Annotated in this window: 40 protein-coding genes and 1 pseudogene (1 of these 41 running past the window's edge); 9 read left to right on the forward strand and 32 right to left on the reverse strand. The window is 34.9% G+C overall.

Going from position 1 to position 57,671, the window contains the following annotated elements:
* Positions 1-747, reverse strand: a pseudogene (locus N0B16_RS10250) (T9SS type A sorting domain-containing protein); the annotation flags it as partial.
* Between the two features lie 330 nt (positions 748-1,077).
* Between N0B16_RS10250 and N0B16_RS10255 the strand changes: the two are divergent.
* The 3 genes from N0B16_RS10255 (at position 1,078) to N0B16_RS10265 (ending at position 3,050) form a co-directional block, all read left to right on the forward strand.
* Positions 1,078-1,443: a response regulator transcription factor gene (locus N0B16_RS10255; RefSeq protein ID WP_262990800.1), complete on the forward strand. Its 366-nt coding sequence runs from the start codon at positions 1,078-1,080 to the stop codon at positions 1,441-1,443.
* Between the two features lie 89 nt (positions 1,444-1,532).
* Positions 1,533-2,768, forward strand: coding sequence for an NAD(P)/FAD-dependent oxidoreductase (locus N0B16_RS10260; protein ID WP_262990801.1), 1,236 nt, complete (start codon positions 1,533-1,535; stop codon positions 2,766-2,768).
* Between the two features lie 12 nt (positions 2,769-2,780).
* Entirely contained in the window at positions 2,781-3,050 is a 270-nt protein-coding gene (locus tag N0B16_RS10265; RefSeq protein WP_262990802.1) for a UBP-type zinc finger domain-containing protein, read from the forward strand.
* 604 nt (positions 3,051-3,654) lie between these two features.
* Here the strand turns inward: N0B16_RS10265 and N0B16_RS10270 are convergent.
* The gene (locus tag N0B16_RS10270) at positions 3,655-4,758 is read right to left on the reverse strand and encodes a glycine-rich protein (RefSeq protein WP_262990804.1); all 1,104 of its coding nucleotides are present in this window, start codon (positions 4,756-4,758) and stop codon (positions 3,655-3,657) included.
* 989 nt (positions 4,759-5,747) lie between these two features.
* Here N0B16_RS10270 and N0B16_RS10275 point away from each other — a divergent pair.
* Entirely contained in the window at positions 5,748-6,017 is a 270-nt protein-coding gene (locus N0B16_RS10275) for a UBP-type zinc finger domain-containing protein (protein ID WP_262990805.1), read from the forward strand.
* 357 nt (positions 6,018-6,374) lie between these two features.
* Here the strand turns inward: N0B16_RS10275 and N0B16_RS10280 are convergent, their stop codons facing one another.
* From N0B16_RS10280 to N0B16_RS10290, 3 genes are all read right to left on the reverse strand, one after another.
* Positions 6,375-7,112, reverse strand: a complete 738-nt coding sequence (locus tag N0B16_RS10280; RefSeq protein ID WP_262990807.1) for a hypothetical protein — start codon at positions 7,110-7,112, stop codon at positions 6,375-6,377.
* A gap of 299 nt (positions 7,113-7,411) precedes the next feature.
* On the reverse strand, positions 7,412-7,837 hold the full coding sequence (locus N0B16_RS10285) for a hypothetical protein (protein ID WP_262990808.1): 426 nt from the start codon (positions 7,835-7,837) through the stop codon (positions 7,412-7,414).
* A 923-nt stretch (positions 7,838-8,760) separates the two neighbouring features.
* Complete coding sequence (locus tag N0B16_RS10290) at positions 8,761-9,105, reverse strand: hypothetical protein (RefSeq protein WP_262990809.1); 345 nt, start codon at positions 9,103-9,105, stop codon at positions 8,761-8,763.
* Between the two features lie 213 nt (positions 9,106-9,318).
* On the opposite strand from N0B16_RS10290, the gene N0B16_RS10295 reads away from it, so the two are divergent.
* Entirely contained in the window at positions 9,319-9,447 is a 129-nt protein-coding gene (locus tag N0B16_RS10295; protein WP_262990811.1) for a hypothetical protein, read from the forward strand.
* A 137-nt stretch (positions 9,448-9,584) separates the two neighbouring features.
* Here the strand turns inward: N0B16_RS10295 and N0B16_RS10300 are convergent, their stop codons facing one another.
* Positions 9,585-10,280 carry a hypothetical protein gene (locus N0B16_RS10300; RefSeq protein WP_262990813.1) on the reverse strand — a complete coding sequence of 232 codons (696 nt, stop codon included), beginning with the start codon at positions 10,278-10,280 and terminating at the stop codon, positions 9,585-9,587.
* Positions 10,281-10,647: 367 nt separating this feature from the next.
* On the opposite strand from N0B16_RS10300, the gene N0B16_RS10305 reads away from it, so the two are divergent.
* Entirely contained in the window at positions 10,648-11,625 is a 978-nt protein-coding gene (locus N0B16_RS10305) for an IS110 family RNA-guided transposase (protein WP_262990814.1), read from the forward strand.
* 44 nt (positions 11,626-11,669) lie between these two features.
* Here the strand turns inward: N0B16_RS10305 and N0B16_RS10310 are convergent, their stop codons facing one another.
* From N0B16_RS10310 to N0B16_RS10380, 15 genes are all read right to left on the reverse strand, one after another.
* Positions 11,670-12,209, reverse strand: a complete 540-nt coding sequence (locus tag N0B16_RS10310) for a hypothetical protein (protein WP_262990815.1) — start codon at positions 12,207-12,209, stop codon at positions 11,670-11,672.
* A 1-nt stretch (position 12,210) separates the two neighbouring features.
* The gene (locus N0B16_RS10315; protein ID WP_262990816.1) at positions 12,211-12,798 is read right to left on the reverse strand and encodes a hypothetical protein; all 588 of its coding nucleotides are present in this window, start codon (positions 12,796-12,798) and stop codon (positions 12,211-12,213) included.
* A 446-nt stretch (positions 12,799-13,244) separates the two neighbouring features.
* A complete protein-coding gene (locus tag N0B16_RS10320; protein WP_262990817.1) occupies positions 13,245-15,320 on the reverse strand; it encodes a 3'-5' exonuclease in 2,076 nt (691 codons plus the stop codon).
* A 30-nt stretch (positions 15,321-15,350) separates the two neighbouring features.
* Complete coding sequence (locus N0B16_RS10325) at positions 15,351-21,611, reverse strand: DEAD/DEAH box helicase (protein WP_262990818.1); 6,261 nt, start codon at positions 21,609-21,611, stop codon at positions 15,351-15,353.
* A 3-nt stretch (positions 21,612-21,614) separates the two neighbouring features.
* Entirely contained in the window at positions 21,615-26,177 is a 4,563-nt protein-coding gene (locus N0B16_RS10330; RefSeq protein ID WP_262990819.1) for a sacsin N-terminal ATP-binding-like domain-containing protein, read from the reverse strand.
* 14 nt (positions 26,178-26,191) lie between these two features.
* Complete coding sequence (locus N0B16_RS10335; protein WP_262990820.1) at positions 26,192-30,997, reverse strand: Eco57I restriction-modification methylase domain-containing protein; 4,806 nt, start codon at positions 30,995-30,997, stop codon at positions 26,192-26,194.
* A gap of 10 nt (positions 30,998-31,007) precedes the next feature.
* Positions 31,008-33,887 carry a helicase-related protein gene (locus tag N0B16_RS10340; protein ID WP_262990822.1) on the reverse strand — a complete coding sequence of 960 codons (2,880 nt, stop codon included), beginning with the start codon at positions 33,885-33,887 and terminating at the stop codon, positions 31,008-31,010.
* Positions 33,888-33,895: 8 nt separating this feature from the next.
* The gene (locus N0B16_RS10345; protein ID WP_262990823.1) at positions 33,896-34,099 is read right to left on the reverse strand and encodes a helix-turn-helix transcriptional regulator; all 204 of its coding nucleotides are present in this window, start codon (positions 34,097-34,099) and stop codon (positions 33,896-33,898) included.
* A 291-nt stretch (positions 34,100-34,390) separates the two neighbouring features.
* On the reverse strand, positions 34,391-36,148 hold the full coding sequence (locus tag N0B16_RS10350) for an AAA family ATPase (RefSeq protein ID WP_262990824.1): 1,758 nt from the start codon (positions 36,146-36,148) through the stop codon (positions 34,391-34,393).
* Positions 36,141-36,434 (reverse strand): DUF6804 family protein, encoded by a 294-nt coding sequence (locus tag N0B16_RS10355; RefSeq protein WP_262990825.1) that lies wholly within the window; start codon positions 36,432-36,434, stop codon positions 36,141-36,143. Before N0B16_RS10355 ends, N0B16_RS10350 begins: the two co-directional genes overlap by 8 nt.
* 143 nt (positions 36,435-36,577) lie before the next feature.
* Positions 36,578-36,844, reverse strand: a complete 267-nt coding sequence (locus tag N0B16_RS10360; protein ID WP_262990827.1) for a hypothetical protein — start codon at positions 36,842-36,844, stop codon at positions 36,578-36,580.
* A 17-nt stretch (positions 36,845-36,861) separates the two neighbouring features.
* On the reverse strand, positions 36,862-39,384 hold the full coding sequence (locus N0B16_RS10365; protein ID WP_262990828.1) for an Hsp70 family protein: 2,523 nt from the start codon (positions 39,382-39,384) through the stop codon (positions 36,862-36,864).
* A gap of 12 nt (positions 39,385-39,396) precedes the next feature.
* The gene (locus tag N0B16_RS10370) at positions 39,397-40,302 is read right to left on the reverse strand and encodes a hypothetical protein (RefSeq protein ID WP_262990830.1); all 906 of its coding nucleotides are present in this window, start codon (positions 40,300-40,302) and stop codon (positions 39,397-39,399) included.
* The gene (locus N0B16_RS10375) at positions 40,299-42,203 is read right to left on the reverse strand and encodes a hypothetical protein (protein WP_262990832.1); all 1,905 of its coding nucleotides are present in this window, start codon (positions 42,201-42,203) and stop codon (positions 40,299-40,301) included. Before N0B16_RS10375 ends, N0B16_RS10370 begins: the two co-directional genes overlap by 4 nt.
* Before the next feature lie 444 nt (positions 42,204-42,647).
* The gene (locus N0B16_RS10380) at positions 42,648-42,956 is read right to left on the reverse strand and encodes a helix-turn-helix domain-containing protein (protein WP_262990833.1); all 309 of its coding nucleotides are present in this window, start codon (positions 42,954-42,956) and stop codon (positions 42,648-42,650) included.
* A 305-nt stretch (positions 42,957-43,261) separates the two neighbouring features.
* Here N0B16_RS10380 and N0B16_RS10385 point away from each other — a divergent pair, with 305 nt between their 5' ends.
* Positions 43,262-44,077, forward strand: a complete 816-nt coding sequence (locus N0B16_RS10385) for an RNA polymerase sigma factor (RefSeq protein WP_262990835.1) — start codon at positions 43,262-43,264, stop codon at positions 44,075-44,077.
* Position 44,078: 1 nt separating this feature from the next.
* Positions 44,079-45,173 (forward strand): hypothetical protein, encoded by a 1,095-nt coding sequence (locus tag N0B16_RS10390; protein ID WP_262991158.1) that lies wholly within the window; start codon positions 44,079-44,081, stop codon positions 45,171-45,173.
* Between the two features lie 306 nt (positions 45,174-45,479).
* Here N0B16_RS10390 and N0B16_RS10395 read toward each other — a convergent pair whose 3' ends face one another.
* The 11 genes from N0B16_RS10395 to N0B16_RS10445 form a co-directional block, all read right to left on the reverse strand.
* Positions 45,480-46,640, reverse strand: coding sequence for a plasmid recombination protein (locus tag N0B16_RS10395; RefSeq protein ID WP_262990836.1), 1,161 nt, complete (start codon positions 46,638-46,640; stop codon positions 45,480-45,482).
* Between the two features lie 298 nt (positions 46,641-46,938).
* A complete protein-coding gene (locus N0B16_RS10400) occupies positions 46,939-47,922 on the reverse strand; it encodes a DUF8464 domain-containing protein (protein WP_262990838.1) in 984 nt (327 codons plus the stop codon).
* Positions 47,923-48,139: 217 nt separating this feature from the next.
* Positions 48,140-49,300 carry a VapE domain-containing protein gene (locus N0B16_RS10405; RefSeq protein WP_262990839.1) on the reverse strand — a complete coding sequence of 387 codons (1,161 nt, stop codon included), beginning with the start codon at positions 49,298-49,300 and terminating at the stop codon, positions 48,140-48,142.
* Between the two features lie 102 nt (positions 49,301-49,402).
* On the reverse strand, positions 49,403-49,684 hold the full coding sequence (locus N0B16_RS10410; RefSeq protein WP_063968685.1) for an excisionase family DNA-binding protein: 282 nt from the start codon (positions 49,682-49,684) through the stop codon (positions 49,403-49,405).
* 124 nt (positions 49,685-49,808) lie between these two features.
* On the reverse strand, positions 49,809-50,609 hold the full coding sequence (locus tag N0B16_RS10415; RefSeq protein WP_262990840.1) for a hypothetical protein: 801 nt from the start codon (positions 50,607-50,609) through the stop codon (positions 49,809-49,811).
* A gap of 79 nt (positions 50,610-50,688) precedes the next feature.
* Positions 50,689-51,636: a HipA domain-containing protein gene (locus tag N0B16_RS10420; protein WP_262990841.1), complete on the reverse strand. Its 948-nt coding sequence runs from the start codon at positions 51,634-51,636 to the stop codon at positions 50,689-50,691.
* A complete protein-coding gene (locus N0B16_RS10425; RefSeq protein WP_262990842.1) occupies positions 51,629-51,964 on the reverse strand; it encodes a HipA N-terminal domain-containing protein in 336 nt (111 codons plus the stop codon). The genes N0B16_RS10420 and N0B16_RS10425 overlap by 8 nt, the downstream gene beginning before the upstream one ends.
* A complete protein-coding gene (locus N0B16_RS10430; protein WP_241282453.1) occupies positions 51,961-52,173 on the reverse strand; it encodes a helix-turn-helix domain-containing protein in 213 nt (70 codons plus the stop codon). Before N0B16_RS10430 ends, N0B16_RS10425 begins: the two co-directional genes overlap by 4 nt.
* Positions 52,174-52,344: 171 nt before the next feature.
* Positions 52,345-53,484, reverse strand: coding sequence for a site-specific integrase (locus tag N0B16_RS10435; protein WP_262990844.1), 1,140 nt, complete (start codon positions 53,482-53,484; stop codon positions 52,345-52,347).
* A 167-nt stretch (positions 53,485-53,651) separates the two neighbouring features.
* A complete protein-coding gene (mnmE, locus tag N0B16_RS10440) occupies positions 53,652-55,037 on the reverse strand; it encodes a tRNA uridine-5-carboxymethylaminomethyl(34) synthesis GTPase MnmE (RefSeq protein WP_262990845.1) in 1,386 nt (461 codons plus the stop codon).
* Between the two features lie 341 nt (positions 55,038-55,378).
* Positions 55,379-57,148 (reverse strand): aminopeptidase P family protein, encoded by a 1,770-nt coding sequence (locus tag N0B16_RS10445; RefSeq protein ID WP_262990846.1) that lies wholly within the window; start codon positions 57,146-57,148, stop codon positions 55,379-55,381.
* 170 nt (positions 57,149-57,318) lie between these two features.
* Between N0B16_RS10445 and N0B16_RS10450 the strand changes: the two genes are divergently transcribed.
* On the forward strand, positions 57,319-57,671 hold the 5' portion of the coding sequence (locus N0B16_RS10450) for a DUF6526 family protein (protein WP_262990847.1). It continues 85 nt past the right edge of the window; 353 of the gene's 438 nt are visible here — the first part of the coding sequence; it begins with the start codon at positions 57,319-57,321; its stop codon lies beyond the right edge, outside the window.

Below are 57,671 nucleotides of genomic sequence, written 5' to 3' on the forward strand. Positions count from 1 at the left end.
TTTGATGATCCAGTAATCGCCTTCCCCGAAGTTTTCGGTTTTCTTAGAACCTCCCACTATACTTCTGGAATAGATGCCGAGTAAAGCGCCACCGTCTCTGGTGGGAATCATTTTCTCTACCTCATCCACCCCTTTTCCGCCTATGATCAGTTGGGAGGTTTCTTTCCCGTTTTTATCGAGTTTTGTAATCCACACATCTTTCGAACCGTAGCCTTTTGAGGAACTCTGAACGTTTCCAGCCACCATAAATCCTAGATCTGTGGTCTGGATGACGGCTTTGGCTTCTTCATCGGAAGTGCTTCCCAAAGTTTTCTGCCACAGTTCGTCCCCGAATTCATTCAGCCTGATCAGCCATGCATCTGAGCCGCCTTTCGAGTCTTCTTTCTTATCGAATGATTTCCCGGAAAACGAAGTTCCTGCCAAAAGAAATCCGCCTTCCTGCGTCGCTACCGTTGCTGAAAGAAAATCATGGTTCTGGCCTGAGAAATATTTTTCCCAGACTTCTTCACCCTGTTGGTTGAGCTTTACAATATGGAAATCGTAGCCGGTATTCTGCTTGCTTTCTGAAGAGATTTTTTTTGATTGAATGGAGCTGCCGGTAATGAGGTACTGCTGGTCAATGGTGGTTGTCACCTGCGAGAGGAAATCTTGCGTGGAAGACGCAATATCTTTCTGCCAAAGCACTTCTTGTGCAGAAATAAAGGCAACGCTGCATACAAGCAGTGCACTGAAGATGTGTTTTTTCATCATTATGTATTGTATTGGTTGTTATTAATTTTTTCGCGAATTTAACTTTTTTTAACAGATACCACAAGGGTTTTAATTAAATGTAATATGATGATTCTCTAATGCAAAGCTATTACAGTATTGCGACAAAAGATGACGTATAATAGTATATTGTTATAAATATATGCTCAGCTTCGGAATTTTATTGACACAAAATATTATTAAAATTGCGGAAATCTTTTTTCATATTGTTAGTGAAGCAAGTATAGAAGAAAGTATGATATGATATATTATATTTAATAAACTTTTAGCACTTATCAACAATTGGCTTTGTTTTTGCCAAGCAACGGTATGAAAACAATTTTTATCGTAGAAGATGAGACAGGCATTAGAGATGCATTACAATTGCTCCTGTCATTTGAAAATTATGATGTGCGTTCTTTTTCCAATGTAGATGCATTCAACAAAAGAGACCAGTCTGTAAATCCTGATATTTTTATCCTGGATGTAATGCTTCCTGACGGATCCGGAACAGACGTATGCAATCAGTTGAAAAAAGACCCTAAAACTTCTGGAATTCCGGTAATGATTATCAGTGCACACGCGAAATCTGAAAACGTAACGAAAGCATGCAATGCAGATGAATTTATCGCTAAACCGTTTGATATTGATGACGTTCTTCTTAAAATCGAAAATTTAATCTCTTTGGCAAAATAATTTTGATGTTTTAAGAGAAAAAGTTATATTTCGGTGCAATTCAAACTGTGAATTGATAAGTGAAATCAAAAAACAGCAAACGATTCGCCATGAATAAGTTAAAACTTTACGGCAGCCCGGATTCTTCTGAAATTTATGCGATCAGAGATTTTTTAAAAAGAAGTGTTGTAGATTTTGAATGGTTTGATATTACCAATAATGATCTCAAACCTGAAAATACCATTTCTAATCCTGAAAACCATCCTGTCATTGAGTTTCCTGACGGAAAAATAGTTGTAAACCCAACATTGGAACAGATCGCGTGTAATCTGGGATGGATTACCAAACCGAAATACAAAGAGTATGATCTCTCCATTTACGGCGCCGGACCTGCCGGTTTGAGCGCTGCCGTATATTCCGCTTCAGAAGGGCTCAAAACTATTTTGATAGAACGGGAAGCCGTCGGCGGACAAGCCGGTACGAGTTCGATGATTGAAAATTATCTGGGGTTTCCTGAAGGAATTTCCGGTGCAAATTTGGCAGAGCGCGCAAGACAGCAGGCTTTAAAATTCGGTGTCGAAATACTCCTTTTAAAAGAAGGGATAAAAGGAACGTTTTACGATAATAAGATTCACGTAGATTTTGCGACAGGTGAAAAACTGGTGGCTAAAACCAATATCTGCGCCACAGGTGTAGAATACGCGAGGCTCAATCTTCCCGATGAAGCACGGTTTTTCCACAAAGGAGTGTATTACGGTGCGGGTGCAAGCGAAGCCTCTTTCTGCAAAGATAAAGATCTCTATATTATTGGTGGCGGAAATTCTGCGGGACAGGCAGCGGTTTATTTTTCCGGTTTTGCCAAACGTGTTTTTATGGTGATCAGAAAAGGGAACCTTTCGGATACTCTTTCCGATTATCTTATACAAAGAATTACAAGCATTAAAAACATTGCTGTACTGTATCATTCACAGGTCACCGAACTTGAAGGAGATGATTATCTGCAACGGATCAAAATTGCCAACAGTAATCAAGGAACAGAGCAATGGCACGAGACTTCCAAATTATTCATCTGCATAGGTGGGAAACCCAACACAGAATGGGCATCAGAAACTGCAATATGCAGAGATCCGAACGGATATCTTTATACCGGCAATGATCTGGATGGGCTTGATCAATTCCTGAATTGCTGGGAACTCGACCGGCCACCGTATCATCTGGAAACCAGTGTTCCGGGTTCTTTTGCGGCAGGAGATGTGAGGTTTAATTCCGTAAAAAGAGTGGCTTCTGCCGTTGGAGAAGGCGCAATGGCAGTAACACAAGTTCATCAATATTTATCAAAACTATAATAGTCTAGAATCATGAAAAACAAAATTTGCGCCCATATTTTGGACCTAAAAGAACTAAAAACAGCAAAAGAACACGTTTGCGAAGAATGTGTAGAACAGGGATCTCAATGGGTACATCTCCGTACCTGCCAAACCTGCGGAGTGACTTTATGCTGTGACTCTTCTCCTATGCAGCATATGTCTCATCACTGTAAAAAAGAATCTCATCCTGTGATCATCTCATCAGAACCCGGCGAACAATGGATCTATTGCTTTACCGATGATATTGCAGCAGAATATTAATAAAAGATTTACTTAAATAGTTAACGTTTAAGAGTTAATACAAAGTATATCCAATCCAGGAAATAGATTTTAATCTACATAAAATTAAATACCCATTTCAATTTACATCTCTTTATTCAAGTTTGATGCAATTTGCGTGTTTAATTAATTTATGTTGATATTGTGATGTTTTTTTGAAAAAGATTCTAGATATTTTACTTCGAAAATTTAAGTTTACAGCAAACCATCAATCGGCAATTTTAAATTAGAATACTTTTATACCCAGTTCCCGGGCTAATTCTGAAAAATAGCCATCTCGCTGCATAATTGAACGGCTTTTTTCTTAAAGGCTATATCCCTCCCCTTTTAATTGCTTTAGATTTTATAAACCAATGATTATATTACACTATATCTTTGGTATTGTAATATTGTTCACTTAAAAATTTTACAATGGTAAAAAAAATAAACTCTCATTTCTGAGAGTTCATTCATTCAAAAAATTATTAAATAATTGTTATTCCTTAACGGATTTCTTCTGAATCGAAGTTGTGAAATCTTGAATATTGATTACATACAATCCATTAACAAAAGTAGGAGAACATATTCTTTAAATTTAAATAGTTTGCTAATTTTTAATAAATTTAGATTTAAACAAATCGTTTGCTTTATCTTTAATAACAATCACATAAGTACCTTTTGTCAATGCTGAAACATTAATTATTCCACTCTCCATACGTCCCTCACTTACAATCTGCCCTGCAACGTTATAAATTTTATATGTTGCTTTATCTGAAACTTTTGTTACGTTTAAGAAATCTGTCGCTGGATTGGGATAAATACTTATATCATTCTTTCTGCTTACCTCAGCTGTTGACAAAAAATTAGTAATATTAACCCTCCCGTTACCCGAAGTATCAGGATTAGTAATAAAACCTGGCTGACCAAACTGTATGGTTACGCCACCTGTCACACCGCCAACGTACGAAGAACCACCGCCGCCGGCTCCTCCCCAGTGCCCACTGCCACCACCATAATATCCGCCGCCGCCGGCAGTACCACCCAAAGTTCCTGTACTTGAATAGTTTCCACCAATTCCTAATGCTCCGGCTAAAGAATAAGAGGTTATCCCCCCGGTTGCTGATGTACCTCCTGCGGTTTGACTTCCACCACCACCTACATAAGTTGCTCCGCGGCTACTTCCTCCATTACTTCCAGTAGCACCGCCTCCATTACCTCCATTTCCGGTATAAGTACTATAACCGGTACCACCGCCACCGCCGCCAGCAACAATTATTCTGTCCGCATACGTCGTATTTTGAGTAGTTCTGATATCAGTTCCACCACCGCCTGTTCCTCCATTATAACCGGTAGTATATGTGCCTAAGCAGCCACCGCCTCCATTCCATCCACCTGGTGTCGAACTCGTTACCGTGGCTCCTTTACCTCCAACATAAATATAATAAGTTGTAGAGGTAGTAACTACTAAATTTCCTGCACTATATCCACCTTTACCGCCTGTTCCCTTAAGTGCATCACCTCCATCAGCTCCCCACATCTCTATCTGATATGAACCTGGAGTCAGGGTTACCGATTGTACAGTTCCTGTATAAGAGAAAGTTTGTGCTTGTATTTGAGTAACAGACAAAATAGCACCAAATAATATTAAAAACGAGGCTTTAGTTTTCAATCCCAATATCTTAAGCTTCGATTGTTGTGTAATTTTTTTCATAATTTTAAATTTAACGTATTAAACATATGCTTTAAACCCACTGCTCCCATTTTCACCGGTAAATTGGTGATTTGGTTATGCTAAAGGCTTTTGTATAGACAGCTACTATATTCCTGAAGGTTATACAGCTGCACAATCAGATGGAGAATATATCCTTTATATAAATTCGAAGTTATCTTACTTGTAAATAATATCGTATTACTTGTACAATGAGCACTACCATCATTCATACTGCACCCAAAACTTTACATTGATAGTAAAATAGCTGAGAAAATAACTAGAGTTTTTTCACATTTATATAATTTTTATTAATTAAACAATAATTCATTATTTGTTTATTTAGATAAATGTGTTTTTAACTGTTATTGATTTTAGGTTGAATTAAAGAAAAAAGGATTTGTAATATTGTAAAGATGTTGTTTCATAGGCTATATTATTTAAATGCTAGAATGCTAAATTAATAAATATTTAAATAATATCTAAATAAAAATTATATATATCTCTAAAAATATTATCAAATATCTAACAAAAAGACAAACCTTCTATTTTCCTTAATTCTGTTAAATTTATGAGAATCATTGGGGTGATGAAGGTGGCCTTCCTCCCGAAGCATAATTTATTGAAATTGGATATTTTAGATCTCCTATACTTATGTATAGATTGGAACCGAGCAATGGCACGAAACTTCCAAATTATTCATCTGCATAGCTGGGAAACCCAACACAGAATGGGCGTCAGAAACTGCAATATGCAGAGATCCGAACGGGTATCTTTACACCGGCAATGACCTGGATGGGCTTGATCAGTTCCTGAATTGCTGGCAACTCGACCGGCCACCGTATCATCTGGAAACCAGTGTTCCGGGTTCTTTTGCGGCAGGAGATGTGAGGTTTAATTCCGTAAAAAGAGTGGCTTCTGCCGTTGGAGAAGACGCAATGGCAGTAACTCAAGTTCATCAATATTTATCAAAACTATAATAGTCTAGAATCATGAAAAACAAAATTTGCGTCCATATTTTGGACCTAAAAGAACTAAAAACAGCAAAAGAACACGTTTGCAAAGAATGTGTAGAACAGGGATCTCAATGGGTACATCTCCGTACCTGCCAAACTTGCGGAGTGACTTTATGCTGTGACTCTTCTTCTATGCAGCACATGTCTCATCACTGTAAAAAAGAATCTCATCCTGTGATCATCTCATCAGAACCCGGCGAACAATGGATCTATTGCTTTACCGATGATATTGCAGCAGAATTTTAATAAAATTGCTATGCTACGTTGGGATAAGATTATTTTAGCTTACATCAATAAATCTGAAAATATTTTATTAAACATATGCTTCACGTGTGTATGATGATAAAAAAAATACTTCTGCTGTTGCAGAAGTATAATAAAATATAATTTTATTTATCAATCTATATATGATTTTATATACATTGAATAAAGAAAATGCCCTATAACAATTGTCCAACTAATGACGGCAATATAAAAGAAGATTGTAGTCATTACATTGCTGCTCGTTAGGAATTTCAATACAAGCATTAATAACAACGATACCAAAGCAATTGCTCTGAATATACCTATATATTTACTTAAATTCATTAACAAAATTAGATATTATGGGCAGCAAAAAGATTGTCTAGCTATTTTCACAAATCCCAAATTTGTCTCGGTTATGCCACCTAAAGAAACACAATTATGAAGTGTCCCATCATTCGCAGCCTGAATAGTAGCATTGTATAAATCTGCTTCTGCTCCACCCGATGTAGCTCCTATTCCCATTACAGTCATTGTATTCCACCATGCACATGGACGAGTAGCCAACATTCTACTAGAATAATCCGCAAAGTCTGATTTAGGATCTGAAGACATTATTTCGTCAAAAGCAAGTAAAATGGCCATCGTATTGATATCGGTGTCAACAATATGGTCTGTAACATCATCTACTTTAATAATAATAGAACCTCTCACTAAATATGGAATTCCCTGCTTGTATGTGATTTTTATATCACCGAGAATTAATTCATTATTATCGACCGTAAAATGAAAATCTTTAAAATCGTAAGGAAGGCCTCTAAAAATAAAGCCTTTTTCAGTTACAAAGTCAAAAGAATCAACTCCGTTCGTTTTTGTTTTGGTTATACCATTTACCCCTAAATCAAAGAAAAGGTCAGTGTATTCCAAGTCAACCGCTCCCAGCTGCTCAGATAAATCGGTTGATGCGATTCTGGCAAAATTTTGACTTTCTGAACCAATTTTTTTTTGATTTATCTCATCATTCGATGAAATATCTGACTTGTTTTCACAAGATACAAGTAAGCACGCAACCGCAGCTGCATAAAAGATTTTTTTCATAGTAATTAGGATTTGTTAATTCACAAATCTATGAATAAAATTGAAATACACAAATATTTTTTTATTTTTTCTGAAATAATTTTACACGCACGCCATGTACTAATATTAAAGCAGATTACTATAAAAATTGTAGTGAGATAAAAAAACCATGACTTTGAAGTATAAGCTACCATAGACATTGAAACTTTAACAAACATGGTATGTTATTAAGTCTGTAACATAATTATATTTGTTAAGTTTAAAGAGCAGAGGAAATTACTTATGGTTTAATTACTTAGAAGAAAAAATTTGTGAAATACCTATTTTTCACTTATTAATAAAAAATATTTTCCATTGACACAAGATACTAAAAGCTCTTTATCACTAATAGTAAAATTCGTTCTTATAAATGCTTTATTTTGTGAGATTAGTTCATTTAAAGCAATTAAGTTAGGTTTGTCATAAAAATTATCAGGTAGAACCGATTGATCAGAAGTAGGATTTTCAACTTCAGATAACATAAGGATGTATTTTGAGAGGTCAATAATATTTTGCAGTCCAGATGCTGTTGTAGGAAAATTCATATAATATGAATTCTCATCATTTTTAATCCAAATGTAATTTTTATCCTTAACACTGTTGTCCCCTTGATAATAGGCATATATATTATAATCCTTTGTCAATCTAGTCTGAGAATATACAGTTAATGACACAAAAAATAAGATAAGAGATAATAGATTTTTCATGGTTTGAATTATTAATAATTAGTTGTAATAAAAATAATAAAAATATTTCTGAATGAAAAAATCCTCGACTCAAGGAGAATAGCAGTACTTATATGAGCTTACAGGGATAGGTTATTTCCCGATACAGTATCTAAAGAAGTGTTTATTGATGGTGGTTTAAGCAGATCAAGGTGTACAAAAGTGGTACACGATTAAGATGCTGCAACATCTTTTTTTTCTACTTTTCCGCACGAATCTCGTCATGTTAAGTACTTGTAAAACAGTATTTTACAATGTTTGATCATAAAATTTAAATGCACATTTGTACTACTTTTGTACACCTCCAACTTTATAAGTTACTAAAAATCAAATATTTAACATTTCCCGAATGCTACAGTGATAATGGATACATTTCATCTGTACACCTCAATCTTCATATATTTTTAAGGACAAAATTAAAGTTAGAATCCTTATAAGTAAAGCTTAAATTTTTTATTAAAAAGTTTTAATTAATCTAATAGTTTAATTCTCCCAAAGCTCGGAAGGAAATCTTAAGTACCTTTTCCTAATAAAAGTTTGATGTGCAAACTGTTGAATTTGCGGAACGATTTCGTGATTATCAAATACGAATTGCGGGAAATCTTCTAATTGTCAAATATATTCCATGAAGTGATTAAACAATTTGTTCCGCACAAATACACTAAAATGTATGAGCCGATTAATGTTTTTAATCGGCTCACTGTAATATGTTTTGATAATTAGGTATATTTTAAAACTATCGTTTTTTGAGATTTTAATAGCACTTAACTTATTGAGGGTTAACGAAGGCGCCCAAAATGGGAGCTGAATTTTCGCTGTCAATATAATAATTCTGCGTGAAATAAAACGTCCGGCTTTACAAATTGGCAATTTCGCTTACCATTTGTTGCAGGAAATTTTTACTATTACGGCGCTTCAAGCATCTCCGGCTCTGATTTAGTGTTCTGAATTTGTTCAACCCTTTTTTCAGACTTTTCCATTGCTTCTTTTACAATTTGGTCAATCTTTTCATCCATCGAGCTTTTCATTTTCTCAATATCGTTGATTCGATCATCCCATTTTTTTCCGTAAAATTCTTTCTCAGCCTCTGTTGTAGCACTTTCTTCCTCTTTCATTTTCCATTTGCCCATTTTTTCTTTAGTTAAGTCAAGAAAATATTTAGATAATGCTTTTGCAACATATCTAATTAAGTCTTCAGATAGAGGTAGAAGAATTTTCACAAATATCCATTTGACCAGTGTCTTTTTCATAGTTTATAGTTTTCAGTAAAAATGCGAATAAATTATTCAAAAACACAATTTCTTACCGTTTTTTTCTTCGATTCTGAAAAATTGCTTACAACGTCCCAGTGCTTGACGAGATCGCGAAATACTGAACCGATAGTTTCCTGTTAATCATAAAATTTCTTGCTAAACATGAATATGATTTCACCATTAAATCAGCAATCACGCCAAACGCCTGTTATGCCCGCGCTTCAATTTTGCCCTTCCATTGCAATATGTAGCTCGGCAATGCGGGATGTCAGTGTTTTTGTTGCGAAGTATCTTATTGATTGGAAATTCAGCGTCAGTTCCTACGGAGGTGGTGCATAACGTTTCGCCTGTAACCGTCATTCTTGGATTAAAACGAACCGAATTCTTTCTACCTAAGATAAACTTTCTTCATAAAACTGCAACTTTCGGCTACCGAAAACTCCGCGATTATGGTTAAAGGCTTTTAGGTAACGTTTTTATAATTGCATATAAATTTCTTCTAGATTAGCTAGTAAATTTGTTACAACTTTTTCTTGTATTTCTTTTTCATACGGTTTTCTTATCGATAAGAGAGAATTCCAAAACATGTCAAGACTTTCATATAGTTTTGGAGCTAATCTTGAAAATAATTTTAATTCTTCATCATAGTTTATACTAGAATCGAGTGTTCCTTTAATTAAGAAAAACTTGGCGGTTATGTACTTGTATGAATGTATACTTGGATGTGAGCAAAAATTCATTTCGATGTTAATCTCAGTTGCTGTACATTTTCGTTCGTAAAAGTCACCAACAAATTCATCTTTTTCAAATCCCAATTCTAAATATTCTAGAAACATTTTCTCGTGGTCAACTATGTTACCAACTAAATTACGGAATGGACGATCCCAAGTTTGAGCAACGACGGGAAAATTCCAAAATAATTTATCAATCAATTTTGAAACTATATAACCTTCACAGTTAATTTTTACATGTAAAAGTTCATGAGCAAAGTAGTCTGGACGCAAGTTAAATTGATTGTACCAAATCGTTGCTAAATTTGTTTTAATTTCTCGCTCGATAATATTGACAGAATAATTGTAGTCAGATACAAGTTTAACCTTGCATTTAGAATTTACAAAATCCCAAATGGCAGTTGTTTCTTCATCCAATAGTAATTTTAAAGCTTTGCTCATAAAATGTTACCTAACGTTTCGGGGCTTTACGATGTTGGGGTAATCGGAACACAAATCTTCAATTTTGTACAGAATTTCTTTCAATCGAAGAAAAACCGTTAAACTTTGCAGTTTCGCCCCACTATTGCAAAACCCTTCCTATGTTTGCAATTCCTTAAATTTATTAAATATAAAACTATAAAAAAGAAAGAACAAATGAGCAGAATAAGATAGGCAAACCCTTTAAGCATTTAAGCTTCACTAACATGATTATCCCTGCTCATTTTCTTGCTCGAAACCGTACAGTTTATTTGAACATAAAGTTCGTGTTAGGATCGTTGGTTGCAGTCAAGAATTGTTCTCTCAAGAAAGAATAAAAGTATAAAAAATGGAAGAAAAAAACAACTACTGCGGTATTGATGTTTCCAGCGAGACGGTAGATCTTTATTTTAAAAATAAAGAAGGAAATCTTCAACATTTACAGGTCACAAATACGGTTACCGGATTTCGGAAAATGATCAGATCAGCAGGCCGGGAAACTCATTTTGTGATGGAAGCTACGGGAGTTTATCACCTACATTTGATTTTCTTTTTGAAGGAACAGAATATTGCTTTTAGTGTTGTGAATGCGCTGCAGATCAAGCGCTACATCCAGATGCATTTGGAACGTAATAAATCAGACAAAAAAGATGCAAAACGAATCTATGAATATGGTATTGAACGCCGACCTGAAATTTACGCAATGCCCGATACAGAGTACTTTGAGTGCCGTTCTTTAAATAATGCGATCCATGATCTGACGAAAGAAATTACCAAGTTCAGCAATCAGATTCACAGCATTAAAAAGTGTCCTTTTGACACAAAAACAATTGAAAAAAGCTTTGAGAAAATCATCAAAAAACTTCGAGAAGAGAAGCAGAATTTAGAGATAATTCTGCAACAGAAACTCATTGCCTGGGAAGCAGAAATGTTGAAACTGGTTACCAGCGTAAAAGGCATTGGAAGAAGAGCTGCAGCAGAGCTGATCATCTATACCCAAGGTTTTAAAGACATGAATTCGTATAAACAATTGATCTCTTATGCAGGTCTGAGTCCCACAGAATATCGGAGCGGAAGCAGCATCCGTGGACGGGCTCGTATCTGCAAACAGGGCGGAAAACAGTTGCGCCATATTCTGTACATGTGTGCCCTAAATGCGAAGAAAACCAATGCTCAATGTAAGACCCTTTTTGACCGACTGGTAGAGAAAGGAAAAAACAAAAAAGCAGCTGTAATTGCAGTGTGCAACAAGCTGCTCAAGATTGTATTTGGGGTAGTAAAAAACAAAACAGCGTACCTGGATAATTTTATTGTAAAAAGTGCTTAAAATGTTTGGTTTTTTACACAGTTCATGTTAGCAACAGTTTTTTTTCAGAATTCCTGTGTCCACTCGTTTGTTTTATTTCCCTTTTTATAAACTTCAATCAAACATTGTTTTTCCTTAATATTGAGTTCAATATAATATCCTAGAATATAACCACAAACGTGTTCAGGAAGTGTAACACCATCATTAGACCAAATATCATCATAACTTTCTTTAGTTAATGCTCTAAGTCTTTTTTTGTCAGTAATTTTTTCTTGTTCGGGTCTATTTGATTTTTTCATTTCAATTGCGATCAAATTGTCAGCAGAAATATTATTTCCCCGACTATGAACAATAATGTCACAATTTATATTAATTATATTAAACTCATCATCTAAGATTGTTTTGACTTGTCCATTTTGTTTTCTGTTGTATTCAGTGTCTACAAAATAGTCAATCAACTTATTTTCTCTAATTTTATCATTCAAGTATATTGCAAGTCTTCCACATAAATTTCGTTCAATGACATCATTTGAAATATTGTCCATTTCTTGCTCTAAGAACTGGTTATTTGATTCTCGAAATATATTATTTAAAAGCTTCTCCATATTAGTTAGTAAGTTTTATTTCTTCAACTTGTGTATTCATAATTTGTCGCATTAGGATAAAAGAAAATTTTACACCTTCTTTTTCTGTAATAACGTCTTTCAAGAAAACTTTAGAGTCATTCAAATATTCCGGTGGAAAACTTACTGTTAAATATGTCATCTTCTTCTTTTCGGGTTCCCAAAAACGATATTTAACTTCACTATGTCCTTCATATTTCTTTAAAAATTTGTCGATTGTCTGACCATCTTTATACCAGTTTACGAGGGAATTATTTACCCAAACATCGTCCCAGCTTTTGTAAAATGGAAAGTGTGCAAGTACATTCCGAACAAACTTAAACAGCTCACTGCCTATTTCAGATTCCATCGGTGGTCTGGCTGTCTTTAGTTTCTCTATTACCCATTTCAGTGGTTCATAATTTAACAATTCTGCATATATAGAAAATGCCTGTTTGATTTTAGAAAATCGTTCCCATTCGTTTTTATTCCAAAATGTATCATCCATTATTTCCTCATATATATCGTAGAAGCGATTATATGCTAAAGTTAAAAATTGAAGTTCTTTTTTATTTGGTTCAATGTCGCTCATAAAATTGGTGCTAACTTGATTATATCTGATATTTAGTAGCGCATATCCATCCAAATTCGCAGGGATATACACTAAAATACAAGCAATCGTTTTTTGATAGTAGTTAATGGTCGAATAAGGATTTACCAGCTTTAACTTCTTTCATAGCTTAAACAGTTTCAGTATTTGGTTTTTGAAGTTTGAAAAACAATTTTAGCATTAAACTTTTTAAATTTGCGTAAAGTGTTTGATTTCTTAACTTGGTACGTCAACTATTACTGTTTCCATTTTTTATCATTAATTATCTTATTAAAATTTATCATAATAAAAATTTAAGAGCTATCATAATATCTTTTGGTATGAGTTTTTTGCTTTCATAGTAAGTATTATCTAAAAATGTTATTTTTGGAGCTAGCTCTTTAAAAAATTCACTTAAATACCTTATAATAAGAAATTATAAAACTAATCTAAATTCTAATAAATTCAGATTTAGTACCTACTCCGCTCATCCATAATCCTTGAACTGCTCTACTAACTGCTACATAAAAAAGTGATTTTTCCGCTTTGATGATTTGTGATTTTTCAATGTCTGTTAAAGAATTAAAATCGAACGGTAATTTTGGTAACGTTCTATCATTAATATCCACTAAAAATACGTGTTTGAATTCCAAGCCTTTTAATCCGTGAAAAGTGGCAATTCTTATTCCTTCGTTTTTAACTGTCAACAAATGTTTATCTACATAAGGTATGTTGTTCTGGTGAAGATAATTTCTAAAATCATTTGCACTATCTCTAGTACGTGCAGCAATTACAATTTCATTATAATGTACGCTGGCATCCAAAAGAGTTTGAATATGATCTTTGACAGCCTCCAACTCTTGTTCTTTGGATAAATAAAGATGGTACTCAGGCCGTTTGCCGTGAAATAGCGATAGATAGCCTGCTTTGGATTCTTCTTCACCGTCAAAATTGTCATACTTTTCATCAGCAATTACAGATATGGCTAGATTTTTAATCTCTTCTGTTGTTCGATAGTTAATACGAAGTCGCTTACTTCTTTTGCCACGGATATTTATGCCTGCTTTTGAAAAATTGATAGTTCGTTGATAGATATTTTGCAGCGGGTCGCCCACCAGAAATAAATCATTTTCACCCTCTTGACAAAGCGAACGGATAAAGCTTAATTCTACATTAGAAAAGTCTTGCAGCTCATCAACTATAATATGAGAAAATACATTTTTCTTTTTTTCTTGCAGATAGCTGGACACCATATTATAAATCTCTTCTTTATAATATAAATTCCGTTCTAATTTCTTTTCTAAAAACAATTCTATGAGTTTCCAAATTTCTAATCTTTGCTTTCTGGAAATTGCTTTTCCTCTACCAATACGGCTTGCTCTTAGATATTCTTCTACAGATTGTATGTTTTGAACCAACACCACTGTTTCGAATTCCTCTTTTAAAAAAACTTCATCAAACGTGGCTAGGTTTTCGCCTACTACTTCTTCCCAAACTTCTTCAGGACTTTTCACGGCATTCATTCCAAATACTTTATCTGTTGGTTGTCGCAATCCAAATTCCTGAGCCAGTTGAAATGCCAATGCATCTATATTCAGAATTTTATATTGTTGTTGAGGAATGTCTAAATCGTTTGCTAAACTGGCTAAATTTTCGCTTAGTTCTTTGGTATAGGTTGTAAATAAAATAGGCAGATCTGTATTACTTTGAGTTGCTAAATATTTTAAACGATGCAATGCTGCAACGGTTTTCCCCGTGCCTGCTCCTCCCGACAGTTTTAATGGACCTTTAAAATTTCCGTTTACAAAAGACGATTGTGATGGGTGCAGATAATATTTCCACTTTTGCAAAGAACCTCGTAGTGCTTCATTTAAAATTTCATCATCTGTATATTCAATAAAAGAACGAGCGTTGTTTTTGCTCATTAATTGATTGTCGTTATACTGACCTTCAAGAATATCCGTTTTCAAGCTTTCTAGTGATGCCCCATCTAAGAGATAAAATAAATTTTCAAAAGCATCTGTAGGAAGATACGTTTCCAGTTTTTCTAATCCTGCAATATCTTCTACTTTAAAAACTGATGGCATCAATACTTCTGGTACACCGATGGCTAACAAATCATCTTGCATATATTTCCCCATAAACAATGAATTCTCTGATGTTTTTGGAATTGCTGCAGAAGTTGCCACCACTTCATCAACACTGAATACCTGATACGCTTGGGTTTGCTCGTTCCAATCAATTATTTTATTTTTTGCCCAATCCATTGCCTCATCGTGATTATCTACCCAAACCAATAAGTACAATTCTCCGGGAGATACTTCTTTCAAAACTGCACGATACTTTTGGTCGATTCTTGCGGTGCGAAGTGTTTGGTCTTTAAAGATATTAATGGATTCGAGGTTCAGTGCAGCACTTTTAGAATTGGTTCTAAACTTGCTGATAAACTCAGTGATTTTACTTTGAGTTCCTTTATTAATGTTAAGGAATGCATCCCAAAATTTATCATATATAAATAATTTCATCTTTTTTTTGTTTTGTTCTTTTGTCGTGGTTTATAATATAATTGAACCAACCTCTTCTTTACTATAAATTTTAAATCCTGCATTTCGAAATACTTGTTCAGATTCCAATGTACTGGGCTGTATGGCTATTTTCAAATCAGATAATACTAAATCTGCATCTGCCAAAACGTTGCCTTCTTCATCTAACCATGAATCTAAATAATCGGCATTGCTTTTCGTTATAAATCCTTTTTCTATCGCTTTTTTAATAATAGAATGAAGATAAGATTCATACATGCCGACCACTTCATTTTCCCAATCAACTATTATTTCATCTTCGGTCTCGTTATCAAATTTGGTTTCATCTGAAGACTGAAAAACATTGAACAAGCTCCAATACAATTTCCATTGAGATTTATCTATGTTTTGAAACTCATTTAAAGTAATGGTCGACAAGACTTTTTGCTGCCCGATATTTACCCAAATATTCCATTCGCAAAACAAAAATGTAGCATCGTATTGAACAGGAATTAAAGCATTAAAATCTTTAATTCTGTTTTCTTTTATATAGCTATCCTGCGTAAGTTTACCTGTAACAACTAAAGAAAATTGTTCTGGATTAAAGGATGGTTCCATAAATTTTTTAGTCCAGGAACCCAGATACAAATGCCAGGATTTATTCCAAATAATACTTGGTTGCGTCATTCCCTGTAACAGTCGCTGTACATTATTTTTTCCTAAAGCATAATTCACACGTTCTTCGGCAGTGAGGGTCTGCAACAATTTTTGATAATTAAGAGAAAAATTGGTGTCAAACAATTGCGATAATTCATCTTCTGCCTTTTTATCGCCATTTAATTGTTGTTGAAAAAGATTCAAATCATCCCAGGTAAGGGTACAAGTGGTGTATTGTTGTTGTTCCACAATCGCCTTTCTGATTTTAATATCTCTCTCAAAAACATTATGTTCTTCGGAAGCATGATACTGGAAACCATCTAAATAAACAGCTATTTTCTTAGTGGAATCTCTGTATTCTTTTCCCTGATAATTATAGCTTCCACACACAATCAAAAAATCGGTTCGGGTGCTAAATTCAATTCCATCCTTGGGTCCCAAAACAACTTGTGGTCTTATCCAGTACAATGCTTTGGTGTCGCCATCATTTAATTGCATCTCATAATAAACCGTTCCATTTTCCTTCTTTTCAATAAAGCTGCATCCTTTTTGCTGTGCTATGTAAATAGATAATAATTTAATAAATCGCTCTTCCAGCTCCGATTCTTCAATTTTTCCAGAATTTGTAATTGAGGTGAGGCCATTATTATTCAATACCCACTCTTCTGTTTTTTCATAAATTTTTGCAAACCATTTTTCTGCTCTGCTCCGGCTTAAATCGGCTCTGTTATATTGATTTCCGTAGCTATAAATACATTTATAACAACCATCATGAGCATCCAGTTGGCAGCTACAATCCCGAATCGCTTCATAACCCAAATGCAACAACAAGGTAAATTCTTTGTAATCAAATAATTGCTCTAAATAGCCTGTTCCACCAGGAATGGTATCATACAACAACAGAAAGCGGTCAAATTTATCGGTATTTTGATTAAATTCTCTGTAGGGTTGAATATGAATATGGCCCGGATTTCCTTTAAAATATTTCTTCAAACCAAGCTCCAATCCAGCTTGAAACATCCGAATATCGGCTTCACTATTAAATTCTTGAATAGGTAAAACTATCTTAAGCACCTCTGTTTGCATTTCCCTAAAAAAATACAACTCTTCAAAAACAGCTGTATTACCTGCATCATATCTCACCCCTTTGTGCTTGCAATAGCCATAATGGAAATCTTTTGTTTCTTGTATCAAGTGGGTCGCAGAAACAGATTTGCCACAGTGCTTGCAGGTAACAAATCCTTTAGTGAGTGCTTCTGTATCATTTATTCTTATTTTTCTGGCATCGTTGCCATCTTTTCTTCCATAGTTGACAGATGTGATGACGGCACTTTTCACATATTCTATCCCGAAAGGAATATCTTTCAATATCCAAGCACCTTCCGAGGTTTTAGTGTCTAGCAACACGTGATCCATCACTTGATATTGCTGTTTGTCTCGTTCATCATTGGTATCGCTTAATGATGCTTTGGCTGCATTATTAAATGATTTCACATTGGTCATTTTCAGAAAACGGTGTACGTTGGATGATGACGACCAAGAGGCATCGCCGCATTTGGGGCAGTTGCTAGCTTTACTTAATGCTGCAGTTTCAATGTGGTCGCATTTTGAGCAAAATCTCTTTTGGTGAAAATTGGCTTGGTCGCTCCAGTCAAAGGTATTCACGCCCGAAATCTCAAAACGGTAGCCCTGGGTGTAAAAATAATTCTCTGGTGCCAGTTCTTTAATCGCTTGAGAAGCAGAACGCACTATTTCAAAATCCTTGTCGGGGTTCAACGTGGTACTTTCTTCTACTTTTGAGCTTAAAACATGGGCATTTAAACGCACTCCTGTTTCTGGAAAAGCATAATTAGGCAATACACCCTCATTGGTCAAATGTTCTAAAACATTGCGGGCAACAATAGATTTTTTTATACCATTAAGATTTTTTTTCTCTTTTACATATTCATCAAACAATGGGTCGCCTTTAGCTAAACTCAAGGTAGTTACCTCATTATCTATATCTTTTTTACGCTTTTCAAGGAAGAAAATTTCTTCTTTTATTTGAATAAAAACATTCAGCAATTCACTATAAAAACTACCCGATTGCAGTGCTGTTTCTATTTCCGGAAAAATTTGTTCTTTGATGCGTTCATCATATTGTTTCAGAAAATCGGTCTTTAACAAAGAAGAATTCTCAGCAATAAATTTAGACAAGCGATTAATAAAAAACGTTTCGCCCAGCAAATCCTGGCTTTGTACTTTGAGGTCACGCACAAAGGTTGGAATCCCGTCTTGATTGGGATTTTGTGAAGTCCAGCTATCAAAGCAATAAGCAGTAAAATGCCTTCTCAAAATATCTTTTGCTTCCAGATAACACCCCGGCGTATTTACTTCTCCGGCCATCATTTCCATGGGGTCGGTAAAATAATACAAATCGTGATTTTGATTCTTTGCAAAATTCACAATCAATGCAGCACCTGAGCTACGACCGGCACGACCCACTCGCTGCAAAAAATTAGATGGCAATGGCGGAATGCTGTTGTTGTAAGCTGTATTCAGGTTGCCAATATCAATACCCATTTCCAAAGTGCTGGTTGCCACCAATGCATTTACGGAGTTGAACTTGGGTCTTTGTTTAAAGTCCACTTCCAATCGTTCTCTTACCTTTCTTTCCAGCAAACCGGTATGTTCCCTCGCAAAAACCCTTGGCGTTCGGTTTCTGTTGTAAACTTCTTTGTAATAATTGTTTTTTACTTGTGTGCTCAGTTGGTAATGTCCTGTACAACGATAATTCACACAGCTTCCATCTACAATTACGGCTGCATCATCATAAGTATATTGAGCGTCTTCGCACACATCGCAATGGTACAGTTTTATGTTTTTATGAATCCAAATGGCATCTGGAGCTATACTATAATTTTCTTGTTCGCCTGCAGTGACGGTATTGAAAATACCTACTTTCACAACTGCCTGCGTCCATTGTTCAAAAAACTCATTTACAAAATCTATTGTAACGGCGGCTTGCGGAAAACTTTTTTGAAAATAGGAATGAAACCAATTGGATGTTTTGGCACGGGTGGTATCCAGCAAATTTTCTCTGGCTTGCTGATTCGTCAATACCCGGGGAATACGAGAATATTTTGCGAATTTTTGGTTCAGAAAATGGCGGCCATCTTTCTCCCAATTTAAATTCCATATCTTCGGCTCATTTCTAAATTTAGAAAGATACAAATGGTCTATCGCACCACGATTACGGGCTCTGTGCAAAATAAGATTGGTGAATTTTATAAATGCATCTCTACCAATTGTACCGCTTACATCGTTTTGGGTAATCCAATTTGCAACCTCACCCCAGGTTTTGTGTAGTTTTTCTTTATCAAAATAAACCGATGAGGCACCTGTTTTTTCCAGCGTACGACCAATTTTTGAGTTGAAACCAAACTCTGAGTAAATTTCCCATTGTATCCTGCAATCAAACTCTTTTAAAAAATGAGGAGCATATTTTGTACCGAGCAAAAAATCTTTGGGAGAAGATTTCCCGATATAATCTTTTGGAAAAAAACGATAGAGATAACCATTCAGCGATTCCTTCCCGGTTTCGTCGCCATTTTGTTTCCAATATTCTATAAAAGCATTGGCCAGCTCATCTAAACGTATAGCTCCTTCTTGCTCATTAATCACTTTTTGTACCGAAGCTCTTAAGGCAAAACGATAATTTCTGCCTTCCACAAAACCAGCCTGGTGTGCCGCATCCTGCACAGAATTGGTAAATGCCAGAATTTTCCGCTCTTGATCGGTTGCCGCATCCAAATCGGTGGCCAAAGTTTGGCTAATGGCAATGGAGCTTAATGTAGGGATTTTGGTTCCCACAATAGCCATAGTTCCGCTGGTATTGCAACATGGGCAAATGTCTTCTATTTTATTTTCTTTAAGTTTCCGTAATGCCTGTATGCCCAATCCTTCATCGTCTTTATCCAGAATTTTGAGCGTGGTGGCATTTATTTTTATAGAAAGATTATCGTCGGGTTGATAGCCCGTTGCCGAAAAATCGTCGTAAGAAAGCTCATTTTCCTGCAATAGGAAATAGACATTTTTATTTTTCGAAAAATATTTTTCGTACACCTCGTTGATGTCTTTTGTGAAAGCATCACTGTTTTCCAGCTTCACACCCAGCCAGCCAGAGCTATTGCATTCCCGGCAATACCAAGGTGGCAAGGCAGCTATTTCTTGCTTTGCATCCACCTGGTCTCTAAACGAAAATGCGGCATTTTTCTCCAGCGTATATTGTACTCCGCTCAATTCCCGCACCCAAAGTTGCACCTGCAAATACATAAATGGCGACCGCGGATTATCAATATCTTTTGCTTCAGAAATGATGGCGAAGAGCGATTCTAATACTCGTTCTTTGGGATTATATTGATGTGTTTGGTTCCATTGTGGGATGCTTCGGTAGGCTTCGTTGAGTATAGATAGCTCCCGGATAACATCGGCTACCAGTTGTATGCCTTTATTTTTATTGATAACCGAAACCAAATCCCGTACAATTTTCAGCTTCAATAATCCTTGCGATAATTTGCTTTGGTCAAGTTTCCAGATTTCGATATTTTGTTTGATGAAGGCTTCAAAACCATACTGTTCTGTATAAACCAAATCATCTAAAACTGCGGTATCTGGAATATAATCATCCAAATCTGATTCTGCTTCAAAAAATTGTTGTGGCGTGATTCTGTTTTCGGTAATGATGGCATCAGTGGTAATGGCTTCGCCAAAAACTTTGGAAGCATAGTCTGCCAACAATGCCGGTGCGTCTGCTCCTGAACCAATGGTAGCCGAAGTTCCCACTGCACACAATTGGTGTGGCGGCAGTTTTAATTTTAATTTAAGTCTTCTTATTAAATTGGCAACGTCGGTTCCTTGTGCACCATCATAGGTGTGCAATTCATCTAAAACCAAAAACTGAAACAGGGAAGTATCTTGCAGATTATAAGACCATAATTTGTGAAAGTTATGCTTCATCAATGCATAATCCAACATTTTAAAATTGGTCAAAAGAATATCGGGTGGCGAATCTAAAATACTATCTCGGTGTTCAATAATGTGGTTTTCGCCCATCACTTTTGGGAACTGTCCTTTTGGGCCATTGCCTTCGCCAATAAAAAGTCCGGCTCTTATTTTTCCTTTCAGGCGGTCATCTTCGGCTATCATTTCGGCCAAACGTTTAGCTTGGTCGGTAGCCAAAGCATTCATCGGGTAGAGAATAATCACTTTCACACCTGGACGATGCTGATGCTGAAAACAATAATCTAAAATAGGGTAAAGAAAAGATTCGGTTTTTCCCGAGCCTGTTCCGGTGGTTACAATGGTGGCTTCGGGCAATTTTCCTTTGGTCGCCAATTTTGTCCAGGCTTTTACCTGATGGTCATACGGTGGCCATGTTGGTTTTATGGTCAACGGGATTTTTTCAATTTCGTGGGCTTCGGCTTTTACAAACCGGAGTTTTAAAGACACAAACGGCCCTTTGAACATGCCTTTTGTGGGGTGTTCTATAAAATCTTCAAAAGCTTTTGCCACTTTCTTTTTACGGAATGTAAAAGTAGCTTGCAGATAAGATTTGATAGATTCTTGTATTTCTATGGCTTGTTGTAGGCTCAGCATTTCTTAATCTTTGTTTTCATTATCGTTTAATTTATAATGTATCTTGTATTCCGTTGTTTCAACAGTAAACTTATCATTACTTTCAAAACGTTCGTCACCTAAGTTAAATAAACTTTTTATAATGTAAATTCCATTTTCATTTACAATTGCAACATCATATTTATCAGCATTTTCTGTACACAATGCTGTGTTTTTTTCGTCTTTACTTAAGAAAAAATATCCGCCGGAATCTTTTTTCACTTCCAATAAACGCCATTGCACATCATCATCCTTTTTATACTCAAAATCATAATGTTTACCATCGGTTTTTTTTGAAACATGATTGACTACATAACCATTTTTTTCCAAAGATTTCTTAACCCGATTTTCTTGCTTCTTTCCGGATGACGCATTCTGTCGATTTACTTTCGATGTATGTGATCCGCCTCCACTAGATCCGCTATTGGTTGCAGAAAACGTGATGCCTGATGCGCCAGTTGTTCCTTCGAAAATAGCTAAGATATCCTCCTCATCATCTTCCAATTCATTACTTAAACTCTCTGAATTTTCTTCTTGGAAGGTATCACAAACAGATTCAACCTGTTCTTCAAATCCTTCAAAATGCATCAAACTGAACAGATAACGATCCTGATTTTTAATTAATTTAATCATGTCTTCCAAGCTGTCACCAAACGAATATTTGCTGATCAAAGAATCATATTTTGCACTTATATGCATTTTGTTTGTCATAACATCATCCAAATTCACAATAAATTTTTCAAGTGAAAGTTGTTTGATTGCAGCTAAATAATTACTATTTAAACATACTTGTTCATGCAATTGCAAAGAGCTATAAATTTCATGTTTACTATCTTCAAATTGACGCGCTTTTTCATAAAAAGTCTTTTTCAATTCATCGCCGGAACTATCGTTGGCTTGTTTCCAAAGCAATTGCTCAATATGAGATAAATGATCTTTTATCAAGTTATCAATATTATTAAGATGCCATGACTCTATAGCTTTTGGATGAATAAGTTCGTTTATGTTTACATTACAATAATCTTGTACCCATTTCAAAAAATCAATGGCAATTGAATGAGACCAATTTTCAAAATCTAATTTGTGATAACCTTCCGGCAATGTATTTTTAGCAAGTTGTTCTATTGCAATTTGCATTTCTGAATCTGTATCATAATCAAAAAATTCATTTGGAAAAACTTTTTTCCAAAAATCTGTTTCTTGTTGGCTTATGCCTAACAATTGTTGGGCTGATATTATTAAGTCATCTTTTTCATCTGATTTCAAAATATGCAGCGTTTCCTGAATCCCATCTTTAAAGATTCTTCTAAATGTTTTATTTTGATCAGCTATTTTAAATGTTACACAAATAATCTCTGCAATTACGTCGCAAAATAGCGGATCTCTCTGCAAGTTTTCCAATTGAACATCCGTAGAGTAACGAAGTATTACCTCATTATCTTTCGGAATAAAATCAAAATCTTTAAATGGAAATATTTCATCGTTAACGCTATAATTTGCTTTTTTAACGAGATGAATTTGCAGTTTTTTTAAGTTCTTAGCTGCATCCTTTTTATCGCTATCTTTTGTCAACATATCTAACCGATAACAGAGCAAATACGGTTTTAACTTTGTGAGATAACTAGATAATTCTTTATTAAATGGGTGTTCTTGTTCAATGTCGAACTGGATGTTGTTTACAATATCCTTAATCAGTTTTACTCCAAAGAATTTCGCTACTCTATTTTCGCCTGTACGTTTGGGCAAATTGATAAACCAATACTGATTTAGTAGCTGTTGAGGAAGCATTTTATTATCAGAATAATATACTTCTTCTACTGGTCTCGTTTCATAATCCTTTCCTAAACCACCTTTTCTTGAGATATAATTTATGCCATCAAAATTTATTTCATAATCTTTTAATTGAGTTTCTTCATTTTCTTTGAAATACTCATGCAAGAGTTTATAAAATGATTGGCTATTCTGTGAAATATCATTTTGCTGATTCTTTAAAATTGAATATACCTGATTTGGCTTTAGATTGTTAAAAGAACTTTTGATATACAATAAGTCCAAAATTTCTCGAACTTTGTAGTCTGGAATAGTTAGTAATTTGAAAAAATCGTCATCAACATTTATGCTTTTGAATGAGCTAATTCCGTCAATCGAATTAGAACCAAAAATATTTTTAGTTATTCCTGATTTTAAAATTGTATGTAGGATGTAAGAGGGCTTTTGTTCAATGTATTTTTTGTCCCTTCCAAATTCAAAGGAAATTTCATCTTTATTAATCCACCTCAATTGTTCTAAGAAAAAATCATCTTTTGCTATCCATACAATTAATTTTTCTATCGAAAAATAGTTGTTTTGTAAAATGTCAAATAATTTTGTGATATCTGTAACTTGATATGTTTTATATACATCATCTCTTTGACCTTTTTGTAATGACAATATAAAATTGCTGTAGTCATCTGCTTCCCATCTACCTAAGCTTTTTGAAATTGTTTGGTATTTCGTCATCCGATTCACATTCAACCATGTGAAAAAATTAGAGATGGTTTCTCCATTATTATCCAAACCATATGCTTCAGCCGATGCCAGATATTGATTATTACCAAATACGCTTTCAAATATGAACTCTGTATCCGTTCCACATGGAAATTCTTTACCAAAATAGAGGTCTTCAGAATGAACAATACTTCCATCCCTCGCAAGCAATGGGATTTTCTCAATAGTACTTAGATTTCCTTTTCTATCTTCATTGGTTTTATAAATGGAGAACAAAGACATTACCATAAGTCGCACTATTTCCGAATCTTCATCTACAGCTATTATTTTCTTTGTTTCGCTTATAATATGTTGTATAACTCCTGTTATATCATCCAAACCAATATTTACCACTGGGTCTAGCAAACGTTTTATAGCTCTTGCATCGCCACTTTCATTTTCTCTTTGTTCTTGTGTTATTTCATCCTTAAATTCTTTTCGTATGCTGTCAAAAAGTTCAACAGAAATAAACTCTACATCATTGATATAATCAGGAAAAATAAATTCTGTACCCTCTGTATTTTTTGTAAAGACTTTTATTTTTTCCGAAACTACTAATTCTTCTTTATTGGTAAGGAGTGGCAACAGCATATTGGAGTCATGTAATTCTTTGAAATGATATTGCTCTCTTATAGCTAATATTCCTATTAATGCCACTCTTTGATTTAAAGTTAAGATTTCTTTAATCTCCGATACAGCATGATAAAATGCATGAGGAGTAAATCGTTTGTTTAAATGTATTTTTTTTTCTTCGATTGGTAATCCTAACTTTCTAAAAGCGTCACCATATCCGTTATCAATCACCCATTGCGAAAATTGTTCGCCATGATAAATCACTTCTTCCTTTTTCAAATATTCCTGATTTACTGTTGGATAGACGCTTATTGTTTCCCTATTTTTAATCAATTCAGCGTAGAATAGTTCCAGCACCTTACGTTTTGTATTGTTGGCAGCTGTTAAAAATTGATAAGCTTGCCAATCTGCTGTTTTCTTCTTCAATCGTTTATCAGCAATATCTCCCAAACTGGTAACAATCTCATGCAAAATATATTTATTCGCATTTGTTTCATTAATTTCCTTTCTACTGCTGTTCAAATCAAATGTAGCATGTATAATGCAGGGCAATTGCGTGTAAATATCAGTAGGAAAATAGTTGTAAAATTTTCCTTCTACAGACATATCATCTTTCCATGCTATGGCATACTTGAACTTACTCGTCTTTGCGTTATCATCGAAAGTCCTGCTTCCGCTTCTATAAATATTCCAATGGCTATTGTTGATGATGATTTGGTTTTCTTCATCTTTTCTTTTTTGTAAATCAATTTGCACCACACCATCTATCAATACTATCAATTGTTTGATATTGGGTAAGAATAATAAAATTTCTTCTGTAATTTCTGCAATCTGCTTTTCAATTGCTCCTATCTCTTCTTTTTTAACATTCAACACAATATTTGTAACCACATCCTGGTTACTATCGTTATCAATCATTTCTGGAAATGCCAGTGCCGCAATTGGTATTTCATCTGGTCGCAACTTTTTTGCCTTTACTTCAGCGTTGATTGTGAGGATAACTTTTTCAGAATCTGCAATATGCTGCTTAAAGTATGTTTGAGAATAACTTTCAGAAAATCGAAAACTTACTGTTTGGGTGTGAATACTTACTGTATTTACCCAGCTTAATATTGATCTAAAACCTAATCCTTTATTACCAATATATTCTTCTTTGTTTTTTGTAGAATTGCCCGTAAACATTAGAGATTTTACACCTTCTAAACTGAAGGCATCTCCATTATTTTTAATACTTAATACGCAATTTGCTGTATCAAGTTCGATTCTTAAAATATCGCTTTTGGCATCATCAGCATTTTGCATCAACTCTAATAATTGCCTCCCTTCGTAATCTTGCACAGTTTGTTTTTCTTGGTTGTATCCAGAAAGTAAAATGGGCGGATCATTACGATATGTTTCTGTTCTTGTCTTTATTTCTTCTTCAATCCCTTGTTTGTTTAAAGTATTCATATAGTTTTTAGTTATTAATTAGCTTTGAATTTCTCCTCAAAAAACGTCCACGCTCGTTTGTAATCTTCCACACGGTCGCATTTGGTGAATGGTGCGTGGTAGATGGTTTTTTCGCCGTGGTAGAGTTCGCTTTTGGTGATGGTGTGCTCGTAGGTTTCGCCGGCGGGCAAATTTTTTATTTTGTCCCAATCTGCACGATCGAGACCAACACCAACTAAACCTTTGCTGCAGGTAAACGCTATATTTCCTTTGGTATCGTACCAAGTATCGTCTTCGTTTTGTTGCAACACGGGGAACTGAATATTATACATCAAAATCAATTCTTCTACACTGAGGTTGAGTGCCAAAGCGGTAATGACATCTATTTCTACCAAAGCCATTCTGCGCTCAAAATAATTGCGAAGTGGAGTTTCCCAAGTCCATTTGGGGCTTAAGGAACTAAATGGTTTTAAACGATTATCCTCTAAAGACCATTGCTCTTTTGCAAAAGCTTTTTGAAAACTTTCTTCCCACAGTGGTATGTAATATTTGTTAAGACAATTGAGCTGCAAAGTGCGGACAAACAATGCCGTTTTAAATTTATTTTCTATTCCTAAAGGTAAAGATTGGATTCTGCTACTTGCCAAATTTGCAGAACCCAATGTTTTAATATAAAAATCAAAAACCAATGAACTCGTCAGCCCAGTAAATTCTACCAGTTCTTCTTCTTCTTTGAAAATAACACTTATGATTCCATTAATATGTGAAGTTTTAGGAGGAATTATAGCACCATTTAAAGTTCGTTCTCCAGATTGACTTAACATCGCTCGGAATGCCAACTTATAATAGTTTAACCAACTATCTGAGCTGCCGTCTTTATGCTGAAAACCTTTTAGAAGATCTGCATATCCGGCCATTAATTTTTGCGGAATGTAATTTGTTCTTGCGAAATAATTAATATTTATATCTGATAAATTGATGGTGTTAAAATCATGGTGAATGTTGGATATTTTCTTTGGGCTTTTATAGAGCGGATTTGAAACATAAATATGTGGCCCAGAATAAACCATTTCAAAGTTATCTATATTGGGGTATTGTGTTACTCGCTTAATATTCCCATTATTTACGTCTGCTGTTTCATCCCAACACACCGAAATTTTTGTGTCAATGTTTTGTAAAGATTTTGGAAACAACCCAATTTTTCTTATGACGTCTACAATTTCTTTAGCATGAATACTTACTAATTTAGCACCTTCCCAATTCTCATGATTTTCAAAAGTATTCGAGAATAATTTCAAAATTTCTTCGTCTGTACGAATTAATCTGTTTTTGTGTCCGTTAATGTTCCAATCATATTTGTCATCTGTCGTTTTAATTTTCAGACCTCCACATAATTGATTGCCTCTATGAATCAAACTTGCTTCAATAGTTGATGGATGGAAAAGATTATTAATTGTCAAAAATGATACTCTATCTTTGGCTCCACTATAAATATTTATACCGTAAGTCACCCAGTGCAATATTTCTGGAAACAGTTTCTTCACATTAACAAACTGAAAATGAAATTTTAATCTTTTGTAAATTTCTTTTCTTAATTTATATCCACTTGAATCATCATAAGGACCTTCAGGATGGATCAACCCCAGAAATCCACTACCAGAAATCCAATGAAATCCATTTTCCAATATACACAGATACAAGTTTGATTTCATACCTTGCAATAATTCGTAATTTTGAAATCCGCTCATAAAAGTCACAATAGATTCATTTTCTATGCTTTCGGCAAAATAAAGGTTTTGCTGATGCGGAATTTTAAGAAAATCGGCTTGCAGTTTTTTCACGTGAGGTGCGGTTACTTTTCTAATTTCCAATTCGGGATAAATCTCACTCATCAAACCTTTTTCTTCAAAAGCAATCTTTAACCATGGTGGATTTCCCACGGCTACATCAAAACCATTACGTTCTCTAAAAACTTCTATAAACTCCAGCTCATAATGGAAAAACTTGTATTGCCCGGCATATTGCTGTACAAGCTCAGCCCGCTCATTGGTAAACAAAGATGCAGTAGATTGTTTCAGTGCTGCTGCCAATTGTTTTTCCAGCTGTTTTTTGTCCTTTCGGTAATCACGAACGGTTTCGTCTGCTGGTGCTTCTAATATTGTGTTTTCTGTAATAGTAATGTTTAGCAATTGCTCCAAATCATTGTACCACTCATCTCTTGTGGGCAAATCTTGTGCATTGCGCACATCCCAAAACCATAGACTGCACCAATAGTCCATCATTAATTTTAGTTTGTAATACGGTGCATTGGGTTTTAGGCGTTCTTGGGCAAACTGTTGTTTTTGTTCAAAAGTATAAGACTGAAAATCGATTTGCATTATCGCATTCGGGTTTCCAAAATACTGCGGATTGGTTTCAGTAATCAATCCAATATTTTTCTGAATATCGTAATGTGCCAACAACAACGCATCGATGGCTTTTGATAAACGTTGCACCCGCTGAAACTCGTCTTGCCGCAATGGTGCACAAAAATCACGTCGCCAATCGCTCATGCGTTTTGCTTTTTCGGGGAAAGCGTCTTTTAATAATTTGATGTTTCCAGAAGAAGCCATTCCTGCATCAGGCAAAAGGAAATGGTAAATTTCATCGTCTTTTCTAATGATTTTTTCCTTCCCAAATTTCAAGTGTTTGGGTGCTAGCAACCACCATTCTTTTTTCTCAAATCGGCTTCCGGTTTTTCCGATAGGTTCGTAAGAAAAATCTTTGTGTTTAAAAACCTTTAACCAAGAGCCAACCACGGCATTTCCTACACCCAAACGATAACCAAAGAAAGGTGTTTGCATATCTTTATGAATCACATTGAGCCATAAAGAAAGTTTGCCCAGTTCTATGGCAGTAGGATTCAAATCGACCCCATACACATTGTTGAGGGCGATGTAGGCTTTTATTTTTTGAATTTCTTCCTGGTATTTGTTGGGGTCAACTTGCTGTTTCAGTTCCTGTTGTCGATAGGTGAGATACGCTTGTGCCAACTGGTTAATCACCTCATTATGAAAAGCGGCGGCTCCCATTGCTGGTTCCAAAATTTTGAGTTGCAAAAGGTCAAGTGCTTGTATTTCGCCTTTGTCCAAACGTTCCAGAATAGGTTTCAGTGTATATTTTACGGTGGTTTGTGTGAGCACTTCCGGCGTGTAATACGAAGCCGATTTTTGGCGGTCGCGACCACTCAATCTATAAATAAAGGTTCCTGTCGGAATAACTTTTAGTTCGTCTTCACCATCGGCTTTTTCGGTATGAAAAATTTCTTTCAGGTCAAAATCATCTAAACGATGGCGAGGCACCAAATAAGAACCGTCGGTATTCACTACTTTTTCTGAGCTTTCGTTTGCTTTACGCTTGCGATGCACTTCTATATATTCGGTCTCTGCCAAAAAACCACGAAACGCCAACAAACTTTCATACACCGAACCCAATTGGTTAATGCCCAAATTGGCGTAGGAAATACGACCCCGATTTTTTTTGTTTTGTTTTTTAGATAAAGACAATTCGCAAATCACATCTTGCCAAACCTGATTGCGAATCTTCACCCGATGCAGATAATGCAAATGGTTGGCATCAAACATCGGCGAATCCAAATGGCGGATTTTGAAACTTTTGTTCTGGCCTTCGTTTTCGTGGTAACCATTATTAAGCAAATCAAACAACTGAAACAAGGATTGATGAAAGAAATAACCATTAAGGCTAGATTCTGTTACCAACGGAACTTGCTCCAAATCCCGAAGCATTTCCAAAGAATAGCCACGTTCATACACTTCATCATTAGAAGGTAGAATATCTAAATCTTCCCGGGATTCTGCATAAAACAGAAACAAGAGACGATAGACCATATTTAAACAATCGTCTTTTAGCTTGGCGGCATCAATATCTGCGTGTTGCACACCTTGAGCCATCAAATCTTTCACTGCTTCGTTTGCTAAACTTTCCACGGCATGAATTACACCTTCTTTTAAATCTTTGGTTACTTCATAAGCAGCTTTGTGCGAATCTTCATCCAGCTGTTCCATCAGCACCATTTCGGCAGTGGGTGCTAAAAGGTCTTTCCCTAAAAGCAAATAAAATAAGCTGTAATAATCTTTTGTTATGGCGGCATCATCAAACAAAGCTTCCAAATCAAGTTGCAAATAGGAACCACGGAACCATTTGTCTGCTTCCAACAAAAAATATTGGTTGCCCGCACAAAGCAGCACATAATGCGGACGTCGATGAGTTGGAAGCAAAAAAAGTTCGTTTATCGCCTGATTAATAATCATTGGCGAAATGCTGGAACCTTCTTCTACCGTGAAAATATCTGCCCATTGTGAGCGGTGGTATTTTTGTTCTTTTGTTGATTGAGGATTCTCGTCCTTATCAGTATTATAACTCTGCTGAAAAAGCCCATCAGGTTCTTCTTCATCCTTGGTTTTAATCATGGCGTGCATTTCCATCACCATAAGGTGTGGTTGTGTGCCCCGGTACAAAATATGGCGAACCGGCAATACCGATTTTTCGCTGATGGTTAAAAGCTCGTGGTAATTGGTGTTTTCGGCATCAAAACCCAAAGCTTTCAACACCTTGGTGTGAAAAGCGTGCGAGAGATTGATTTTATCTTTTACCCGCAAATGATTTTCTATAAACCTTTGTTTGAGTTTGAAATACTCTGGTTTTAGCTGATTGATTTGTTGGTTAAGTTGCTTAATGGCATCAGCACTATATCCCGATTTTTCGATGACCTTTTTAGTAAAGTTTTCATCAAAATAATTGGAAGCAAAAAAATCGCCGATATTATGAAGGAAATGAATCATTGTTTAATCTCTATTTATTATAAAAAACAGCCACCACTTTCAGGTAAGGATTGCCATTGAGACTGGTTAGGTCTTTAAAATACTGGCTGGAATTGTTGAGAATCGTTTCGATATCGTATTCTTTGTCCTTCATTCTTTTTTTTACAGAACCAGTGATATTTTTATCTGCAAAATCTAACTGCATTTGTTGTTGTTTGCTTGCTTGCCAGTTATTGAGTTTTTCTTGATAAACCGCCATTTTTTTCTCCATCTCATATTGCAGTTTATCTTGCTCACGAACCATGTGCAGCTGACGGGCAAAATCAATGGCATCGGGCAATATTTCCTGAATTAGTGCTATATCCGAAGTAGGAATATCTAAGGTGTATAAGTTTTCCTGCAGTTTATGTTTCGCTAAAAAATCTTCAAAAGGCAAAGGTTTTTCTTTTAATCCACCGTTGATGCCCATGGGCACCACAAAAAAATCGGAGAGAATAGATTGCCCCAAATTGTTTGCAACAGTACCTTGAATAAGAAAATACGCTGTATCAATTGGTAATTTATCTATTTTAGAAACCAAGGCTACATCTTTGTCCACAGAGGCTTCCAACTGCGTCATCAAATATCGAACAACGGGATGCAACTCATATAATATTTGAAATTTCGCCCATTCACCTTTTTTCTTTCTGGCTTCGGTAATGGCTTTTTGCACATCGTCTTTATCCAAAGAAAGCTGATAAACACCACCCATTTTATCGGGTTTTGCCTCAGCCGGAATATCATACAAAATACGATTGAGTTCTTTGGTTTGTTTTACTTCCAAAATATTGCCTTCAAACTGGGCATCATCATTTTTCAGGTAGCGGTCGGTTTTTAATTGCTCTACCAAAGCTTGATAATAAGCCTTGTCATTTTCGAAGAAAGATACATTTGCAGCGATGGGATTTAAGTGTTGCAGTTTGGGTGTTGCATCATCAAACAATGCATCAAAAAGCTCATCGCTCAGTTCTTGCGTTGCAGCGTCATTTAAAATATCGGGTTGATTTGCAGCCAAAGCTTTTGTTACCAAATCTTCTTCGGCATTAGAGTCGTACAATTTGTAAACAGATGCCGCATCTCCCAAGGATTGATACACAGTTTCTTCTTTTTCTTTCAGTTTGTTTACAATGTATAAATCATCCTTTAATCCATCCAAATCTGATTTTGCAATCATGTAATGAATATAAGGCGTCTTGGTTTGTCCATAACGGTCTATACGTCCATTTCGCTGTTCCAAAGTAATCAACGACCAGGGAATATCGTAGTTGAACATGTGATTACAGTAATAATGCAAGTTGACCCCTTGAGAACCGGCATCGGAAGTCAATAAAATGCGACAATCTGAATCTTCCTTTCCGAAATCTTCAATAATTCGCTGTTGCTCCATATCGGTAAGCGAACCGTTAAAATCTGCAATCGCTTTGTCATCCAAGTCAAAATCTTGCTGCAGTTTTCTTTTGAGGGCTTTCAAAGTTTCTATACGCTCAGCAAAAACAACGATGCGGAAATCTTTTTTTCTTCCGCTCCATTTTAGGCGAATCAATTCGTCTCTAAAAGCCGTGTACTTCCCATCTTGTCCAACTTTAATAATGATTTGTAATTTATCTTGCAAATTTTCCAGCACTTCCAGATTTTGCTCTGCAATTTCTTCTCTGTCGGTAATATCTTCTAGTTTCTTAATTCTATTTCCTACCGAACTCAAAGCTGCCTCAGGCGAAGACATATAAGATTTGAACAAGCCTATGGCAAATAATAAATCTTTTTTCTTGCCGTGTTTGGTTTTTCTGCCGAACAAATTTTCGATAACATCTTCTTGATTTAAGCCTTGTAATGCTGCAAATTTTATTTTTTGTTGAATTTCTAAGAACTCATTTTCTGCTTGCGTTAATTCTGCATGAATAGAAACAATTTTTCTTTCCTGAAAATTAGAACGAACTGCTGCGTCATCAATATCATTTTTGAAACGGCGTACATAATATGGAAGAATATCATCTTTGGTGTAATTTTGCTCATCCTTAATTGCTAAAGGCTCTATCATGTTAATCAGATTAGCGAAATTTTGCTTTTTACCATTGTGCGGCGTTGCAGAAGTAAGTACCAAAGATTCGCACTTACTGCTTAGCAATTGAGCTAAACCGCCCCGCAAAGAGCTGGAATTAGCTACAGTGTGGCATTCGTCTATCACTATTATATCCCATTTTGTTTTCTCTATATAATGCTGAAATTTAGCGTTATTTTTCAGCGTATCAATGGAAACTATTGTTTTGTCGTAATAATCAAATGGATTTTTATTGGCTGGTAATTCTGATTTAATTTTAGAAATCCCTTCAGAGTCTAACCTCACCAATGGAATGGCAAAACGATTCCAAATCTCCTGTTGAAATTGTGATAAAATAGATTTTAAAGCCAACACCATAATACGTTTTCCTTTACCACGCTTAATCATTTCTGCAAGAAAAATACCTACTTCCACTGTTTTACCCAAACCAACGCCATCAGCGATTAGAATTCTAGGTCTTGGCAATTCGAATGCTTTTAGGGTAGGTTCTAATTGATATTCCGACAAATTGAAAGCTGCTTTTTGAGCAACTGTAATTTGTTTACTGTATATGGATGAATTGCGAATTTGATTTTCTACAAATAATTTTGTTTTTCTGTAACCATAGTCTATATCAGCAACCAGTTGCGTTTTCTTTGGGTCTAAAACGCGAATTTGCGTGTCTATATTGGTGTCAAAAATATATCTTTTGCTTTTTACTAATTCTGAAATACCTTCTACTTTTAAAATCCATTTGCCGTTGTTTTCGAGGGCATCATTGATGATAAAATCTTCATCACGATTGGTAATTCTTTGTCCGGGAGTAAAGTTCATTGTCATATTTAAATTTCCTTACTTGAGTTAATTAAATCCTTTACATCTATGTCCAAAAGTTTGGCTATCTCTAAGAAAGTTTCCATTGAAGGCTGAATTTCATTCGTTACCCAACGAGAAACCGTAACATCGCTTTTGCCCAACTTTTCCGCCAACCATTTATTGGTTTTTTCTTTCTCAGCGAGGACGACTTTTAATCTGTTAATTTTCATTAGATGTTGTTTGATTAACATTTGGTGTTAAATTTAAACAAAAAAATATCTTAATTATACCAGAAATACTTTTAAAACATTGTTTTCTCCAAGATAAAGTTCTTTCAAACTTTATCTTGGGAGATTTAATTAGTGATTTTTCAGCACGAATTAAGTTTTCACATAATTCATGTTCTTCAAGATTAAAAATCATCGCTCCAGTTTTTCTGAAATTCTCTAGTTTAAAGTTGATTTAAGATGAATTTTTTGCTTTTTTTAATAGTATTTAATTTTTTTTGCTTTAATGAAATATTACGACCTAAATCCTATTCTTGGTAAGTCATCAATATCTCTTTGTTCCCCTTCCATTTTAGCCTTAATTACTAAATAATTATTCAATTCCTGCAAAGAAACTGATGGTTTATTATTTTTTATAGTGTCCAAAACTATCGCTTGCGTAATTCTTACATTATCTTTCAATGCTTTTCGTGAAGCTTCGTCACTCAAAAATTTAATGTCGCTTGAAACATAGTTTTCGGTTGCTTTGGCTAATTCTTCGTAATTCAAACCGATTTCTGTCGGACGTTTTTTTAAATACAATTCAAACATCAATTTTCGAGCATCAAAGTCAGGCGGTGGCAAATAAATATGCTTATCTAATCTTCCAGAACGCAAAATTGCAGGGTCAATAGCATTGGGTCTGTTCGTTGCACCAACAATAAAAATTCCGTCTTCTCCAGAGTTATTCATCTGTGCTAAAAATTCATTAACTGCACTAGTATTCATATGACTAATATTGGAAGTGTCTCTGCTCGGAACAAGTGCATCTAATTCGTCGATGAAAATTATACTTGGTGCATTTTCTCTTGCTTCATCAAACAAATTTTTGATATTTTCCTGTGAAGCATTCACCCACTTACTTTGAATATCTGACGGTTTGATTTGGTAAAAATTGAAACCAATTTCTTCCGCCATTTTCTCTGCAAAAAATGTCTTCCCGCAACCTGGCGGACCATACAACAGCATTCCATTTGGAATTGTTAAACCATATTCTGCATACCGTTCTTTTTGATTTAAAGCATCGATAACATCTAACTTAATGGTGTTTTTTAATTCTTGCATTCCTGCAATGGCTGAAAAACCTTTTCCTTTTTTATTTTCTTTGGATTGAATTTTGGCAACCTTTTCTTCTGGAATTGAAAGTTCAACTTCTAATTCTCCGTTCAATGTTTGGATAAATTCTTTTACAGATTTAAAACGGTTTTCTGCTTTTGGCTGTAATGCTTTTCGGATGATGTTTTGTGTTTGCTCGTCTATCTTATCAGAAAACTTTAAAGGTTTTTTTCTTTCGTCTAAAATGACATCTTCTAATTGTATTTTATCGGATTTGTATTTTGAAATTTCAATAAAATAAGGTGGTAAACCTGTCAGTAAATGATAATACAATGCACCAACAGAATAAATATCGCTTTGGAATGAAAAGACTTTATTAAAAGTTTCGTTTGCTGTGTAGAATAAATTTAAACCGTCTTTCAGAAAATCTTTGTTGGATTGTTTTAAAAAACGAGCATATCCAAAATCTATAATTTTTGGAATGGTAACTTTGCCTGATAAATCTAACATTACATTTTGGTTGGTAATGTCGTTGTGAATGATTTGTTTGTTGTGTAGATAATTCAAACCATTTAAAACACTCAAAACAATACTTTTTGCTTCATATAAATCCAACGTGTTTTCACGTTTCATTTTATCCGCTAAAGTCTCGCCACTTATAAAATCCAACAACACATAAGCCAATTTTTGGTTGTCAATTACTATATTTCCATTATCGGTGTACTTTACCAAATTTGAATGCTTAATTTGTTTTAGCATTTCGATTTCCAAAATTTCACCACTTTCTGTAAACTGTGTACGATGCAGTTTTGCGAAGTCAAAAAGTTTCAGAAGTTTGGTTTGTTTCGCTGCATTTTGTACACGATATGTTTCGGCATAGTTTCCTTTTTTCAGAAAGAAGCTAACCGAATATTTGTCGTCAACGATTTGACCTTTTGTTAGTATGGATTTACTCATATTTTCCTTTTTTCAATAAACTCAGCAACAAACCAATTCCCACAATCACATCAACAATATTCCATAGTTCTCTACCCAAAGCAATTTTGAAAAATGGTTGAAAAAGCAATGCTAATGCACCACAGATAAACATTTCATTTTGCCTACATTGTTGATTAGCTTGATAAGCCAACACGCCAAAACCAATTAACGCTATAAAACGCACCAGTTGATAATAACCATAAGGCACATCCAGAAGGCACCCAAACATTAAAACAGCTAAGCCAATTTTTATGATTTTTTCCACTATCTCTAATTTTGGTCAAATTCCGTTTTAGAAATTTGTTTTCCCCCTGTTACTTGTGGTATTGCAGACTCTGTGATGCTAAAAGTTAAAGTCATTACAGAATAGCCTGTTTCATCATTTGTGACAGCGAATGATTTTCCTTTTTAAAAAACCGGATTTCTTCCTTTTAGCACACCTTTCGTTTTGGTAAAGTATTGACCACTTTCGGAGAAGTATATAGTGTCGGCTCCATAAGAACTAATAGTAACTACTTTATGTAGTTTCCCTTTTCCTGCGCCTTTCATTACTTTGACCGTCATAGTACGTTGTGAATTATTTTCAATCGTCAGGCTGGCTTGTTGTCCACTTATTTCTGTAGTCACTAGAAACATAAAACTGACTGATAGAATTATTTTTAATATGAATTTCATAATTTTTAGTTTATTTTTTATCCTACCAAAACAGAATCATCTCCACTTGGTTTTTCATCGTTTGGCAATAAATTGATTAAGTCAATAACTATAGGGTGTAAATCCTTTGTAGTTGGATTTTCCCCGATTTGTTGCAAACCTTCATTTAGCAATTGTCTTGCTCTGTTGCTGTCTTTCCAATGGTAAGAACCAAAATTTTGATTGTGTTGTCTAATGAAATTAATAAGTTGATAAACCAAAGTAAGCTGTACAAACAAAGAACTTATTTCAGAAAATAAATGTTTACCAATTTTAATATCCTGCGTTTTCAAAACCTCTTCTAACTGGTTTTTCAATTGATTTACGACTTGTGTTGAGTCTTCATTTCCAAAGTCTTTATTGGCTTTCTCTAATCTATAAAATTCATCTTTTAATTCTTCTTCTAATTTTGGCCATTCTGTAGTTTCACTTAATTCATCAATAGTTTTAAGCGTTTTTCTAAGGTTCGTAAGAACTTCTTGTTTGCTGTCAACATCGTTTTTGTTGTTTTCAAACTTCTTTTCTAAGTCAGCAATTTCAGTTTCAGCTTTTTGAACTTTGTCAGTGCTGACACCTTCGTCTTTTAATTCTTCGATGCTTCCTTTTGCTTTACGGATTTCGTTGGATAGCCAGCTTGTACTAATTGTTGAGATTGTTCTTTCAACATTAGCTTCATAAGAAAAATCTAAGTATGGAAAATACACTGTAACCGTAATTTGTTCTGATCTATCTACATTTACAGTCAAATCTACATCGCTATTTTGGGGAAGCAATGCAGGTAATTCTGCTCCGCTTATGATGATGTCAGTAACGTGATTATTATGAATAGCTCTTGTTCCTTCTGCTTCGTGTTCTCCTTCGTAAATTGGGATTTTAATAAAATCAGATTCCATTCCTGGACGGATTTGTTTCTGAGTTCTTAATCCATTTCTTGTCCCAACCGCTGGAATCGACTTGTTTTTCTCCAGATTTTTTAAAGTTTCAAAAACAATTTTACCAGATTCTCTTTTCTTAATTTCAATTCCAAAATTATAAGCTAGTGTTGCGCTACCAATTTTAGAACCTTGAATTACGGTAAATTCTTTGGGTTCACTTTCTAAAACATTTCCTTTATCATCAAATAAGATAATTTCAAAACTATTGGTTTTGCCCTCTATTAATTGGGTTTCAATTACTTCTCCAATTTCATTGATTTCAACTTTTCCACTTGACCAAGCTTTATCGCTTCTGGTTATTTCTGCAAGCACTTTTTCGGGAATTGTTCCTTCGGTTTTATCGGTTAGAATTTTTAATGTAACGAATTCCTCCAATTCCACGGTTGATGCTTCGTGACCGATTTCGATTTGAATTTTCGATTTATCTCTCGTTTGTTCTTTTATTTGATCTGAAATTTCAACAGTTGAAGCGTATAAAGCTGCACCTTTAGATACAACCGTCATTGGGTCAACACTTGTGTCGGGCTTACAGATTTGCTGCTCGAGCATTTTTCTGACAACTGGCGAGAATGTTGGTCCTCCAACTAAAATTAGTGAATCCAAAGACGAACCTTTTAAATTTTTACGTTCTAAAAGTTTTTTACAAATATCAATGGCTTTCTGGAAAATTGGACCTAAAGCTCTTTCCATATCACTTTGGGTAACCGTAATATCTAATTCAAACTCTTCTCCATTATCATCTTCTCCTTTAATAACTCCTAAATCAGATAATATATTTGCTTCATCTTTAAAAGACATTTCAATTTTAGCAGTTTCAGCAAACAACTTCATTGCATCACGCAAAATTTGTTTTTTGTTGTCATCTGCTAATATGGAATTTATCTCATAATTTTCTTTGATATAAGGCAGGATGATTTCATCCACAATTGCTAAATCCAGATTTTTCCCGCCAAGATAATTATCTCCCTCTGTATCAACTACGTTCATAATGCCATCTTCTACTTTGAGGATAGCGGCATCAAAAGTTCCGCCACCAAAATCGAAAACCAACCAAAAGCCGTCTTTCTTTTTGCTGTCTAAACCATAAGCCATTGCAGCAGCAACTGGTTCTTGCAACAATTCTATATGGTTAAAACCAGCCAACTTCGCAGCTTCTCTGGTAGCTTCTTTTTGATTATTACCAAATGCAGCAGGAACAGTAATGACAACGGCATTTACATTTTCATCTTTAATAAAAGACTTTAAGGTTTTTAAAACTTCGGCAGATAGTTCTTCTGAATTAAACTCTTTTCCTAAATTGGAAGTGATGTATTTTTTATCTGTTCCCATTGTTCTTTTGAACTCTATGAAAGAATTGTCGCCTTCTCTTGACCAACTTTGCATCGCAAAAAGTTTCTCTCGTCCCAATGCGTTGTAAGCACTATCTCCGACTTGAATTGCCTTTTTCTTGTTTATATAAACACAAGATGGAATAGTATCTTTTAATGTATCGGTTTTTTTAATGGTAGCTTCTCCATTTTCTATTCTGGAAATAGCCGAATTTGTTGTACCTAAGTCGATACCATAATCTATTTTAGTCCTTGTCATAGTTTTAATTTTTTATTCTCCAACACTTACTTCAATTTGTGCAGATTGAATCATTTCGTTTTTAAAATTCACTTGAGGTTTGATAATTCTTGTAATAATCTGTTTTCCTGTTTCCAAATCCTCACTAGGGATGAAATTGGCGATAACTTTCATTCCTTCATTATATTCTTTGCCTAACATTTCAACCAGTTCATAACCATTAGATGCAAAGTTGTCTTGAATACGTTTTACCGATCCCGAAAGTTGTTTCAAGCCTTTTGTATTTGCGTCCATCTGTTGCAGGTTTTTATGAATACGTACAATTTCATCAGCCACTTTCAAAGCCAAAGAATGGTCAATTTCAATAGTTGAATTTGCAGAAACCATTTGTTTTTCTTCTTGTTTCAATTTCAATTGAGTGTCCAAAACTTCAACTAATTTGCTGTCTAATTTAATGCTTTCCTCTTCCAAAGATTTTTTGGTGTTTTTTATCTGAGTTTCCACATCAATTTTGCTGGTTGCAATACGTTTGCCCAATAACCAGTATAAAATCCCACCTAAAATCAAAGTTGCTAAAGATGCAATAATCCAATACAAACGGTTTGTATTTACGTCTTTGTCCAACTTAGAGATACTGTCTTTTGCAGTAGTTTCTGTTTTTTGGATTTTCGTACCTAAATCATTAGCAATTTTCTGAATATTTTCAATATTTTGACTTGTTTCTGCCTTAAGACTATCGATTTGTTTGTCCTGATTTTCGGTCTTTAGAGAAAGTTTTGCAAGTTCAGTTTTTTGCTTACTAATAACTGATTGCTGTTTATTAACTTTTTGTTTTAATGCTACAAGTTCCTGCTGTTGCTTTTGCATTTCTGTGTTTTGTTTTTGTGCAAAAATTGTTGTTGCACAAAGAAGAATGGTTAAGAGTATTAGTTTTTTCATTTATTCATTAAAGTTTGGTTAGCTATTTTGATTTTGTCTTGAACGGTTTTGACCTCTCTCTGTTTAGTTTCAGAAGACCTAAACCATTGAAATTTTTCAACTTCTCTTAATTGGTCTTGCAATACTTCGATTTTTCTTTTCAATTCAACCTTCTTATTTGGTGACCAATCGACTTTAAACGTTTTTGTGAATATTTTGTAATGCTCTACATAGATTTCAATTTTGTGTTCACCGACCATATATGTGCATTTGTTTGCGTTTCCATATCCTCCTAAATCAATTGATTTGCTTTCTGGTGTAATGATTATCTCATTCAGGCTAGTATATCCCTTTGGTGAAGTAGAGCTATTACTATATTTGTTTTCTGGATTTACATATTTTTTATGAATTGTAACTTTTTGTGATCCTGTCGAACGAATATTTAATTTTAACCCTACATACCTAATATCTTCTACAAAAAATGTTTTTGTAAGAGGTTTTAAGTTTGCATCAGTATTTATTATTTCCGCAGATAGAACTTCGAAATAGATTTTTGGAGAAATATTTTTATAATTCTGGATAATTTGTAATATTTGATTATTTAGTAATGATTTTTCTTTTATCCAATCTAGCAATGTCCAAAATTCTTCTTTTAATTTAGTTTTATCACTATCTTTAATTTTCTTTAAATTTGCTTGTGACAATATATCAACTAGTAATTCATTTACATTTATCCAATTAATTGAAGTTTTTATATTATCTTCTACTGCACTCCAATTAATTGATCGGTGACCCATTCTTATCATAATGTCTGTTTCTTTCATTCGTATCACCTCTTGTCTGATATTCCTTTCATTTTCTTCATAGGCAGATTTAATAGAATTTAATACATCTATCGCTTGCGAAAGCTCTTTATCTTTCATCCCTTCAATTGTCTTAATATCTTCTCTGACCTTAGATTTTGTGGCTTCGCTAACAGCTATGCTTTCTGCCCATTTTGATATTTTTAAAGAATCTTCAAGGTAATTGTTACTTTTTTTTAATGCTTGGCTTTCGTTGAAATAGTCGACTGAGCATTGCAGTAATTCCTTAGCTATGTTATCAGCCAAGATTTTATATTGCAGATTGGTATTTCCTAAAATAGATTTTATGAGCGTTAAATCATTTTTCGTATTGTCATATAATTCCCTTCCAAAACGGAAACTGTCAATTTTGTTCTTGCTACGTTTGTTTTTCGTTTGTTCAATACGATTTTCAATTTTGTGAATAGGTTCTTCCGTAAATTTTTTGGAAAGATAACTTTGGGTAGATCCATTGCAATTGCTGAAAAATTCTATTATTTCGGCAGTTGAATACTGGTTATCGAATTGGGACAGAAACTCATCAATGAAAATTTCAATTTGTTTGTTTCTATCAATAGAAACCGTTTCATCGGCAACCGTATGCACAAAATCTTTAAAACTTTCCGATTCTATCAGTTTGATTTTGGCTATAAGTCCTTGTTTAATTTTTAATTTGGAATTTTCCAACAAATTGAGCGTTCCAATGTTATTAAACGCTGAAAAATTTTTGGATGTAATCTCTTTTTCGTCTGTCAATTTGCCCCAAATCTCAATAGCCTTTTCTTTATTTCCTTTAATTAGATGTTGGATTGCAGTATTGTCAATAGGGTTCAAATTTATAAACCAAAATAAAGAATGGACAACTTTGTTCTGATTTTGTTCTATATCAGAAAAAGCTTGGTCAATTATGCTATTTGTTCTGTTAAGCGACTTGAAAAAAGGAAAATCATATTCGGAAGTTATTTCTTTACCAACTTTTGCGTAAGCGGTGACTTTACTTTTTCTGCTCTGTATTTCTCTTGCTGAAGCGTTTGAGAGTATTCCAGTAATTCTGTAAGGATTACTTAGTATTGATTTCATCTATAATATTTACGGTTTACAAGTTAAATTAGTTTTTTTAATCATTTTTACGGTTTTCCGTAATGTTCTTTAATATAATTTGTCGAAGAGCTGGAACCAAAAACAAATATGTTGCAAAGGGTGAAATATCTGTACATTGAAACGATAAGCTTAACGTTTCCAAATTCATTTTTGTTTGTTAAAGTAATTTTTATTTTACTTAATCTCTAATATTAGTAGAGCAAGCCTCAAGGAAACATCATTTTCAATATAATCTTATGATTTTTACTAAATAACAAAAAATATCGACAAAAGTCGATATTTTTATAATATAAAAGTCTACAAAATTGTTATTAAATAATTTTCATAGCCAATCAAATCTTTATATTGTTTCAACAAAAATTCTATATGTACATCCAATCAATTTACTAAAATTTAGGCTTTTTTCATAAAAATATGTTTTCGTTAGGATTTTCTCTTATTTTGATTTTTAAATTTTTCTTCGAGAAGTTTTGTCTCGTTTATCATTGGATCAAGTTGAGACTGACTTATTTTAGAAAACACGAGAAGTAAATCAATTTCTAAAAAATTACAGATAGCAATAATAATCTCAATCGTTGTATTGGTTTTTCCTCTTTCTATTCTACCAATGTAATCTTTAGAAAGATCTATCTCGGTTGCTACTTGAAATTGTGATAGTCCTTTTCTTAACCGGTATAATTTAAAAATTATTCCGATTTGATTTTTTATTTCTTCAGACTTCCATTTATACATTTAGTAAATTTTATAAATAATTATGTTTTTCATAGAGACTTATAGTGCGCTTTGAATATTTTTTTTATATTTGTAATACAATTTACAGTAGTGTAACATTGTGATAGTTCAAAGAAATATAGAAGCTATTGCTTAGATTCTCGATTAGAAGATTTGCACTTTTAAAAGGCAAAGAGTCAATAATACGAGTTCCAACCCTTTTCTTATGGATTGTTGGTAGGGAGTTAACGTTATAAATGATACAAAGAATTCACCTTATTGATTTAAGCAATCCTTCCAGCAAAAATTTGCTAAAAAAACTGCTTATGAAAAGAACAGACTCTTTGCCACGAAAGTTGAGCAATCTGCAATTGTACGAACTGCTGAAAAAAGGTAATCCGACCGCTCTCGAAAATATTCATCTTCGCCACAAAAGACTTCTTTTCTGGGTTGGATGGCAGGTGCTGAAGGATGATTTTGTAGTGGACACCATTGTTCAGGATACCTTCCTTAAATTGTGGCTTCACCGCGACACCATTGAATCGCCTGATCATATTACCGGCTTTTTACGCTTTGTTATGAAAAGGGATTGTATCGCGTATGTGACTGCCCCAAGAAATAAATTCACCCGCCTGATGGCTTCTCTCGACAGTTTTGAGAATTATCAGGAATATCTTGCAGGTTACGACCCATTGAAAGATAAAGAGTATTTACATAGCCAGGAATCCGACCAAAACAAATTCGATGAAGTTAAAAAGGTGTTACCCGTTCTGAATCCCAAAAGGAAACACCTGATAGAACTTTGCCTGGAATATGGTTTCCAATACAAACCCATTGCAGAAGCTATGGGAAGCAGCGTGACAGGCATCAGCACGGAGGTGAGCAAAGCCATAGATGAGCTTCGGAAGATACTTAAAGTCACCTCTTTTGAGCAGCCGGAGGAAAAGGTCTTTGATAAACAAGAGCAGTCAGAAAAACTCAGCAGTCAGCAGCTCGAAATTATCAAAAGACGGTTTGAACAGAAATCCTCTTTTGCGGCGATTGCAAAGGAACTGCAACTACCGGAAAAAGAAGTCCATCGGGAATTTCTGTACGCCTATCAGCTTCTGCAAAATCAAAACCGACATGAAACATCCTTTTGATATGGAAAAATCCACGATAACCCTCACCCGGAAAATTCAGCTGGTGATTGATGTTCCAGCCGATAATAAAAGCCAAATGTGGGAAAAACTCTACCGATATCAGAACCGCTGTTTCCGGGCGGCTAATCTGATTGTTTCCCATCTGTATGTACATGAAATGATCAAGGATTTCTTTTACCTCACCGAAGACATCCAATACAAGCTGGCTGATGCAAGCAAAGACGAAATGGGCATCTTCGACCGTTCAAAAACAAACACTACGTCGCGCCTGGTCTTTGACCGTTTCAAAGGAGAAATCCCCACCGACATTCTGGGATGCCTTAACAATACAATTCAATCCACCTTTTCTAAAAACAAAGCAGACTATTGGCAGGGATCACAATCACTGAGGAACTTTAAAAAAGACATTCCTATTCCGCTTCCGGTGAAATGCATAAGCAAAATGAAGTATGACCCTGACAAGAAAGCGTTTAGTTTCAATATGTTTGCGATTCCTGTCAAAACCTATTTAGGAAGAGATTTCTCTGATAAACATTTTGTCCTGGAACGGCTGTTAAGAGAAGAGATCAAGCTGTGCAACTCACAGGTCCAGCTTAAAAACGGTAAAATCTTTTGGCTGGCCGTCTTTGAATTTGAAAAGGAAGACCACCGTTTAAAACCCGAAATCATTGCAGAAGCTTCTTTGTCTCTGGAACATCCAATCGTTGTAAAAGCCAACAATGTGCGATTGAATATTGGTTCGAAAGAGGAATTCCTCTACCGCAGGCTGGCAATTCAGGCCAGTAATAAAAGGATTCGAGCCGGAGTAGTTTACTCCCGTTCAGGACATGGAACCAAACGGAAACAGAAGGCACTGCAGAAAACAGAGAATCTGGAAAACCGTTTTGTCAGTCACCATCTTCATCTGTACAGCCGTCAGCTGATTGATTTCTGCATCCGGCAGCAGGCGGGCACCCTGATTCTTAAAGATCAGGAAGACAAAATAGGGATTGCAAAAGAACAGGAGTTTGTACTTCGCAACTGGAGCTATTATGAACTGCAGACCAAAATAAAATACAAAGCAGAAAAGGCCGGTATCGAATTGATCATCGGATAGTTAAAAAATTGAGGGTGCTTGTTAACCCGTAGGGTGAGGTTTTGAACACTCACTAAATACTGGAAACTGAATAATTTTCCGGTGTATACAACGGCGTGGGTTTCTTTTTTTTCAAAAACAAAGAAAGCATAACCTAAAAAGCAAATTGCAATAGGAGAATCCTACATCATCAAAGGTGTCATCAATCAATCTAGCGAAATGGCTTGCTTGATTGGTAGCTTCCTTGCTTTCTTGAAATCTTGCTTGCTTGAAATCTTGCTTGCTTGCCATCAATCAAAAGAGATTCCCTGCAATACATCGCGGTTATTAGAGTCTTTTTCTCTTTCTTTTATTTTGAATTGGAATATCCTCAACCTCATAATTTGTATTATTATTACCGAATTGCAACAGAGAGAAAAGCTGATTTGCAGTCTCATTATCTTTAAAAATCTCATTGAAGGCTGAAAATGGAACCGTATTTTCCTGTGAAATTTTCTGTGCTATTTTTTCCATTTCCGATATGAGCTTTTGCTTATCTGTTCTATCCAGGTGTGGATTTCTAAATCTTGAAAATTTGATTTCCCTCTCAACAATATTAATAACAGAATCCAGATATTTTTTCTTTTCAGAAGCAAAAACGGTCGGGTTGGACAATAGAACAGCGTTTTTGTTTTTGGATAGATGCACCTGCTTTTTTAAATCATCAACCTTTGTATTGAGCTCAGTAATTTGTTTTGACTTAGATTCCAACTCACTTTCATTTTTTAGAATTGTGCTTTTGTAAGTTCGAAATGCTTTTTCATAATTCTCAATGGTCTTGTCAGTCTTAATTTTTTTAAAACCTAAAAAATCATTTTCCTTTACAACCAGCTCCTCCGATTTCTTCGAACCCATTTCAGACTTCATCAAATCATACCTTTCTTCCAAAACTTTCAGATCCTCTTCTTTCTGCTGGATCTTATACTCAATCGCTTCCAATCTTCCTTTGGAACCAGAAATCCCTCTTTCCATATTCAGGCATTCCGCTGTCAGATCCTGCATTTTTGAATAATGGAAGGACTGGTGTTTGAGTGTTTTACCAGTATTCAGATCCTGCCAATCAGCTACCAAATGAGCGTGGTGATTTGGTTTCCATTCTTTCGTGTCTTTATCTGTATGACCTTCGTCTTTGTGAATGGCGATCTGAAATACACGGATGCTCAATTCTTCTTCCAGTCTCTTGGCTAAGTTTTGAAGTTCCAGCATCGTTGTATCTTCTTTGATAACAACGACCGCTTCCCGAACAGGCATTGCATTCTTCTGTAATTTCCTTCCGGATTTTTCTTTGCAATACGCTTCGATCTTTTGGATCCTGTCAGTTATTTTCTGTTCCATCCAGTATTCATTCTTTGGTGTAAGATCTTTCCGGATGTAATCAAAAGTTTTCTTCCTGAAATTATGGGTTTCAGAATCGGATTTAACAGCTTTGAAATTAATAGAGGTCTTCATTCCTTTTACATCTTTAAAGTCTTACACTTTTATTGTATTATGCATTTAAATTTTTGCTGAAGAGTGCTGTAGTTATATTACTCAGCATTAATTTTTACCTGTGTTTATTTTACACACCTTCGATAAAAATAGCCCTGGTGTTTTTTACACAGGTTCAAGAAGCTAACCTGATATTATTTTACTCAGGTTAAAAGCCTCGCAGAGCGTATTAGAAACTTTGTTGGGAGGCACGACCTTCAAAGTTGCGAATGCGCTCCTAACTTCTGCGGGTAGTTGGTAAAAAACACAGCACGTTTGATCAGCGTTTCCTTTTAAAACCATTTGATTTTTTTATTTCCGGTTCCTGATCTGTTACTTGTTGTTTTTTCTGTTCTGGAAATTTCTCAGATTGTTTTCCTGTCTTAATTGATACGTCATTTTTAATTCTGTGTATCAAAAATTCGTTGAGATCTTTATGATTGGAATAAACTTCGGAATGATCTTTTGCCTCTGGAAAGAATTTTGTGATCTCATACCTGCATTTAATACCTGCATTATCGTTGTCCAGAAAAAGATGGATATCGGGATAGTTTTTCAGATGCTCTATAGATTTATTTAAAAGAGCAATGGAATTCATCACAAGGATATCTCCAGCAAAAGACTTTTGCAATTCTATAAAAGACAGTGCATCTATAAACCCTTCAAAAACGGCTACACCTTTGACGTCTCTATCTTGAATATTTGATTTATTTTGACCATTGATGCTGAGATCTATTATTGAAACATCCTTTTTCAATAGTGAACCTTTGTAAAAAGCATTACGCAATTCAAAACCGCCAGATAAGTTCTCAAAACCAATGGCATAGAGTTTCTTGCTTCCGATGGTAAATCGTACTTCTTTTATATGATCATAAACTTTAGGACTTAATCCACGTCCCTGCAAATAGTATTTCAGGTTAGGATTCTGGAGATCGAGTATCTCATCGATTCTGTAATTTGGTTCTGACTTCTTTACCTGTGGTTGCTGATGAAAAGAAGAAAAATTCTGCTTCTCTGCCCATATCAAAACTTCATTGACCGAGGTATTTAAATACTTCTTCATAAAGTCGGTATTGTTCCCACCGACACCTTCTGAATGAAGATACCAGGCATTAATTCTTTTATCCAATTTGAAAGAGGCTTGGGATTCGCTGGCAAAGGGGTTGAGATACCAAGCTTCTTTTTCATTTTGTTTCGTGGGAAGGTGTCCGAGAGAAAGGAGGACTTCTTCCAACGATATGCTGTTGAATTGTTTGCAGTTCATTTTTGTTATGTTTTTAATTAAAATACTTACCTAGTTACCGATCTGTTGATCATCAAATAAATAATCCTCATTTTGCGACTACCTGGATCTACCTACTTACACAATTTTCTAATAGAGGTAACTTAGGTAGGTTTGGATTTATCTACTTACCTAATTAAAACATTCACGTTGTGTCACTTAAAGCTCTCAGGTAGGTTGGTAGAATAATTCTGTCTAATTATTTTATGGTCTTCAATCGAATGAGATAACCGTAGATCTGTCTTTGGGGATGTTTAACCCTTGGAAATTTGAAAGAGGATAAAGCTCTCCCGATCTTTAAATGATTCAACCGGACACCGTGAGCATTCAGATCGATCATCACTTCTGTCGCAGTCATAAATTCTTCCAGATTATCGGAGGGTTCGTAGAACTTGTTCACGATCTCCTGTTCCAAGGTCATTTGCGTAAATCTTTCATTGCGTTTTTCATTCTCCAGAATATCTGTAACAGACAGTTCCGGATTATAATTTTTCCTTTTAAAAGCGTTGTAGTAGGCCTGCGCCCAAACCTTATCAATAATGATCTCTGACGAATAATTAAAGTTGATCTTCTCGATCACTTCGAAAATGATCCACCTTACACTTCCCGAGTCATCGGTTAAAAAATCTGTTTTATTGGTAGAACCCACAAAGCTGCAGATCCGCTCCAGGTATTCTGATTTCCTTGCGTAAGGCAATCTCTCGTTAATATGCGTTTTGGAGATGTAGGCCTTCAATGAATTAATATCTGCTTTAGCCAGAACTGACAATTCATCCAGATTGATGATCAGATTCTTGCACAGTTTGATCCTGCTGTCCTTGTCAAGACCTATGTCTTCTGAAATATAATTCATCAGTTTTTCAGGAATAAAAAATCTTAAAAATGTGGATTTCCCGCTATTCTGGATGGCATTCGCAAGAACCAGACAATGTTTGTTTATCTTTTCTTTTTCCAAAGCACATAATACCGCTCTGGTAAACCATTTTTCGGTATGGTAGAAAAATGAAGCGTCATCATTGGTTTTCACATAAGAACAAAGCTTCCTGATATGATCTTCACCATCCCAATCTTGCAGACTTTTAAAATATTCTGAAATGGGATCATATTTTTCTATCAAGTGACTTCTGACCAGGATCTCCAATTTATTGATCGGGATATCAACTCCTGACTGAATAAGTTCTATAAATAATGAGTTCAAATTTAGATCTGACCATTTTTTATTTGACCTCAATTTGATCTCAAACTCCAGAGATATGGTATTAAATCGAATTGAATATTTAGAATTGAGATAATTCAATGCCCGGTCAAAGATGGTTTTAGTTTCTGTACCGGTCTGATACAGCGTTTTATTCTCTTCCATAAACATTTGGGATTGTGGAAACGGAACAAATAATTTTTATATCTGAACTCTACTTCCAGGTAAAACAAACATCTAAAACCTAACTGCTGCCACAGTCAGGTTTTATTTTTTGCGTAAAGAAAATTCTATGGCTTCCTGTTGAATTTCATCATTTGATTTATGGCTGTTTTTCAACAACCATTCATCAATTTTTGTTCGTTCAAAGAATAGAACTTTCCCATTAGGTTTAGAAAAAGGAAGACTGTTGGTATGAACTAATTTATAGATATAGGATTTTTTAAATCCTGTATAATCTGAAAGTTCTTCAACATTAAGAATTGATTTGAGACCGACAATATGCTTTTCAATTCGGTTCAGCTTGTGAAGGATAATTTCGTTTTCCATTGCTTTACTATTTTAAAATTTGTGTGGCAAAGGAAAACAAATGACAATGTCATTAAAATACTCGGATAGTCAAAACACCTTTTAATAAAGGGTTTTACAGTATAGAATTTGAATATGATCGATTTTATAAAATGAAATTGGTGTATGCACTGTTTAAACTGCCATACGGAATTTGAGAAATTTCTCCTTTTTCATACTTTACGAAGTTTGCTATAATGAAATTCATCAGGCTTTTTCTCTTCGCTCTCTCGAATTTGATGTCGCCTCCTTCCAGAATTGAATGCAACAAGGAAAATAATTCAGTGTAGGTAATTACATTTTTACCAGATGTCCCGACCCATCTAATTTTATTCTCAACTTCTTTTCCTTTCAATAGATCTTCAAGATCACCCAATGAACTCTCCTCAATATTTTTAGTATTTGATCTGATGACCTCTTCAATTTCGGATAAAGTCATTTTTCGGATCGAAATACTTTGATTGACAAAATTCTTGATCTCCGGCAGAAGCGCAGATTCAAATTTTTTGGTCCAAATCAATCTTCCAAGCATAACAGCACCAACCACTAAATAGAACAGGATGGAAAGACGATAGAAGAACAGTACATATTGATTGGAAATCGTTATATCTTTCAGCATCATCAGTAAAATACCAAAATAAATAATGTAGATGAAAATTCTCGGCCTTTCGATCCGCGCGTTCCACCAATCACGATCTAAACAGAAAAAATAATAAAGGATCCATTTTACATTTACTCTACAAAATGGATAGAGAATAAAAATGATCGAAATAAGGAAGATGCTTTTTAATAAATAAACCCTGAAATTTTCAGGAATTAAATAAACGCCCAACAAAATTATTACTGAGATAATAAATGCCAGCAGAATTAATAGGGATGGTCTACTTTCTATATTCTTTTTCATCATAATTCAATATCTAATGACACAAAAAAATAGTTTATTAAGGGACGTATACAGCTCTAGACGTAAAATGTGCTATAAAAAATCAACTGTTCTTGAATAATTGAAATCTATAATTTAGTAGATCTTTATATATCACTTTGTTTTCCTGCATGAGGAAAGATATATCAATCAATGCCATCATCTTTTTTTCTGCCATTATAAACCTATTAAAGATGTTTGCAATTTGTTTATCAGACAATCCGAATTTTAATCCTAAGTTAATGAAATCAGCTTTTGTCAATCTACTTTTCTTTCCTCCGATCGTCAATGCTGTTTCTTCTTTATCTTCTGGCAAATGAAGTTGGACATTCAGCAGATCATAAGCCGGTGAAAAAACCCAATTTTCGCCTTGTAAAATCATAGAGAAATTCTTCAGGTGCATATCATTATTCCCTGTAATATAACTGAAAATAACCACTTCATAAAGTCGTAAAACATCAAGTAAAGTATTAGAAGAATACTCATTCACAGCTTTGCCTACTTTCTCCATGGAACTTTTATACTTGTCGAAGGCCTCCGTTATCTGAAACATATCCAACATATGTGTTTTCCCGTTAGATGCTGTTCTGTCAATTCTTTTTGTGATGTACGAAAGCTCTCCCGATTTTAATCTTATCAGTGAAGACACCACAGTCTGAATTCTTAATAACTCTGCCAACCGCATTGTCAGATGTTCGTTTTCCGGCATTTGAGGGAAAGCCATATTCTGAGGTTTCAGGATATAATTCCCTCCTAAAGCTTCCAGAACTGTTAACCTACCCTTAGTCCCATCTTCTAATTTTTCTTTTGTGAAGTTTAAAGACAATTTTGGTTGGACGCCTGGTACAGAAATAGATGTCTCTATAACTTCCTTAGCTAAAATTTCCATTTCGCTCAAGGAATAGTTAAGCACTGGAGCTGTAGCTGTTCCGAATATTTTCTTACTGCAATTCGGATGAAAGTCAACTTCATTGTCTTTCAACAGTTGATAACAAAAAAGACACTTATTCATCTGTAGATAGATCTAAAGGTTCAACACTGACCGCTCCTATACAGTTTTTACAGCAAGCTAAAAGCAAGCCCATACGGTCGTTTTTATTGATTTTCCAGTTATCTGACGCAATATCCAATAGCCAGCCTTCTGGAATCAATCCTTCAAAAAAAGGAAATAATCTTCTGTCCCTGTAAATATTGTCCTTTACAGGCATTGAAAATGTAAGGAATTGTGTTGGATGTTCTTCAATATAAGAGTGCTGATATGCAAATGTATATTCACCATCATCAGTTTCGGAAACGATCCCTGCAAAAATATCTTTATAAAAAACCTTACCCTGTCTCATTCTTCGACTTCTTTAGTATTCATTGGTATAAGTTTACTGCCAAACATCAGAAGCACCTGATTCACCTTTGCTAAACTCAGATTATCTTTCCCCTGTTCTATTTTACGAACTACTGTAAGTGCAACGCCAGTTCTATCAGCAAATTCCTCTTGGGTCAAATTTGCTTCTTTACGTTTTTGCTTTACAAAATTTGAAAGATTGGTATACATATTATATGCTTTTACATCGATTATGTAGTAAAGTTATAAAAATATATGCAAATAGATATAAAAATTAAAAATAAATAAGTATTATATTTAAATACATATAACCATACTTTTATATGTGATGCTATTAGTAATGGAAAAGAAAGAAGTTCAATTCTTTAAGCAATTGATTTTTTACAATTCAATATTCAGTTCCGGGATAATCTCCGCAGCCTCTTTCATTTTGCTATCCACAATTTTTGCATAGATCTGAGTCGTTCTCAATTCTCGGTGCCCTAATCTTTTTGAAACCGTGTAAATATCTGCACCATTTTCCAAGAGTAAAACAGCATTTGTATGTCGAGCTGAATGAAAGGTAATATGTTTGGGAACCGCAGCACGATTACACCAGCGGATAATTTCAGTATTGTAGGTCATTCCATATTTTAAGCCTTTGAAAACTCTTTCTTGGGGATTTTGTCTTTCGCCCAACAATTCTCTGGCTTGTTTTGAAATATAAAGATATTCTACACCCTCTGTTTTTTCTTGTCGGAAATTGACTCTAGAAATATCACCTTCATCACGGACTTCTTTCCAAATCAAAGTATTGATATCCGACCAACGTAATCCTGATAAACAAGAAAAAAGAAAAGCTTTTTTCAAAACCGGGTATTTACATTCCGCTTTTGCTAAACGTTGTAATTCATCAAAAATCAGATATTCTCTTTGGCTTTCTGCCTGCTCAAATGATTTAATTTTTGCTGCGTAATTTATTGTCAAATATCCATTATCGAAAGCATATCTAAGTGCAGCTTTAAACTTGTTGAAGTAAGAATACTTGGAATTTTGAGAAAGAGGTAAATCACTCTTACTGATTGCATCCTTCTCAAAGTATTTCCGGACTTTTTTAATGAAAAATTCATCAATCTCCTCAAAAGTTAAATTCTTTGGAACCACTTTTTTCAAATGCTGGTAAGTAGAAAACCAATTACCATAATTATTTGACGAATCGAGCGTTCGTTTTTCCTCAGCAAGATCAGCGAAGAAATTTAAAAATACCCGTTTAGCTTTCGCAGTATTTTTCAACTCAAATCTTCCTTGAGCATATTCAGCTTTTCGAATTGAAATTACATTTTCTGCAAATTCCAAAGCTTCTTTATTTTCTTTTTTTTCTTTGGCAGTCTTTGGATCTATAATTAGATAGGTATCTAAATTCTCAAAATTTCTCAGATGCTTTCTTTTTCCGTCATCAGTAATTTCTGAACCACGGTAAAACTCGATTGACAAACTAATCCTTCCGTCCTTTAATTTTCTTTGAATAAGTGATATTTTCATAGATTCGGTTTTGTACTACTTTGTACTACTTTTGACTATTTTTGAAGTCTGAAGTTGTACAAAAGTGGTACAAATATACAAATATAGTCTAATAAGAGAAAATAAACTTTTGCTAAATATCTGATAATCAACTAAAAGAAAGAAAAAGAAACCAAAGAAAAGCTAATTTATTTCCCGATACAAAATTTAGAAAAAATATTCCCCAACACTTCATCATTTGTAACTTCACCGGAAATTTCACCGAGATGTTCCAGAGCATTTCTCAATTCGTAAGCCAGCAATTCTGTGGAAATCTGAAATGTTACCGCTTCTTTTACTTTGTGTACGGCATCAAGTGATTTTTGTAAAGCTTCGTAGTGGCGCTGATTGGTAATGACAATATTATTTTCTCCGGCTTTTAACTGCTCGACGTAGGAAGAAAGCTCATTTTTCAAATCCTGAATATTTTGGTTTTCTAGCGCAGAAATAGTAATAAAATCGAAACTATGATTGATTTCTGATCTGAATATATTTTCTACCTGATTGTACTTGTCAGGAGAAACTTCATCAATTTTCGTAGCACAGATAATGACTTTCAAATCCTCTCTAAGTAAAGATGCAATCATCTCGATATCTTCTGAAAAATCTTCTGTTGCAGCATCAGCCAGATAAACAAGAATGTTTGCTTTTTCTACTTTTTCTTTGGCCTTTTTAACGCCGATTGCCTCTATCTCATCCTGGGTTTCGCGCAGTCCTGCCGTATCGATCAGCCGAAAAGCATGCCCTTTAAGATGCAGAATTTCTTCAATGGTATCTCTGGTTGTTCCGGCGATGCTGCTTACAATTGCCCTTTCTTCTTTAAGAAGGGCATTCAGCAGAGTAGATTTCCCGGCATTGGGTTTTCCGATAATGGCGACCGCGGTTCCGTTTTTAATGGCATTTCCGTACTGGAAACTTTCTATAAGTGAGTTTAATTTTAATTCAATCTTTTTAAGCAAGATATTGAGAGCCGAACGGTCTGCAAATTCCACATCTTCTTCGGCAAAATCGAGCTCCAACTCAATTAATGATACAAAATTCAATAGATCTGTCCTTAAAATGGATATTTCATTTGTAATCCCACCTTTTAACTGACTGATTGCTACTTTTCTTGATGCCTCATTTTCTGATGCAATCACATCGGCTATCGCTTCAGCCTGAGAAAGGTCGATTCTCCCGTTAATAAAAGCACGAAGCGTAAATTCACCTGCTTTTGCCATCCTTGCTCCGTTTTTGATTAAAACCTCAAGAATGCGTTTGGCAATATGCGGAGAGCCGTGAAAAGCAATTTCTACCGAATTTTCTGTAGTGAAACTTTTTGGGGCTAAAAACAGAGAAAGCATAACCTCATCAATCACTTCATCCCCATCCATAAAATATCCGTAGTGAATTGTATGAGAAGGCTGCTTTTCAAGTTTTTTCGACGGAAAAGACTTTTGCACAACGTTCAAAGCTTCATTTCCGGAAACTCTTATAATTCCTAAAGCGCCTACTCCATTCGCTGTTGCGAGTGCACAAATAGTATCATTATTCATGATACAAATTTACGATTTTCCCTCCAAATTAAATTGATGTTTAATTCAGATTATCTATGATGAATTATTATTGAGAGATGAGGTATTATCGAGAGGATCGTATTCTTAAATAAAAAAAATCACCCCAAATGAAACTTTTTGGGGTGATTCCGAATACAATTTTAATTAACTAAGTATATGAATATGTGAGTGGTGTCATTTAATAATACAAATGTACTATCAAAAACTCCGGGATCAATCAGGGGAATCCCTGAAAAACATCCGTGATTATACGGTGAAAAACACAAGAAGCTTTACTAAAATTATTGACAAAGCTTCTTTCCATATACTCTATAAAACTTTTAAATCGGGCTCACAAGATCTGAGAACCATTCTTTCACTTTACCATCGAGATAAGGGCCTATTTTTTCTTCACAGGTTTTGTGATACCGGTTGAGCCAGTTGATTTCATCTTCTGAAAGAATTTCTCTGACAATGGTATTTTTAAAGAAAGGGCATAACGTCAATGTTTCAAATTCATAGAAAATTCCTGAAGAGGTTTCTTCTGATTCTTTTACAGCAATCAGGTTTTCATGACGAATTCCGTATTCCCCTTCCACATAGAAACCGGGCTCGTTTGAACAGACCATTCCCAAAAGAAGTTCCTGAGGATTCAGGTCTTTTCTGATATTTTGCGGCCCTTCATGAACATTCATAAAGCTTCCGACTCCATGACCGGTTCCGTGGTTGTAGTCTTTGCCATTCATCCATAAAGGCATTCTTGCAATGGCATCCAACTGAACCCCTTTCGTTCCTTTAGGAAATTTTACCATGGATAAACGAATCATACCCTGCAAAACCAGGGTTGAATTTCTTTTAAACTCATCAGAAACGGCACCTAAAGCCAAAGTTCTGGTGATATCTGTAGTTCCTTCAAGATACTGGCCGCCGGAATCTACCAAAATACTTGCTTCATTGGTCACTTCATTGCTTCCTTCGGCCTTTGCAGAATAATGAATGACTGCACCGTTATTTTTATATCCTATAATACTTCCGAAGCTCTCCCCTACAAAATTTTCTCCTTCCTCACGGAAATTTTTCAGTTTCTGGCCGATAGTATATTCATTCATCGGTTCCTTACCCGCATTTTGAGTGAGCCAATACAGGAATTTCACCATAGCAACGCCGTCTCGCACCATTACTTTTCTGAAACCTTCCAGTTCAGTTTCATTTTTCTGGGCTTTCATTAAATTTCCAGGAACGGCTGCTTTTACAAATTCATTCCCGATTTTGAGCGCTTCAAAAATCGACTGGTTACTGTTGGGAGAAACCAATACTTTTTCATTTTTGAATTCTTTTAAACAGTTATAAAACTCTTCATAAGGCATCATTTTCACCCAGGCTTCGTCCATCTGTTTTCTGGCTTCCACATTCATTTTTTCAAGCTCAGTAAAAAGTTTTGCATCATTTTTTGTAATGACAATATATCCTAAAAACACGGGATTGCTTTCTACATCGCTTCCCCGCAAATTCAAAGTCCAGGCAACATCATCCAGGCTTGAAATGATATGCACGGTAACTTCCATTTCCTCCATTTTTTGACGGATTGCGGCTATTTTTTCAGCAACCGACTGTCCTGCTCTTTCTACAGGATGTGTATAAATCGGATTTTTTGAGGCAGTCCCTCTTTCTTTCCAGACTTCTTTCAGGAGCGGAAGATCAATTAAGGTTATATTTTTCAAATGAAGCTTTTGATACAGCAATTCCCAGTTTGCATGTGAAGTAGCCAAAGCATTGACGGCAACTTTCCCATTTTGAGGAATTTCGGAAATGATCCAGTCGATATAATGGGGAGTTCCTTCCATTCCGTCTTTAAAAAGATCAATTCCGGATCCTTCCAGTTCTATGGGAGCCTGGGTAAAATATCTTCCGTCTGTCCAAAGTCCTGCTTTATCTTTTGTAATTACCACAAAACCGGCTGATCCCAAAAAGCCTGAAAGCCATGCTCTTTCCTGCCATTCCTGAGGAAGATACTCGCTCATATGCGGATCTGCAGAATATACGATGAATGCATCTACATTATTTTTCTGCATTTCTTCGCGAAGCGCAGCTACTTTTTCCTTTGAAGTCATTTTTAAATTTTTAATACCGAAAGTTACAAAAAATTTGATTTTAAAGGATGAATAAGCTTCATCTGATGATTTTATAAATAATCTGCACATCGAATCATGATCAGCATTCCTATTTTCTGATGGTTACCAATTACTTGTCGTTTTGGAAAGATTATTGCTATGATCATGATATGAAATCACAGAATTATTCTAATCACAGAAAATTTTATCCGCCCCATCATTTTATTTATCTTCCCATGCTTCTTGTTCTTGAAGTCTTCGGAATTTATAAAATTTTTAATGATGAGGGAAATGAACTTATCTGGAAGCTATTTTCAGGGATCATTTTTCTGCTTTTGTATCTGGCAATCATGTTGCGGCAGCATTATGCATTAGGAATTCAAAACCGTTTGGTAAGGCTTGAATTTAAGCAAAGATATTTTGAGATTTTTGGAAAAAGATCGGATGAGATTGAAGAAAAGCTCAATTTCGGTCAGATTGCGGCTCTCAGATTTTCGTATGATGACGAATTTAAGAAATTGTT

The sequence above is a fragment of the Chryseobacterium gilvum genome (assembly GCF_025628965.1).
Taxonomy (GTDB): Bacteria; Bacteroidota; Bacteroidia; order Flavobacteriales; family Weeksellaceae; genus Chryseobacterium; species Chryseobacterium gilvum.

Coding starts and splice junctions, on each gene's coding strand:
- N0B16_RS10255 (WP_262990800.1), top strand. CDS start 1,078: ATGAAAACAATTTTTATCGTAGAAGATGAGACAGGCATTAGAGATGCA.
- N0B16_RS10260 (WP_262990801.1), top strand. CDS start 1,533: ATGAATAAGTTAAAACTTTACGGCAGCCCGGATTCTTCTGAAATTTAT.
- N0B16_RS10265 (WP_262990802.1), top strand. CDS start 2,781: ATGAAAAACAAAATTTGCGCCCATATTTTGGACCTAAAAGAACTAAAA.
- N0B16_RS10270 (WP_262990804.1), bottom strand. CDS start 4,758: ATGAAAAAAATTACACAACAATCGAAGCTTAAGATATTGGGATTGAAA.
- N0B16_RS10275 (WP_262990805.1), top strand. CDS start 5,748: ATGAAAAACAAAATTTGCGTCCATATTTTGGACCTAAAAGAACTAAAA.
- N0B16_RS10280 (WP_262990807.1), bottom strand. CDS start 7,112: ATGAAAAAAATCTTTTATGCAGCTGCGGTTGCGTGCTTACTTGTATCT.
- N0B16_RS10285 (WP_262990808.1), bottom strand. CDS start 7,837: ATGAAAAATCTATTATCTCTTATCTTATTTTTTGTGTCATTAACTGTA.
- N0B16_RS10290 (WP_262990809.1), bottom strand. CDS start 9,105: ATGAAAAAGACACTGGTCAAATGGATATTTGTGAAAATTCTTCTACCT.
- N0B16_RS10295 (WP_262990811.1), top strand. CDS start 9,319: ATGCCCGCGCTTCAATTTTGCCCTTCCATTGCAATATGTAGCTCGGCA.
- N0B16_RS10300 (WP_262990813.1), bottom strand. CDS start 10,280: ATGAGCAAAGCTTTAAAATTACTATTGGATGAAGAAACAACTGCCATT.
- N0B16_RS10305 (WP_262990814.1), top strand. CDS start 10,648: ATGGAAGAAAAAAACAACTACTGCGGTATTGATGTTTCCAGCGAGACG.
- N0B16_RS10310 (WP_262990815.1), bottom strand. CDS start 12,209: ATGGAGAAGCTTTTAAATAATATATTTCGAGAATCAAATAACCAGTTC.
- N0B16_RS10315 (WP_262990816.1), bottom strand. CDS start 12,798: ATGAGCGACATTGAACCAAATAAAAAAGAACTTCAATTTTTAACTTTA.
- N0B16_RS10320 (WP_262990817.1), bottom strand. CDS start 15,320: ATGAAATTATTTATATATGATAAATTTTGGGATGCATTCCTTAACATT.
- N0B16_RS10325 (WP_262990818.1), bottom strand. CDS start 21,611: ATGCTGAGCCTACAACAAGCCATAGAAATACAAGAATCTATCAAATCT.
- N0B16_RS10330 (WP_262990819.1), bottom strand. CDS start 26,177: ATGAATACTTTAAACAAACAAGGGATTGAAGAAGAAATAAAGACAAGA.
- N0B16_RS10335 (WP_262990820.1), bottom strand. CDS start 30,997: ATGATTCATTTCCTTCATAATATCGGCGATTTTTTTGCTTCCAATTAT.
- N0B16_RS10340 (WP_262990822.1), bottom strand. CDS start 33,887: ATGAACTTTACTCCCGGACAAAGAATTACCAATCGTGATGAAGATTTT.
- N0B16_RS10345 (WP_262990823.1), bottom strand. CDS start 34,099: ATGAAAATTAACAGATTAAAAGTCGTCCTCGCTGAGAAAGAAAAAACC.
- N0B16_RS10350 (WP_262990824.1), bottom strand. CDS start 36,148: ATGAGTAAATCCATACTAACAAAAGGTCAAATCGTTGACGACAAATAT.
- N0B16_RS10360 (WP_262990827.1), bottom strand. CDS start 36,844: ATGAAATTCATATTAAAAATAATTCTATCAGTCAGTTTTATGTTTCTA.
- N0B16_RS10365 (WP_262990828.1), bottom strand. CDS start 39,384: ATGACAAGGACTAAAATAGATTATGGTATCGACTTAGGTACAACAAAT.
- N0B16_RS10370 (WP_262990830.1), bottom strand. CDS start 40,302: ATGAAAAAACTAATACTCTTAACCATTCTTCTTTGTGCAACAACAATT.
- N0B16_RS10375 (WP_262990832.1), bottom strand. CDS start 42,203: ATGAAATCAATACTAAGTAATCCTTACAGAATTACTGGAATACTCTCA.
- N0B16_RS10380 (WP_262990833.1), bottom strand. CDS start 42,956: ATGTATAAATGGAAGTCTGAAGAAATAAAAAATCAAATCGGAATAATT.
- N0B16_RS10385 (WP_262990835.1), top strand. CDS start 43,262: ATGAAAAGAACAGACTCTTTGCCACGAAAGTTGAGCAATCTGCAATTG.
- N0B16_RS10390 (WP_262991158.1), top strand. CDS start 44,079: ATGGAAAAATCCACGATAACCCTCACCCGGAAAATTCAGCTGGTGATT.
- N0B16_RS10395 (WP_262990836.1), bottom strand. CDS start 46,640: ATGAAGACCTCTATTAATTTCAAAGCTGTTAAATCCGATTCTGAAACC.
- N0B16_RS10400 (WP_262990838.1), bottom strand. CDS start 47,922: ATGAACTGCAAACAATTCAACAGCATATCGTTGGAAGAAGTCCTCCTT.
- N0B16_RS10405 (WP_262990839.1), bottom strand. CDS start 49,300: ATGGAAGAGAATAAAACGCTGTATCAGACCGGTACAGAAACTAAAACC.
- N0B16_RS10410 (WP_063968685.1), bottom strand. CDS start 49,684: ATGGAAAACGAAATTATCCTTCACAAGCTGAACCGAATTGAAAAGCAT.
- N0B16_RS10415 (WP_262990840.1), bottom strand. CDS start 50,609: ATGATGAAAAAGAATATAGAAAGTAGACCATCCCTATTAATTCTGCTG.
- N0B16_RS10420 (WP_262990841.1), bottom strand. CDS start 51,636: ATGAATAAGTGTCTTTTTTGTTATCAACTGTTGAAAGACAATGAAGTT.
- N0B16_RS10425 (WP_262990842.1), bottom strand. CDS start 51,964: ATGAGACAGGGTAAGGTTTTTTATAAAGATATTTTTGCAGGGATCGTT.
- N0B16_RS10430 (WP_241282453.1), bottom strand. CDS start 52,173: ATGTATACCAATCTTTCAAATTTTGTAAAGCAAAAACGTAAAGAAGCA.
- N0B16_RS10435 (WP_262990844.1), bottom strand. CDS start 53,484: ATGAAAATATCACTTATTCAAAGAAAATTAAAGGACGGAAGGATTAGT.
- mnmE (WP_262990845.1), bottom strand. CDS start 55,037: ATGAATAATGATACTATTTGTGCACTCGCAACAGCGAATGGAGTAGGC.
- N0B16_RS10445 (WP_262990846.1), bottom strand. CDS start 57,148: ATGACTTCAAAGGAAAAAGTAGCTGCGCTTCGCGAAGAAATGCAGAAA.